Below are 57671 nucleotides of genomic sequence, written 5' to 3'. Positions count from 1 at the left end.
CTATCTGGCAAAATGGATGCCATTACGCCTCCAACCATTACATCTTTTTCTTTTTTACACAGTCTTTTTGCAAAATTAATTGTATCTATTGTAATATCCCAATAAAAGGTAAAAAGTGTAGTTATCCCTACACGGTCATACATTCTATTTTCCTGTTTAAAGTACTCCTTATTGTAAAAATATTTTCTATAATATTTTAGTAACTCAACAATAATAGGATTTTCACTGGAACAAGGAATTCTTTCAAATGATTCTTTATATCCTTTCTTCAAATATGTACAAATGTCAGGCTTATAGCTCTCCCAAAATATACTTGGATTATTAGCATATAGTTGCTTTACCAACGCTTCATAGGTATTATTTAATACTAGTTCTTTTAAGTCTCCTTTAAAAAAAGTAACATCATCACCAAGCCTTTTGTAATATGTTGCTATCTTCATCAAACCCATAGGAGGGTATTTATTCTTATAATTCGGCTCAATTAGTAAAATTTTTCTTCTCATTTTCCAAGCTCTTCCTGTATTTTCACAACAACCATTTCTGCCATATCTTTGGGTAACATCATCTTTATTATTGAATATATTTTGGCAATCAACTTCTTAGGATCCCATTCTTTTTCCTCCCTTTCTTTAAAAGTATGGATTTGTGAATAACCAACATTCAATTAATAACAGCTGCATGGATAAGTTTTAACTTGCCCATACAGTTACCACCAATTCCATAAACATGTGGGTCATCCACAAGTCCACACTTACTACGTTGAACTTGTTTGTTATATTTATCATCCTCCTTTTTCTATCTTATTTACACAACTCCTACCGTTCCCAACCCATATAACTCCTACGTTTCTATGTGGTCAGTTCCCTCTACCTGCTCAGCAGGAAAGATATCTCTCGGGTTGTGCTCATTAAATTTTCAAGGTTCAGAAAACATTTTGGAAAATTTATTAAAAGATCTTTCTAAGACTTAATAGATATGCTATAATTAATTTGTTTTGGTGCATATCGGTTTAAATCGTATATGTCTTTCAACACAGGGACTTCCTAGCTGTAACTAGGGAGTCCTTTTTCATGGGTTTTCCCTAACCCGATTGGCAAGGCTGATTTTGAATCCTACGGTCAACATCACCGACCTGCCAGCTAATACTTATTCCCCTTCTTCGAAACTCACCTCACAATCACCACATATGACATGAACTTCTTTCGTTGCCCTGATGATCGTTCCACATACCGGGCAGATATATTTTCTGGTACTTTGCTTTGGTGGCTTTGCTTTGGCTTTTGTGGTCATATCTCTATAAAGCTGAAACTTTCTATCGCCTATTTCATTTATAAATTGCTCTGCCTTTTCATTTAAGCTTGTCAGCGTCCAGCCATATTTTTCATGATGTTCAATAATAAGTCCATGCTGTTCAGCTACTTGTTTGAACTTTTTATTATGATATGTACAGCCCCTACTGGTATCCTGTACATTATTCTGTAAGTTCCAAAGATGCACCATTTCATGAAGCAGTGTAGAACATACTTGTTTAAATTCTCTATTAAGATGTTCTGCACAAATGTTGATCTCATAATATCCATCTGTGTCAGCGTCTAAGGCTTTCCATGCTTTCCATGCTGTACACCAGCCATAAGCACCTTTCGTAGTATCTGGACTAACTGTAATAACAGGCTTTTGCAATTGCCCGTCATATAAGCTGTCATTAAATTTAGAAAATAAACTTTCAAGTTTTTCGATTACTGGCTTCAAACTTTGCATAGTTAACATCCTTTCTTTTTAATCATCTATTACACTGCTTCCCTCTTCTCGTGATGTTCTTTCAATTTTTGATATATTAATAATGTATCTACGCTATTTTGTAACAGATATAAACCTTTCGCATCCAACGATTCTATTTTTTCTACAAATTCTTTAATTTGCTCTTTTTTTTCTGGTTCTAAATCTGACATATCAATCACACCCTCGCTTCCTTGTTCTGTATGTATTTATTATATGACACAAACAGAACTTTGTCAATACATTATTCCACTTTTGATTTTTTTTTATTTACAAACAGAACCGAATGAACTATAATTAATATTAAGAAAGAGAGGTATAAAATGAATGCAAATGAAAGAGTCAAGTATTTGAGAACTACTTTAAATATCAATCAAGAGCAACTTGGTAAAGCTATCGGCATTTCTAAGTCTGGGATTTCCGCTATTGAAAATGGCACACGTAATGTTACTGAAAAACATATAAAATTAATTGCTAATGCCTATAATATTAATGAAGAATGGTTACGCAACGGAACAGGTGAAATGTTCGAACAACTTACTGAACAAGAAAAAGTCATGAAATATACTGCATATTTACTTAAGGATACCGAATCATCAATTGCAGAGTCTATTAAAAATTTAATTGTTACTTACCAACAATTAGATGATACAAGCAAAGAAGTATTAGAAAAAATCATTGACACGTATGTTGAGAAAATAAAAAAAGACCAGTCCTGATAAAACTGGTCTTTTTTTTATAAATAATATTTTATAAATATCTTAATGTAATTTAATTGGCTTACCGAAGCATATAATAATAGGTTTAATATTTCTTTGATTAATTTTTCTTTTTGTTCTTTATCCGATTTATCCATAAGCATATCTCCCCAGATTATCATTTATAGTTTCTGCGAAATTCCCTTTTTCTATAATCTGAATATTCATGCATATATTATACGCCAAACATATGTTTGTGTAAATTTTTTCCTATTTTAATATTTTCTTCTACCACTTTTCTATTCGTTATACTCATATTTTTTGGAATTTGTAGTACATTTTTATTTTAACAAAAAATCCTACTGCCGTTGTCGGATCTGTTGTCTAGTTTCAAGATTATTGGTAATATATCCCTTTTCCCTTAATCCATTTACTACTTCTGAATAAATATCATTTCCATCTGGATCTTTGATAGTCACTATAAGTACAAATTCCTGTGGTGCAATAATAAGTCCATTTCTAGGACTCATATCAATACGAATTTTCCAACCATCCCCGGCATCTATACCTTGTTTACCTATTTTTCGATAATATGACTTAATTGGGCTCCATTTAAAACCATTTATCACCCTGGACTTTTCATATTTTTCATCCCAAGCGTTTTCAAGTGGAACACATCCCTTGAATTTTATCTTTTTATCTTCATCATACTTGTATATACCAAAACTTGTATCAATATTAACTCTACAATATTCCCTTCCATATCTTTCATCTAAGAGCGGATTATACGCTAACGTCATTCCTATCTCACCATGACATTTCCCATCATAAATTAGAGTTTTAGGATATGGAAAATCAAACATTTCTAAATGTGAACCTTGTGTAACTTTCTGTTTAAATACTAATGTCACTTCATCCTCACTACATTGTAGAATATCTTGTACCTTAACTGACGGAACTCCAAAACCATAATACTTAATGTTATTCTGATTCTTTTCCAATAACTCTCTTGAATTCATTCTGGCAGAATGTATTAACATAGCTTTTGCAAGTAAAAGATCTTTTTCTATCATCTCATCATATATAGATGCGTATTTTTGAACAATTCTAGGCGTTGAATAACTGGTTCCATTTCCTTCGATTATCTTACCTTGATTATCCAATCCTTTCATCCCAACCCCTTTAATTTCTAAAGTGCGCAATAGATTACCTCCATAATCTACTACATCAGGCTTTACTATATAATTTGCGCCAGGACCTCTTCTACTAAATGGAGATGGTTCATTTTTACGAACAATTGAGTCTGCTGCTTCAAATAAAGCTACGGAACCAACCGTTATCGCTCTTACAGAATCTGCTGGAGATATAATCCTATCACGTTCCCCCATACTTGTTTGCACTGGCCACTCTCGTAACGGTAATTGACTAAGATTTCCGCTAGATACGAATATCTGAACACTATATTTATCTTGTATGTAATCCAAAAAAATACCCAAGTCTGACATACTACCATCACAAACCTTGTTTTCAATACCTAATGATAAATTCCAAATTTTTGTTGTTACAGAATATTTATCCATAACATCCTCTATAATCTCCATTAATTCTTCCTCGCCAATCGAATCAACTGGTCCAAAATTTTTATCGCCATTAGGTATAGCAATTATATCCACAAATTTGAATCTAGGAAATTCTGTTGTATCAACACAGTTCAATTTATTTCCATATTGAATGGTTGAGGCTATAAATGTAGCATGACTAGGATTTTGATATACAGGATTTACATATTCTTCTTTTGCAACTATATAAGGCTTTAAAAACATATTATCTTCACTAATACCACCATCAATAATACCAATTTGTAACATACTATCAGAAAATTCACCATCCAAATATGCGTTTAAATCCGTATTGTTATTTTCTGCTAATGGAAGGGAGTACTCTTGAAAAAAATCTACAGATTTCACTCCGTTAATTGCTGCAATTTTTTCTATTTCTTCAAATGTATTTACTTCAACTTTTATATATCTTATTTTTTCTCCGTAGCATATCATTTCATTGCGTTTGGACAATCCATACTGTGATAGCTTATCTGATATATACCCTAAAATTTGATTATTATCAAATTCATTATCAAAATCAAAAAGCTTTAATTTTATTTTCTTTTTAACTTTATCGAACTCTCCTTGTTCTTGCATTTGTACTAAACTACATGAGATTTTCTCTTGTGCTCGAACAGGTTCAATATCTGTAATAGTTGTAAGATTAGCACGAAACTTCTGAGACGGAGGATTTTGAATTAATTCAATAGTTTCTGTAATAGTTTTTTTATTAACTTTTATGTAAATTTCATCTAGATCTTCACTTCCAATAATTGGACAATTACGGCACAAATCATTCGGTTTATGTGATTTGGCGATTGCTTCAGGTTTTACTGTAACTTTACCCACAGCGGGTATTAATTCATTTTCAGCAAAAATATCAGAGTAATATTCTAATAAATCCTCAAATTTTCCTGCAATTTCGTTTTGCAATTCTGGTGTAACATCTCCGAAATATTTTATACCACCACCATTATTATTTTTTTGTGTGTCAGTAGCTTTTTGCAACACAACTTTAATTGGCAAATTTTTCTCACTCATAATTCATCTTCTCCCTTAACTAATTTTGATATTGTGGTCTTAGAACTTCCTAAAATATCAGCAATAATTTGCAGACTAAATATTTTTTCACTACATTTTCTAAGAAATTTAGCCTTTATTTGTAATAATTTTTTTTCATTAATACAATTTTGTGGAATAATATTTTTATAAACAAAAAGTTCCTCATAAATATTATTTTTGGAAAATTCATTCTCATGAATTACAGAATTTCTTAAAGCCTTTTTTACAATTTCTTCAACGTTAGCACCACTAAGCCCTAAAAATGCAGTTGCTAACTCTCTTTTTTCTTTATCTGAAAAAATCCCAACACCATTTGTAAATAGGCTAATCATTTTTTCAATTGCTTCAAGATCTGGCAATTCTATTTCTAGTTTGTAATCAAATCTTCTCCAGACAGCAGTATCGAGTAATTTTTCATGGTTTGTAGCAGCCAATAGCAAGCTATCCCTACTCATGGAATCTACATTTTGAAGAAGGCTATTTACAACTCTCTTTAATTCACCCAATTCATTATTATCATCTCTGGCCTTAGCAATAGCATCAAACTCATCTAAGAAAAGAACACAAGGCATTTTTTGTGCAAATTCAAATAATGTACGAATATTTTTTGCAGTTGTTCCTAGGTAGGAAGAAATAAGACTATCTAATCTAGCTATTACCAAAGGCAAATTTAACTCTCTAGCAATGAGATAAGCACATTTTGTTTTACCACAACCTGGTGGTCCATAAAGTAAAAGGGTATTAGACACTCCGATGCCTAAAGAATTCAATTTATCCGCATTTCTATAGCTTAAAATAAATGAATTTAATTTTTCAGCATTGCTTTTCGACAGAATAACATTATATTTATTATTATCTGGATAAATGATATCTGCTAATTCAGTTCTTGATTCAGAGTCAACAGGCATTGATATATCCTTTTTCATTCCCATTGCCGATAACGTAGATTCACTATGTGCGCTTAAAATTTTATTAAATTTATTTGCAGCTCTTGATTCGTCATCTAAGGTTAATTTTTCAATTAACTGTTTTGTATAATTAAGAACTTTAGTTTGGTCATGCTTCAATGCCCCTTCTACTATCTTACCTATCTCAATCGAATAATTCATTTAATTCACCTCCATATGTATTATACAGGAACGATCTCCAATTGTAAAGAACGATATTTATATTTTTGTACATTTTTTGTTGTTTTACAGGCACGAATATATTATTATTCGGAACGATCATTATTTTTTCAAATTATTCTGTGCAATAAATCTAACTTATATAAATTAATAATTACTTAAAACTGAACTTACAATTTTGACGTAATTCCTCATATCTAATAGTATATAGCAAACATATGTTCGCGTCAAGTAGTCCACATACATAACATATAATAATATATTTATTATTAAAGAGCAAAAAAATAGCCACTAATCAAGCGGCTATCTTTATTAAATACTTATTTATTATAAATTTCATCATATCAAGACTTTATCATAATTTGTCGTAAAACTGTCGTAAACTTAACTAGTACATCTTTTCTAATACTTTGAAACCTTACTATTTCAGGCATTTATTGCATTTTTTATTTACACCCTGCCCCGAAGAATTTCCTTGTTAAGTTTTATTTATTATAACTCAATACAGGGCAATAATCAAGTGCTTTTTGGAGTGTTGATGAAAACAAGTGTGTTCAAATCATACGGATTGCTGTAGTCAATTTTTCGATTAATTTTTAATGAAATCATCTAAGCTAAATTTCTTCCTGTACTCTCCCGGAGTTATTCCGCAATTCTTTTTAAAAATCATTCCAAAATAAGCTCCATTTGAAAACCCTGTCTGCAGCGCAATATCAATAACAGACAAATCAGTGGTTTTTAAGAGCTTTTCAGCCATTTCAATTCGGTAATCCATCAGATAGGCAAATGGCGTTTTATGAATGCTGATTTGAAAACAACGAAGGCATTCTCTTTTACTGACTGAAGCAGATGAGGCTATGTCCTCTAAGGATATTTTATTCTGGTAATTTTGTTGTATGTAAGACATCATGGATTGTATCCTCTCCTGACTGTATTGTTTCGCAGGCAAGTCCATACGTTCCAGGTTTTGAATTTCATCCAGCAAAAGAATCCATATATCTGAGAAGAGATTTCTTGTCTGAAATTCTGAATTCTCTTTTTTTTGCAGGTAGGAAACTTTTCTTAGTTTTGCCAAAATGTCATGCTGCCTGGTATTTTCTCCCCGTATTGCTAAAATCTCCAGCTTTTTGTTCTGCAGGACGGGATATACATATTTTGTTTCAAAGACACTTTTAAAATGCCCGCTTAAAAAAACCGAATGAAATAAATGCGAATCTATAATCCCTGGCTGTCCATTGTTTACGTTCTCCATTGTACATAAGACATTTGCATTTATAAAAAAGGCTTCATTTTTTTGAAAATAATAGCTTTTACCGGTGGTATTCAGTTTTATACTACCATTTATCACATAAACAAACTCTAATTCTTCATGCCAATGCCATGGGACTTTTGTATCACCTAAATTTACGTGATGTAACACATACGGATATTCTGAGTTAATTCCTTCTATTGCCTCAAGTTGATTTTCTTTAATTTTTATTCGCATATCAATCACCATTCTTATATTAAATATCAATTATTGGCTATATTTTTATATATTTTGTCTTAATTTCTATATTTATAATACAAAATTACAAATATAATTATATTATAAAAGACTGTCAAAGTAAAGAGAAAGGGGTTGATGTTTTGTATTCTGAAACATATAAAAAGCTGAAAATATATGCAGCCAGCCACCCTGGTGCATTGGAGTCCGTCACCAAAAAAGACCTTGATACGATTCAGTTGGAGGAAAGCAATGTAAATCAGAATGATTATATTGATGGGACTGTTCTTTTTACTAACCCGAATAAAGCTCTGGGTTTTTGAAAAAATTATAAATCAGGCAGATAAATAATTTAAGGCGCAGGCTGCGAAAGATCTGACCTTTCCCAGCCTGCGCCTGCTTTTAATCTGCAAACTTTGCATCCGATTCTCCCTTGACTCTTACTGCCTTCTGTATCGGCAATCCAGTTCCATAATCCAGCTGACGAGGTTCGTATTCTTCGTTTTCACGCTGTCTGGTCATTTTTCTGCTGTCCCAGGTCTGGTACGTGGTATCCGGATTCCAGTGTCTGTTTTCCCAGTAATACCCTCTGAAAGGATCTCTGGTCTCATACATTTTATCCAGAATAGCACTGTGAAGCCGCCTTTTGTCCATATCGAAATCCGGATTATTTATTTCGTTATTCATTTCCTGGGGATCAAGTTCTAAGTCGTAGAACTCATCCGTATCCATGAGATTAATCACAAGTTTGTAGCGTCCATCATAAGCGGCACGCACTGGCTGATAGCCTCCGAAGCCGTCATGGTCTACTTCATATCTGCCAAACTCCATGAAGATATAATCATTGACTCTCATGCCGTCATTTGATAATTCCGGCAAAATACTGCTTCCTTCAAACATCTTTGTTTTTGGAACACCCATGATATCAAAGATTGTGGGCGCCAGGTTAATGTGTGAGACAGGATTCTGGTTTTTTCCTTTTCCAAATCCCTTAATTAACAAGGGGATATGCGTTATTTCTTCGTACATAGCAGGTCCTTTTCCGGTGAGGGAATGGCTGTACATCATATCCCCATGATCAGACGTGTATATGATGATACTGTCTTGGGCATATTCCTTGACGGCATCCAGTACACGCCCGATTTCAAAATCTACAAATGTATTGCATCCCAGAAACTCTTTGGGACGGAGATGAAAATCGGCTTTTTCAGCTTTGCCGTATTCATCCCCCGCCCAGATTCTATGGTGGGCGGGTTTGTTCTCCAGGTTGTCATACATATTCTTTTTCTTTGGTATTTCGTAATCTTTATACAGGTCCGTATATTTTTGTGGACACAAATGCGGTCCGTGAGGTTCATCATAGGATACTACCAGGAAATAATCTTCTTCCTGATGATTTTTCAGGAAATCGACTGCCCTGTCTGTGCAGCGGTGCCCGTATGTAAATTCTTCTTTAATATTGTATTTTTCGATACTTTCCACCTGCCTGGAAATATATCGTTCCTCTTCTGTAAGTTCTTCTAAATAGCAGCGCATATCATACCAATACGCTTCATCCCATCCGTCCGGGCAGACACCAAGCCCGAAGTAATCGCCTCCATCCAAATGCCACTTTCCAATATATGCGCTGTGTATCCCCTGATCTGTCAGGCGTTTCCCAATATTCTGAACATTGTCCGATAATCCCATACAATTGGACCACCCTGCGCAGGAGTGAGGATAACTTCCGGTAAATATAGCTGACCGCGCCGGCTGGCACACCGGCTGGGTGGTATATGCTTTTTCAAAAAGCATTCCTTCAGCAGCCAGGCTGTCCAGGTTGGGCGTATGCATGGCAGAATTGCCATAGCATCCCAGCATATCTGTCCTTTGGGTATCTGTCATAATTAAGATTACTTTTTTATGTTTCATGATCCTCACTCCTTTGCTTTTTGGCACATTTATTGATATCTTTACTTTACCACAAAAACGGGTCCTTTGTTATATTTAAATAGCGTCTCAACTGTTCCTGAAAATATTCCAGCATCTCTTTTTCTATTTCATTTTCTGAAACAGGATGCATTTGAAAGGGGTCTTTTTCATTGTCATATAAAAACACTTCTTTGGAATCTCCCGGCATATATCCATTGTTGCGCACATAGGTGTAGCGTTTTGTCCGGATTCCCCTCCATCCATAGCATTTATGGTTAATTCCCGCTTTTTCGAAAGCATGCACCAGTTCAGGCATTCCCGGATAGGAACATAAAAATGCCTGTTCAGGTGCCCCAGTTGTTTGACCGCAGATGTCCTTTGCATGATTATATCCCTGGCAGGTTTCCGGTACTTCTATATCCAGCAAGCCCAGCAGCGTAGGCATATGATCCGGACTTGCAAATATTTCCCCGTACTCTCCTGCCGGAATATTTCCTTTTTGCCGCATCAGAAGCGGTATGCTGACGGCTTCTTCATACCAGATATTCTTGCTCATTCTTCCATGGGATCCCAGCATTTCCCCATGGTCAGCGGATAATACCAGCAGGGTATCTTCTTCCATGTTATTTTCTTTTAAAAATGCTAATATTCTTCCAAACTGATCATCAATTCCGGTAACTGCGGCATAATACTGTCTGGTGATATTTTCAAGCTCCCTTGTACGCTTTTCCAAAGGCACATTTTCCCGAAAGTTTATGGGCATATTCCGGTATTGGTTCAAATATTTCTCCGGTACCAGTTCATAGGGCAGATGCGGCGGATTATAGGATAAAAACAATGCAAAAGGCTGATCCTGGGCAGCGTGACTCTGCAAATAGGAAAGCGCCTGGTCTGTTTCGAATTCCGGTGACCATTTTCCAGGTCTTATCAACTGTCCGCTGTTATCCCAATAGTGTGGATCCAGATGGTTGTCATCTGCCCCATAGGACAGCCAGAAGTCAAATCCCTGTCTGCGTTCCCCCGGAGGCGTATACGCATCCCAGTCTTTTGCCCCGGAATCCGGATGCAGCTTAAAATTCATTTCCGATGCATCCAAATGCCATTTTCCAATATATCCCGTCTGATAACCGGCTTCTTTTAATACATTTCCAATACATATTTCCTGGGGCTTTAGCATCAGTACTTCACTCAGTCCCGTTTTGCAATTCGTCCACATCCCGGTACAGAAGGGATATTTTCCCGTCATTAAAGATGCCCTGTGAGGCGAACATAAAGGAAAGGTGCTTACTGCATTGGAACATACCACACTTTCTTTAGCAAATGCATCGATATGCGGAGTGCACACAGCGTCTTCATTTTGAAAACCCGCTGCATGAGACCGCCACTGGTCTGCAAATATATAAATCAAATTCATAGTTCTTCCTCCTGCATATCGCAGGCCTGCCTGCGATACTGCCTTAATAATAGTCCGGTTAATGAATTTCCGGTACCTGCTCCTACCAATATGGATTCCAGTCTCCGCTTTTTCTTCTGAGGGCTTCCAGATAAAAATAGTCCCCCCAGGTATTGCATTCATCCACACCTCTGTTTTTGCAGGTATTTTCATTGGAACTTCTGGCATAGGTTCCATGAAGCAGCAGTCCGTTAGACTGTCGGATACTCACAACGCTGCATCTTTCTATCAGGGCACACAATATTTTGTCTGCCACCATGCAGTATTTCTCTGCTTCTTCTTTTTCCAGATAATCAGCCATTTCATAAATGCCGCAGACGGCAATTGCTGCTGCAGAAGAATCTCTGGGCTCCAGGCTTCCCGTATCAAAATCAAAGTCCCAGTATGGTATAAGGTCCTGGGGCAGATGCTCCAGAAAATAGTCTGTAACACTTCGGAATATCTCTAAATAAGATTCTTTTTTCCGGTAACGACAGCTCAGCGCCACACCATAAATTCCCCATGCCTGCCCTCTTGCCCATGCAGAATTATGGCGGTTTCCCTGATGGGTTACCCCATATGCCGGTTCCCCGGTTTCCGGATTTATAAAATAAGTATGGTAGGTGGAGTGATCCTTTCGCAAAATGCATTTCATTGCTGTCTCCATGTGCTTTTCGGCTTTTTGCGCATAATGTTCTTTTCCGGATACTTCTGTTGCCCAGTATAACAGCGGCAGATTTAAAAGGCAGTCTATGATCAGCCTGTAATTGTCCTTATCACCTACATTTCCCCAGGCCTGTAAAAATTCTCCTGTTTCCCGGTAGCGTGATGCCAGGTGGTCTGCTGCTAAAAGCGCAGCACGTTTTCCTTCTTCGTTTCCGCATATTTTATTTGCCGCCACGCAGGACAGGCTGTACAGAAATCCCATATCATGGTAATTTACATCAATCTTTTCTTCTATTCTGTGCAGAAAGCTTCTGACCTGTATTTCTGCTGCTTTTTTTAAAGCAGGATCTTTGGTAAACTCGTATGCCAGCCAGATTTCCCCGGTCCAAAACCCTGTGGTCCACTCAACATTTTCCGTCTGCTCGTAAAAACCGTGATATGTATTAGGCGATTGAAAATGATCGGTAAAATCCGTCAGGTTTCCTTTTATAATGGATACTGCATTTTCTACTGCAGTGGTAAGCTGCTCCTTTGTAACGCTTTTATAATTTTGTAATGCTTCGAATGTCTGCGCCATAGTTACCTCCTCTATCTATTTTTTTCCTTCTCCACTATTTCATTCATTCTCTGCTATTTTATCCTTTGATACCGCTTGCCGCCACTCCTTCTACGAAGAATTTCTGGCAGAAAATAAAGATGATTACCACCGGAATCAGTGCACATACGGATGCTGCCATTATTAAGGCATAATCTGCTGCATACTGTGATATAAACATACGGATACCAAGCTGGATCGTCTTCAGTTCTGTACTGTTTAAATAAATCAATGGCCCCATAAAGTCATTCCATACATTGACAAAGGTAAAAATAACCAGCGTTGCGATACCCGGTTTTGCCAATGGAAGACAGATTCTGGCAAATATGCGGTATTCCCCCAATCCGTCGATTCTGGCAGCCTCTGATAATTCTCTTGGGATACTCATATAAAACTGACGCATCAGAAATACCCCGAATGCAGAAAATGCCTGCAGCATAATCAATCCCACATGTGTGTTATTCAGCCCCATTTTTGACATTAAGGTAAACTGGGGAACCATGTATACCTGCCACGGAACAGCTATGGTGGTCACATAAATTAAAAATAAAACATCTCTTCCCTTAAATTCCATTTTCGCAAAGCCATATGCCGCAAAACAGCTGGTTGCCAACTGAATTAACGTGGTAATGACCGTCAGCTTGATGGAGTTTTTAAAGAATGTCAGCAGAGGTATTTTATCCCATATCTGCCTGTAGTTTTCCCATTGAAAACTTTCCGGAATCCACTTCATCGGTATGCTGAAGACATCTTTATTTAACTTTACGGAAGAAATCAGCATCCAGTAAAAAGGAATAATCATAATCACTGCTAGTAGAGTGAGTCCTGCATAAACTGCTATTTTTTTCTTATTACTTTGATTCTCCATCTTACTTCCTCCTCTACATATAGCTGGTGAACTTCTTTTCACCTCTGAACTGAACCAGAGTTACAACCAGAACAATCGCAAACAGTATAATTGCACTGGAACTGGCATATCCGAACTTAAACTCTACAAACGCCGCATTATAGATATGGTTTACCAGTACATTCGTCGACCTGCCCGGCCCGCCCTGAGTCATTACATATATTAGGTCAAATACTTTAAAGCACTGGATCGTAAGCATCATTACTACGAAAAATGTGGTAGGCTTCAGCATCGGAATGGTGATATAACGAAGCTTTTTCCAACCCGTAGCGCCATCCAGGCTGGCTGCTTCGTACATTTCCTTTGATATTCCCTGCAGCGCCGCCAGATATACAATCATGTAATATCCCATGTATTTCCATATACTGACAATAATAATTGCCGGAAGTGCCCACACGGTAGATGCTACCCATCTTGGCGGGTTTGTAAGTCCGATTACTTTCAGCATTTCATTTATTGGACCGAAATCAGGTTGAAAAAGCATGTTCCATACCGCTCCTACCGCTACTAAAGATGCGATATACGGGAAGAAGAATGCGGTTCTGAATATCACAATTCCCTTTATTTTACTATTTAAAAGCACCGCAATTAAAAGGGCCGCCGCTACGGTTAACGGCACCGTTCCGATAGCATAGAGTACGGTGTTTTTCAATGATATTAAAAAGGTGCTGTCCGATAAAAGTCTTGAAAAATTCTCTAATCCAACAAACTTCATCGGAGAAGCCGACCCGTCCCATTCCATCACACTCAGTACAAAAGAAAAGCACACAGGTATGAAAATAAAAATAAAATAGCCGATAAAATTAGGTAAAATAAAAGAATATCCTACCAGATTATTCTTAATTTTGCGCTTTTGTTTCATTGTTAATTGCATCTTTTTTCCCCCTTTTCCCAAAAAAGTTTCAAAATATAAGGGCTCTCTGAAAACAGGGGATTTCCCGGTATTCAGATGCCCTTTCCATATTTGGTTGTTATTTGTTTATTTATTATTTTCCTTCACTTCTTTTACGCGCTCTGCCATATGTGCCAGTCCGGTATCCACATCCTGCTCACCGATCATGATCAGATCATGTTCTTCTTCAATGGCTTTACGGATTGCTTCGATATTTTTATCCAGGGGGCGGTCAAAGACCATGCCTTTTAACGTAAGTGCATCCTTACAGTCTTTTGGAAATCCATCTGTGGATACCAGTTTATCCATAATTGCATCATTCTGAACTGCAGTAAGCATTCCATTTTCCGCTAGTTTTTCCGCTGTCTGACCGCTTGTGGCACATTTTACAAACTCCCATGCCAGATCAGGCTCATCGGTTTTTGCATTGATTGCAATTGGAGTAACAGCACCCACGGAATTTCCTGCTTCTACATCCTTTGGATGTGGTATGGTGGCAAATCCCCAGTTAAAATTTGTCTCTCCTGATTTCTGTGCCTGAATCATGTTGGCTATAAACCAGGTTCCCATGGGCATCATCGCACACTGCTGCTGCTGGAAGACGCTGGTATAGTGCAGGTTGCCGGTCTTAAGGGTCGCATAATTCTGAATAACTCCCTCATCCTGCATACGAAGAGCCTGCTCGTAATATGGTTTTAAGAAAGAATAGTCATCCGCAACCAGAGTATGTTTTCCATCCTGTAATGCCCAGTTACAAACCAGCCCCATCCATATATGGTTATGGGTTCCGAATACTTTCTCACTTCCTTCTCCGCTAGTCATATTCCCTGCCAGATCTTCGTATTCATCCCAGGTCATATCATTGGATGGATAAGGAACACCTGCTTTGTCAAAGAGATCTTTATTATAAAATAAAACATACCAGTCTGAGCGATAAGGAAGTGTATAATAACTGCCGTCAATCTGAAGTTTCTCCGCCGTATTATTATAAATTGACATGTCCAGGTTATCTTTCTTGATATATTCATCCAGATTTAGGATTTGTCCCTTAGCCTGCATGGACAACTGGGAGCCCATATCTTTTACAAAGATTATATCCGGGTCAGCATCCCCGCTTGCCAGCATTACGGTCAGCTTGTTGTTATATTCATTTGCAGCAGTATCTATAATTTCCACTTCTACATCCGGGTATTTCTCCTGAAATGTTTCCACGGCAAGCCGAAACTGGGGTGAGATGTCGTTATCCCAGGTGGTAACCGTTAACTTTTTCTTTGTCCCCTCTTTGGCGTTTTCACTTGCTGTTTTTTCGTTGGATGTATCTGCCGCCTTATTGCCGCATCCGGTAAATGCAGTCACTGCTATCGCAGATGCCAGAACTACTGCTGCTGCCTTTTTGAATCTCATACTAGAAACCTCCCTTTCTTATGGATAATGTTTAACTCACTGCTTTATCCTTGAGACTAATATAACAAATTCAAGTCCCGGATTAAATGGAAGATCCCTATATTTCTATTACTATCTTACACTGGTCTGGAAAAAAAATATTACTATCTTCAGATCCTTGCACTATTTTCATATTCCTTCGGTGTAATGCCCGTCACTTTTTTAAATACCTTGCTGAAGTAATAAGGATTTTCAAATCCCAGCATATCGGAAATCTCATACATCATATATTGGTGTTCCTGAATCAGGTCTTTTGCCTTCTCAATTTTAATCCAGGCCACATAATCCGTAAAATTGCTTCCGGTCTGCTTTTTAAAGATACTGCTTAAATATCCCTGACTGATTCCGGTTGCTTCTGCCGCCATGGCAAGTGTTAGCTTTTCCTGATAATGTTCTGTCACATAGCGGCGGATCCTTTCAATAACGCGATCCGATTTCCCGGATGCCCGCCCCTCCATGACCTGACAGATTTTATCGCCAAAAGTTTCCAGCCACATGAGAATATCGTGAAGGCTCCCAATGCGTTTCAGCTTTTCAGCCATCTGCATCGTATCTGGAAACTTTCCTCCCGGAATTTCTTCTGTCCCCTCGTAAAATGGTACTACAAATGTATATAGATTAATACAGGCATTGACTGCCTGTTTCCGCGCCGGCGTAAATTCCCGGAACAGACTAATCAACTGACTGATAATTTCTTTTACTCTGACGCTGTCATTTTGTCCCAGGGCAAGTGTCATATCTTTTTTCAGAAAGGTGATGTCAAAATTCCGGTTCTGTTCCTGATAAGTCTGCAGATCGTCACGGTAAAAAATAACCGGTGACTGCATTTGGTAATAGTAAGCCTCCATACATCTTTCCAGCTGGGGCAGATATCCGGGAAGCCCATGGATATCTTCTGCCGCAGCCGTAACAGCTGCCACTGTCTGCATCCCAAAGTAATCTTCTACTACGGAAATCATCTTCTGACACATCTGGGTAATCTTATTTTTAGTTTCCTGTGCATCCCCACCCGAAACAATCATTAAAAATCCGGTCTCTTCCCATTCCAGAATACTGGAGAAGCGAAAGAAGCGCTTTACCATTTCTTTTAAAATATTTTCTGTATAGGACATTGCTTTTTTTCGGTCTTTTTCGGAAAATGACTCCTGAAAGTAGGAACTGGAATTATTCATACGCAAAAGTATCATAACCGGAGTATTATAATCCGCCATCAGATTTTGGTATTCACCGTCTCTTTCTTCCAACGTTTCTTCCAATAATAATTTCCGGAATAAACTTTCACAGTTCTGCTGCATATGTATCGTATCTTTCCCGACATTTTCCGGACTGCTGCCTGCTGCCCTGTTTTTCTCACATTCCCTGACCGCACGTTTCAGACTTTCAGCCAGTGTATCTTCCGTCAGCTCTATTTTAACCAGATAATCCGTTGCTCCAAACTTCACCGCCTGCTTAGCCAGGCTGAATTCTTCCAGATTTGTTAAAATAATAAATGCTGCCTGGCTTTTTGCTTCCCGGCATCTTTTCATCAATTCAATTCCATCCATGGCCGGCATTTTAATATCCGTTATTATGATATCCGGATTAATTTCTGCAATCTGCTCCAGTGCATTCTGTCCATTTGTTGCCTTTCCAGCAATGATGCAATTGTAATCTTCCCATTCAATTAATGATGTTACCCCTGCCAGGATTAATGGCTCATCATCTACTATCATCACACGGTACATTCTTTATCTCCCTCTTACATTTCTAAAGGCAGCATCACGGTAATCTGTGTGTATTGCCCCGGTTCACTTTGTATGGAAAGTCCGTAAGATTCCCCATATACAAGTTTCATTCTTCGATCCACATTTGGCAGTCCAATGCCGCTCATGGAACTGCTTTTCACTGTTTCTGTATCTTTTAACAGCTGCTTTGCTTTTTCTTTATCCATTCCGATTCCATTATCTCTCACCGTAATGCACAGATCCTGCCCCTTCTTTTCCGCCTTTATCTGTACCAGACCATTTCTTCCGCTGGGCTCTATCCCTGAGAATATGGCATTTTCCACCAGGGGCTGAAGGGTCAGTTTGACTATTTTCGCCTGATACAGCTCTTTTGGTTCCACATCGATCTCCACATCGAACAGTTCCACATACCGCACCTTCTCGATTACAATATAGTCAGCCAGAAAATCCAGCTCCTGCTTTAATGTTATCTTCTCATTAAATCCTTTAGCCATATTTTTAAGCAAAGATGACAGCGAGGTAACCACTTTCACAATGCCGCTGTTTTTCTGAATGATTGCAATCCACCGGATAGAGTCCAGGGTGTTGTACAGAAAATGAGGGTTAATCTGTGCCTGCAGCATCTTAATCTCCAGATTCTTCTTCTCTTTTTCACTTTCTACCTTCATATCCACCAGCTCTTCTATCTTTGCGGCCATATGGTTGACACCTTTCCCAATGGTACCTATCTCATCCTCACTTTCAATCTTAGGATCTACTGTGAAATCCCCGTGTGACAGCAGTCGTATATGGGATACCAGTTTATCTATTGGTTCGTTAATACGTTTGGTAAAGAATGAGGAAAGAACCATTCCAATGCTGATGCAGGAGGTGAAAATCAGCAGGATGATCATCAGAATCATAAAACTGTTGTTGACTACCCTGTGCAATGGCAGAATCTCGTATACCAGAATCCCGCTCTTTGGATTCCTGACATAAGAAACCATGCATTTTTCTCCATTCATCTTCATTCGGAAAGTATCTTTTCCGGATCCCTGCTGTAACAGCATCCGGATAAATGCTTCGTCCTCCCCGACGCTCTTTTCATTCACTGCAGCCACCGTCTTTCCCGTGGCTGTCACTACTGCTATGCGGTTCTCATGCTGCACTTCTTTTAAGGCATCCCGAAATAATTTTGCCGAAATGCCCAGAAATACCCAGCCATCCCCGCTGTAGGATGAATTATTATTTACTTTTCTTAAAAGAGGCAGCAGTTTTTCACTTTTCCCTCCCCAAAAGGGCGAATCTACCATATCCAGGACATACAGTTCTGTAGACTTGGATAATTCACCTGCAAACCAGTCCGCCGATCTAAGTGCCTGTGGATCATTGCTGCTGCCCGGCTCATATCCTGCCTGGACAAAATCATTCTGCTCGTTTAACACCATCAATTTTGCAATATATTCACCATACCCTGAAACTGCACAGTAATCACTGATCGTCCTGGTGTAATTCATGGCTTCTTTTCTGTTCCTGGCAGATGCTTCAAGATCCAGCTTCCCAAGATTCATGGTACTTCGTTCCGCACAATTCAGAACAATATTCATCATTTCTTCATATCCCATTCCAAAGAGTCCCGCAAAGCCTTCCACTTCATGCTCCAGTGCGGTAACCGCTATCTCTCTGGCATTTCTGCTGGAAATCAGATAACTGCAAATACAGGAAAACAGGGCAATTGTACTGACGATACATAAGTTATAACGGATGAGGCGGGCTTTAATGGTCTTGCCTAAGATCTGTTCTTTCCAATTGTTTTTCATACACACCTCTCCTCTGTTATCTTTTATATGAACCTATTGTAAAACATCAGCAGATGGTTTGTCCATACTGTCCGATTGCTTTTTTTCTAATCCCGTTTTATAATAAATTCACAAGATGCCGGCATTGACCGATTCTTAAAAATTTTAAGGAGTATCCTATGAATTATTTTTCCATGCTTATAAAACCTGCCTCATCACTTTGCAATATGCGCTGCCGCTATTGCTTTTATTACGATGTTGCCAGTCACCGGGAAACTGCTTCCTATGGTATCATGGCAGCAGATACCGTGGACTGTCTTCTGGCTAAAACGTTTGCCGGGGTAAAATCCCCTGCCTCCATCAGCTTTACTTTTCAGGGCGGGGAACCTACCATGGCAGGACTATCATATTTTACATATTTTACGGAACAGGCAGAAAAACTGGCGCCTACCGGGGTGAAAATTTCTTATTCTATCCAGACCAACGGTATCGTGATAGATGAAAATTGGTGCCGGATGTTTGTGAAATATCATTTTCTGGTGGGATTATCTCTGGACGGTCCCCGGGAAATTCACGATTATCAGCGGCTTGGCAGCAACCGCAAGGGCACCTATGACCAGGTAAACCATACCTTAAAGCTTTTCCGAAAGTATGGCGTAGACTTTAATATCCTGTCCGTAATTACAAAACAGACCGCTAAAAAACCCCAGACTTTATTTCAGTTCTATCTAAAACAGGACTTTAAATTTGTTCAGCTGATTCCCTGCCTGCGCCCTTTAGATTCGGATCTGACTGCTCCTCATGACCTGGATCCTAAGGGTTATGCAGAATTTATGAAGCGCTTCTTTCTGCTGTGGTATGAGGAATTAAAAAAAGGACGCTATGTCAGTGTCCGCCAATTCGATAACCTTGTATGGATGCTTCGCGGCCGTCCTGCGGAGCAGTGCGGATTAATGGGCTTTTGCACGCCCCAATTTGTTCTGGAATCCGATGGGAGCGTCTATCCCTGCGATTTTTATGTACTGGACGAATACAAAAGCGGCAACATCTTAACTGACAATCTGGAACAAATAAAAAGCAGCCCGGCCACCAGGAAATTTTTAGAATATAATACGGAGATTTCCTCATTATGCGAAACCTGTAAGGTAAAATCCCTCTGCGGATGCGGCTGTAAACGCTACCGCCCATTTTATAATCAAATCAAGGATTACTGCCCCTATCAGGACTTTTTGTACGAAGCTTATCCCAAGCTGTATGAGATTGCGCAGACAATGTAAGAAAGGAGCCCCTCATGACACTGAAACACATGCGTATCCTGGTTGCGGTCTGTGACTGTGAAGGTGTTACGGCAGCGGCACAAAAGCTTTTTCTTTCCCAGCCCGCCGTCAGCCTGGCAATCAGGGAACTGGAAGATTATTACGGAGTTCCTTTATTTGAACGGATTTCAAGAAAAATGTATATAACAGACGCGGGCAGAAAAGCCTACAGCTATGCCACCCATATTGTGTCTTTATTTGATACCCTGGAAACAGAGATGCGTGACTGTGATAATATCGGCACCCTTCGTATTGGCGCCAGTATGACTCTTGGCACACATTATATGCCCCGTCTGGTAAAAGCATTCCGGGAAGAATATCCCCATATGAAAACAGAAATCCTGATTAACAGCTCTGATATCCTGGAAGAAAAAATTTTACAAAACGAACTGGACTTCAGCCTTATAGAAGGGCCAATCCATGCGGACAGTATCTTTGGTGAATGCCTCTGCGAAGATGAATTATGCATCATCTGCAGTAAAACAAATCCCCTTGCCGTGAAACCTCTGATCACACTGACTGAGTTCTCCGGACAGCCATTATTATTACGTGAAAAAAACAGCGGAACAAGGGAAATCGTTGACAGCAGCCTGCTTCTTAAGAACCTGGTTCTTCATCCCGTATGGGAGAGTACCAGTACACTTGCTTTGATTCATGCAGCTGCCAATGATCTGGGCATCACCATTGTACCTGCGCAGTTTGTAGATGATGCCCCCCAGTATCGGGATTCCATATGTAAAATAAAAGTTGAGGGATTATCTTTCCTGCGCAAATTCCATATTATTTACCATAAAAATAAGTTCTTAACAAGTTCTGCAAAGCACTTTATTGAGTTGTGCAAAAATCTTTTTCAGGATGAAAATGCAAATCGTATGCATTCCAATACGTAACTACAGGGAAAAACAGACAAATGCACGTTCCGGCACTTGTCTGTTTTTGCATATTGTTATTTCGGTAATGATATCTTATTATATTTTCATTGTCAGAGAGATTCTTTTCTTAGGCAAATCTACGCTTAACACTTTTACCTCTACAATATCCCCAACACTTACAACATCCAGCGGATGTTTTACAAATTTCTTATCACTCATCTGGGAGATATGCACTAAACCGTCCTGATGCACACCGATATCCACAAAAGCCCCGAAATCAATTACATTTCTGACAGTTCCTTTAAGCGTCATTCCCGGAGTCAGGTCTTTCATATCCAGTACGTCACTTCTCAGAATTGGTTTTGGCATTTCGTCACGTGGGTCACGTCCCGGTTTTTCCAGTTCTTTTACAATATCCCGTAAGGTAATCTCACCTACTTCTAAGTCAGCTGCAAGCTTTTTATAATCCCGGATTTTCTTAGATAATCCGTCAAGCCTGCCTGCCGTGATATCTTCCACGCTAAATCCTAAAGTTTCCAGAAGCTTTTTAGCCGCATCGTAACTCTCCGGATGGACACTGGTGGCATCCAGGGGATTTGCTCCTCCCGGTATTCTCATAAAGCCGGCACATTGTTCAAATGCCTTTGGTCCTAATTTTCCAACCTTTAATAACTGCCTGCGGTTTGTAAATCTGCCATTTTCTTCCCGGTAGGCAACAATATTTCTTGCAATCACTTTGGAAACGCCGGAAACGTATTCTAAAAGGGATGCGGATGCGGTATTAAGATCCACTCCAACTTTGTTTACGCTGTCTTCTACTACACCGCCCAGAGCTTCACTTAATTTTTTCTGATTCATATCATGCTGGTACTGTCCCACACCGATAGACTTTGGATCGATCTTAACCAGTTCCGCCAGAGGATCCTGAATTCTTCTTGCTATGGAAGCAGCACTTCGCTGTCCCACATCAAAGTTTGGAAACTCTTCGGTCGCCAGCTTGCTTGCTGAATAAACAGAAGCTCCTGCTTCATTTACGATTACATACTGCACCTGCTCGTCGATCTCTTTAAATAATTCTACGATAATCATTTCTGATTCCCGGGATGCCGTTCCATTTCCCACTGAAAATAAAGTAATACCATATTTCTTAATCATTTTCTTAAGGGTATCTTTTGCCGCTTTTATTTTCGCTTCGGAAGTAGGTGCCGTAGGGTAGATTACCGTTGTATCCAGCACTTTTCCGGTTGGATCAACGACTGCTAGTTTACAGCCGGTACGAAACGCCGGATCCCATCCCAGGACTGTTTGTCCGGCAATTGGAGGCTGCATAAGCAGCTGTTCCAGATTTTTGCCAAATACGCTGATGGCTCCGTCTTCTGCTTTTTCTGTCATTGCATTTCTGATTTCTCGTTCTATTGCAGGACCGATGAGACGTTTGTAACTGTCTTCTGCCACATCTTTTAACACCGGTACAGTGACCGGATTCTCTTTTATGATAATCTTCTTCTCCAGATATTGCAAAATGCGTTCCTCAGGAGCTTCAATTTTCACATTCAGGAACTTTTCTTTTTCCCCGCGGTTCAGCGCAAGGGTTCTGTGCCCTGCTACTTTACAGATGGCTTCTTCATAATTATAATACATCTCATATACAGATTCTGCCTTTTCATCTTTTGCCGCAGATATGATTCTGCCTTCTTTTTCCGTGATATTTCTTATGTAAATACGGTAATCTGCTTCGTCAGAAATATTTTCGGCGATGATATCTTTTGCACCGGCAATGGCATCTGCCGCAGTCAGTACTTCTTTTTCCTCGGATATAAATGCCTTTGCTTCTTCTTCCAGCGGCTTTGTGGTCATTTGCAGGAGAATAATATTTGCAAGGGGTTCCAGTCCCTTTTCTTTCGCAATTGTGGCTCTTGTCCTTCTCTTCGGACGGTATGGGCGGTACAGGTCATCTACCACTACCAGGGTCTCTGCCCCAAGAATCTGTTTCTTTAATTCTTCTGTCAGCTTTCCCTGCTCTTCAATACTGGATAATACCTGCTGTTTTTTCTCTTCCAGATTTCGCAGGTAAGTAAGCCGTTCGTAAAGCTTACGAAGTACTTCGTCATTTAAGGATCCGGTTGCTTCTTTACGATACCTTGAAATGAATGGTATGGTATTTCCCTCATCTATTAATTTTACGGCAGCTTCCACCTGCCATAGATCTACTGACAGCTCTCTCGCCAAACTTTTATTAATATCCATGTTTATCTCCTTAGCTATGTATATTGGAATGTTTCCCAATTGTTTTTATTCTTTGGCTATTATACTTCAAAACCCGGAAGCGGGCAAGGAATTTCTTGTGTTTCAATTTTTGTTATGTTATTATAATACAGAATATCAAATGCGAAGGAGCGTTTATTATGGATTACGAAAATTACAATAATCAGGGGACTCCCCCTAATAATTACGGTACCCCGCCAAATAATTACGGACAGAACCCTCCGCCCGGTAATTACGGCCCCGGTCCCGAGTCAAATTCATTTTCAACTGCAGCTATGATTCTGGGAATTATATCCCTGGTGACATCCTGCTGCCTGTATATTTCCATTCCGGTAGGCGCAATAGGCATTATTCTAGCCTTACTGTCGAAAGGCAGCTCAACCCGTATGGATTCCCGGAGTAAGACGGGACTTGGAATATCCATTGCCGGAATCGGCATCAGTGTTTTTATGATCATTGCCGTTTTGGTGAGTAACACTTATATGGGAAATACAACCTTCGAAAAGATGTATCAGGATTATTTAGATTATTATGGATATGATAGTTCATCCGATGGTTCTTCCGGCGGCTCTTCCCAGCAGCCAGACCAGAATTCACAGGACCTGGAAGACTATTTTAATAAATATTTCAACGGTGGAAGCGGAAACGGCGGCGACAACATGCCGAAGATCAAAGAAAATCCCAAATCCAGTGTAACACCGGTTCCCAATGATGCCATATAAGCATTTCTGGTTTATGGGACTACGGAATCATTGGATATTTCCAAATGATCAGGACTGCATTTTTTATTACAAAGTTCAGTATTATAATGATTACCGCAATATGGATATACCTGTCTCTGTAGAATATGCCAATTTTGCACCGTCCTTTTGAGAGGATTTCTATGGTATTTGAAATCATGAACCACAGGTATATTACCACACCATACACCACCACCGGATGGTAATACAAGGATTTTAGGAAATGGCCTTCCATTAAGAAAGAGAATGCGCGGGTTCCTCCGCATCCGGGGCAATACAGCCCTGTATATTTATGTACCAGGCAGGGCAGTAAAAAGGCTCCCAACTGTATGTGAAATGCTTTTACCAGGATAGTCAGAATACTTCCCAGTATCAAAAATATCCAGCCGATTTTATATAAACTTTTTCTTTCGCTTTCCTTCTTCAATGTAATACCTCCAGTCTAGGGCGTATATGAAAAATGCTCTGAACATTGTATAAGTAAGTTTTGCTGTACCAGTATAACATAGGACTGCTAAAGTTGCAAAATTTTCGCATCCGTACTACTGCGATTTGACAAATATATTCAGATAGGAGTATACAAAATGAAACGTTCATCATCAGAACTAAAAAGTATAGCAAAAGGGAAGCTCCTTGGCAATTATTCCGTACCAATGGGCGCCGTGATTATTTTCTTTGTTATCACTTTTATAATTACTTTTTTCAGCACTTTTACTTTATTAAGAACCTTTACTACATCCGGGCTCATTGTCAGTTACCTGTGCGAATTTATTGTTTCGATACTTTTAGGCGTTCTTTCTGCCGGAATGTCCAGCCTGTTTTTAAATCTCTGCCGAAATAAAGAATATAAAATCGGGGATATCCTGTACGGGTTCCGGAATTATCCGGACCATGTGATTGCAATTCTAATTCTTTTATTTCTCATGGTATTGGCATGTTTCCTGCCTGTAATCTTATTGGCAGTGTTAAGCAAGGCTCTGGATCTTCTGGTTCTGGACCTGCTGCTGATCCTGTTTGAGGTTATCGGCGTAGTTGCATCAATTTTTTTAATGCTGTCTTATTCTCAGGCAGTATATTTATACATTGACGATCCGCATATGAAAGTAATGGATGCTCTCCGGGAAAGTAAGGAAATGATGCGTGGAAACAAAGGCCGCCTGTTTTACCTGATCATCAGTTTCATCGGTCTTCTGCTGCTCAGTGTCCTTTCCTGTTATATCGGACTCCTTTGGATTGCTCCATATATGAATACAACACTCACTTTATTTTATATGGATCTGCGGGGTGAACTGCCTCCGGCTGCAATGAATTAAACTTTTCAGACAAATAAAAAGAGCAGAAATTCTGCTCTTTTTATTTGTCTGATTTTATGTGCATCTATCTGATTCTTCTATATTTCAGACAGTCCAAATGCCTCATGGCAGGCACGGAGAGCTTTTTCACCATCCTCCTGGTCTACCAGTACAGTCACACGGATTTCTGATGTAGAAATCATGTTAATATTCACTCTGGCATTGTACAGCGCTTCGAACATTTTCGCAGCAACTCCGGGATTTGACATCATACCGGCACCTACAATTGACATCTTTGCCACTTCTTTCTGACAGGTAATTTCTTTTGCAGTAATACGGTTTTTATTGTCCGTCAGAATTGCAATTGTCTCATCTGCTTCATCTTCATCTACCGTAAAACTGATATCCTTTGTTCCCTCACGTCCAATCGACTGCAGGATAATGTCTACGTTAATATGTTTCTTTGCCAATGTATCAAATAATTTGAAAGCGATACCTGGTTCGTCCTTTAACCCCATTACTGAAATTCTTGCAGCATTTTTATCCAAAGCGACACCGCTTACCAACATTCTTTCCACGCTAACTTCCTCCTTAACCACAGTTCCTTCTGAATCATTTAAGCTTGAACGCACTACCAGGGTTACTCCATATTTTTTCGCCATCTCTACGGAACGGTTATGAAGTACGCCGGCGCCCAGTGTTGCCAGGTCTAACATTTCATCGTATGTAATCTCTTTCATTTTTCTGGCATCTTTTACGATACGGGGATCTGCTGTGTACACGCCATCCACATCCGTATAGATCTCACATGTATCTGCATGCAGCACTGCTGCCAGCGCCACTGCCGTCGTGTCTGATCCACCACGTCCAAGAGTGGTATAATCATCATATTTGTTGATACCCTGAAAACCTGTGACGATTACAATCTTGCGGCTTTCCAATTCATGTCTGATTCGTTCCGTATCAATGTTCTTGAGCCTGGCATTTCCATATGCCGATGTGGTTTTCATTCCTATCTGGAATGCATTTAAAGAAATTGCCGGAACACCTAAAGCGTCCATCGCCATTGCCATAAGCGATACAGAAGTCTGCTCTCCTACGGTAAGAAGCATATCCATTTCTCTTTTTGAAGCTCTTGGATTAATATCTTTCGCCTTGGCAAGCAATTCATCCGTTGTCTTACCCATAGCGGAAAGAACGACTACCACGTCATTCCCTTTTTGATGTTCTTCAATACATCTTCTTGCAACATTTAGAATTCTGTCTTTGCTGCCTACAGAAGTACCGCCAAATTTTTTTACTACTAACATATTTTTCTCCTGCGTCTTCATTTACTTTGGGCTTCCCCGGAAATACAAAACTCCCGGATACGCCATTTCGCTTTATTTAGAGAACAAATATTCCATCATCAGGTGCCCTTTGGCAATGTCGTTTCCACTATCCTTTGCTTCTGCCTCATTATAGTTCCATGTCTCATTTCCCGGTGCTGTACTGTCATACAGCAGATACGGCACAGGATCAGAAGTATGTGTACGTACGCAGATCGGCGTCGGATGGTCAGGAAGTACCAGCATACGGTAATCTGCACCAGCTGCATCCATTTGTTCCTTTACGTATTTTATCACACGTTCATCTAAAAATTCAATAGCCTGAACCTTTTTTTCTACACTTCCCTGATGGCCCATCTCGTCCGGTGCCTCTACATGTATATACACGAAGTCATAGCCGTCTTTTAACAGTGCATCCGCTGCCGCCTGCGCCTTGCCTTCATAATTGGTGTGCAGGCCTCCGTTTGCGCCTTCAACCGTAATATTATCCATTTCTGCTCCTACTGCAATCCCTTTAAGCAAATCCACAGCGGAGATCATAACTCCCTTTTTATGGAATTTCTCTTCGAATGAGGATAACGCAGGTTTCGTTCCTGCCCCCCAGAACCAGCAGCTGTTCGCTGGATTTTTTCCCTGTTTCTTCCGTTCGATATTAATCGGGTGGTTCACCAGGATTTCATAACTCTTCTTCTGCATTTCGGCAAGTACGCGATCCTCCGGAAGATGCTTTCCGATTACCTGCCCCAGAACATCATGAGGCGGTGTTAACGCAACTACGTTCCCCTGATTCCAGATCAGACAATGGCGGTAACTGGTACCAACATAGAATTTATAACGCTCATCTTCCAGTGCTTCCCGCACTGCATTCAATAACACTGCTGAATCTTCTGTACTGATTTCACCTGAGCTGTGATCAATGATTGTCTTCTCTTCATAAGGCTCCTCTTCCGAAAGCGTTACCAGATTACAGCGGAGGGCTACATCCGTTGCCTGCATCGGCACACCGATGCTGAGCGCTTCCAAAGGAGATCTTCCTGTATAATATTCTTTTGGATCATATCCCATAACGGAAAGATTCGCGGTGTCACTTCCCGGGCTCATTCCCTGTGGAATTGTATGGAGCATTCCTATCTCAGATACTTTAGCTAAAGCATCCATCACAGGAGTTTTTGCATATGCAAGCGGTGTTTTTCCGCCTAACTGATCAATCGGTTCATCTGCCATTCCATCGCCTAAAACTACAATATATTTCATATTATCACCTATTGCATACTGCAGGCAAACCTGCAATATTGCCGCACTTAAGCGTTTTTATTAACGCCCTTAACAGGCTGAAAGCATCATCGTGCGGGTTTCCTCTCTGCTTTTCTAATTTTCTTTCAGCCCGGCTAACCATATTTTGAATTTAAACAGCAATACAGCCTTGCACCGGAGGCAGATGTCCTTTGGTATCCTTCCGCTTAGAAGGTACTTTCTGTTCATTTGCCGTCAATGCAACGCTGTAAGCTTATCTCATTCTGATTCTATTAATAACAGTTCCAAGTTTCGCTGCCTTCGCACTGTATTCAGCTTCTGACAGAATCTCTGTGGTAAATCCAAATTCGCCTTCTACTCCCGGAACTATCACCGGTTTCACTGTTCCGAAAATTTCTTCGATCTTAGCAAGATCATCCTGTTGATTTCCTTTTACACGTACAAAGAATTTTCTCTGGGAATTACTGATGTCGGTAAGTTCCAGCTTATGGCTGCTCCAGAATGACATAATACTTCTATGCAGATGCTTTGCTGCATCTACCACGTCAGATACTACTGCACTTGCTGTAGGCAGTTTTCCTGCACCGCTTCCATAGAACATTGCATCTCCCAATACGTTTCCATGTACAAATATTGCATTAAACACACCGTTAACACTGAACAGGGGATCCGTTGGTCCCAGCAATACCGGTGCTACCATAGCATAAAAGCTCTCTCCCACTTTTTTACTGAAAGCCAAAAGTTTAATAGTCTTGCCAAGGGCTTTTGCATATTTGATATCCGTTGCCGTGATTTTTGTGATACCTTCTGTGTAGATATCTTCAAAATCAACCTGTTTCCCGAATGCAAGAGAAGATAAAATAGCTATTTTACGGCAGGCATCATGTCCTTCCACATCCGCTTCCGGATTGCGTTCTGCATAGCCCTTTTCCTGCGCTTCTTTTAATACATCTTCAAATTCAGAACCTTCTTCGATCATTTTTGTCATAATAAAGTTGGTTGTTCCATTTAAAATTCCTGTAATTTCATCAATTTCATCTGCAGTAAGTGATGAATTTAACGGGCGGATAATCGGAATCCCCCCACCGCAGCTGGCTTCAAACAAAAAGTTTATATTGCGGTCTCTGGCAATATCCAAAAGTTCTGCACCGTGTTTTGCCACTAATTCTTTATTGGAAGTACATACACTTTTTCCGCTTAATAGTGCTCTCTTTACAAATGTATACGCCGGTTCAACCCCACCCATAACTTCAACAATAATTTTGATTTCGGGGTCATTTACCACAACTTCATAATCATGTACGATTTTATCCTGGATCGGATCTCCCGGAAAATCCCTTAAATCAAGGACATATTTAATATTAATCTCTTCTCCGGCTTTTTTATTGATGCTGCTGTGGTTGGTGTTGATAACCTCCACTACACCCGAACCTACTGTACCGTAACCTAACACTGCAATCTGAATCATTTTTTCCTCCTATCTGCATCGACCATGATGCTGTCAAACCATTTATATGTATGTTACTCTCTGCCTAATATTTTTAAATAGTGAACACCTATTTTATTCTCTATTTCTTCTACCATCTTGGATACATCGTCTGTAGTGGGTAAAATATCTACGCTTAAGGTAAGCGAAGCCACTCCGTTGATCGGGATACTCTGATGGATCGTAAGAATGTTGGCGCCGAACTGGGCAACTATTTTCAATACATCTGAAAGAAGACCCGGCTCATCATCCATCTGTATTACAAAGGTAATGGTCTTTCCTTTGGCATTATCGTGAAATGGAAATATATCATCTTTATATTTATAGAACGAACTTCTGCTAATGCCTACACGGTCTGTCGCCTCCTGAACCGTTTCCACACGTTCCGACTCTAATAACCGCTTCGCTTCCACTACCTTTAATAACACTTCCGGTACCGCCTTCTGCTTAACAACAAAATACTGACTTTTTTCCGACATTGGAACCTCCTCGTGTTTGCTTCACAAATACATTTGTATTCACAAGGAAGATACTAACATATTTAGATTAGAAGTGCAATAGTTTTTTCTAATTTACCCGAGAGCCTGTTTGAAAATGCTCCATGACAAATAGGGTAAACTTAGGAAGTTCGGTTTTCTAAGCATCACAAATTCTTCATACTTTTCTTCAGGTTAATTTCAGCATTGGATTGTATGATTACAACGAATGATTTGATACCTGTTCACTAACAGATACCAGAAAGGATGATTGTATGAAAAATAAATTAATTGCCCTGTTATTATGCGTTACCGTTTCATGTACCCTGCTTGGAGGATGCCAGTCTTCTTTGGGCAATGCCCAGAATGATTCTTCCGGCAGCTCTTCAAACGTGGAAACAGGTGCAGAAACTGCTGACAGCTCCCAGAGCGAAACCACAAGAGACGATAATGCCATAACCGGTCAGGTTACAGCCATAGATGGGAATACCATAACTCTTGCACTTGGAGAAAGAGCAGCCAGACCGGACGGCGATTCTACTCCGCCGGGAAATGGAGAAAAACCTTCTGAACCCACCAGCGGGGACGCTGTCCAAACAGAGGATAGTGATGGGACTGGCGGCACTCCTCCCTCCGGCAATGGCGGGGGACCCGGCGGATTAACCCTTACCGGAGAAGAAAAGTCAATTACCATAGATGAAAGTACAACGATTACCAAAGACAGTATGGGACAGAGCAGTGACGCAACCATTGATGATATCACGGACGGAACAATTCTGACTGTCATCATGGATGGTGAAACCGTTGTTTCTGTTACCATCTCCGACTTCGGCGGGGGAAATGGCGGAGGGCGCGGAGGTAAAATGAATGACGTCACTGAAGAATCCACTGATCTGAATGGCTCCAACACGGTTGATGGTACCGAAGAAACTTCTGATGGAGATACGGTATCTTCCAATACTGCCAACGAAAATACCATTCTAGTTAAAAATGAAGGATCTTTCACGCTGGATAATGAAACGGGTCCAACGGAGGAAGTTCCTCCTAAAATATCCTAAAATAACCATATTCTTACTTGACTTCCTCCCATGTATAGTGCTAAAATAAATATCCTTTCTACCAAAAAGCAGCCGCTCACGACTGCTTTTTCTTAAAAGTAAATATTTACCACAACGGGTTCCCTTGGCAAAATCCAAGGGGAAATGGGTCTGTCCCCCGGACTCTGTCGCTTGGCAAGATATTTGAAGTAACATATTAACTGTTGTTTCCAAAATATTACTACCAGGAGGTTTACCATGATTCAAGTGGAACACTTATGCAAGACCTTTCGGGTCGCAAATCGAAATGCTGGGCTGGCGTCTGCCCTGAAAGCTCTTTTTCACAGACAATACCGTGAAATCAAAGCGTTGAATGATATCTCATTTACAATCCCTGATGGAGAAATGGTGGGCTATATAGGCCCCAATGGTGCCGGCAAAAGCAGCACAATCAAAGTATTAAGCGGAATACTGACACCTGACAGCGGAACCTGTCTGATTAATGGACGTGTTCCATATCAGGAACGGACAGCACATGTAAAAGAAATCGGAGTCGTCTTCGGACAACGCTCCCAGCTGTGGTGGGATGTTCCCGTCATTGATTCTTTTGAATTACTGAAAGACATCTACAAGATACCGGAGAACATTTATCGAAAAATGAAAGATGAACTGGCTGCCCTTCTGAATCTTGAAGATATTATCAAAACCCCTACCAGACAGCTTTCCCTGGGGCAAAGAATGCGCTGTGAAATTGCCGCCTCCCTTTTACATAACCCCAAAATTTTGTTTTTGGACGAACCAACTATCGGGCTGGATGCAGTCTCTAAGATTGCCGTTCGCAATTTTATTCTAAATCTTAATAAAAACCATAATACAACAATTATTCTGACAACGCATGATATGCAGGATATTGAAGCCCTCACAAACCGCATTATGCTGATTGGCAAAGGACGTCTTCTAATGGATGGCTCTCTCCGGGAATTTAAGGACATGGCTTCCGAAAACGAGTCTCTGGACGAACTGGTTGCCCGCCTCTACCGGCAATATGAAATATAGGAGGTAATCCATGAAACAATATCTCTCTTTTTTTCGGATGCGCTTTATTACCGGACTTCAGTACCGGACAGCCGCTTTGGCTGGTATCTCCACCCAGTTTATCTGGGGAGCCATGGAAATTCTTCTGTTTCAGGCATTCTATCAGGCAGATGCAGATGCCTTTCCCATGTCTTTTCAGGCTCTGACTTCTTATGTATGGCTGCAGCAGGCATTCTTGGCCCTGTATATGTTCTGGTTTTGGGACAATGATATTTTTGATTCTATTACCAACGGAAATGTATCATATGAATTATGCCGTCCTGTGGACCTGTACACTATGTGGTTTACGAAAAATCTGGCATCCAGGCTTTCCAAAACAGTCCTGCGCTGCTTTCCCATACTGGTTCTGGCGTTTATCCTGCCTGCTCCATATGGTATCCGGCTGCCTGCTGATCCGGTTACCGGACTGCTGTTTCTTTTATCCATGACACTTGGACTTGGCGTAGTCGTATCTCTTTCCATGGTCATATATACATTGTCATTTTATACGATATCTTCACAGGGGATTCGGATGATTACCACTTCACTGGCTGAATTTCTCTCCGGAGCAGTAATCCCTCTGCCATTTTTACCGGAAAGAATTTCTTATATCGTAGAACTGCTGCCCTTTGCTTCCATACAGAATGCTCCCCTGCGAATTTACAGCGGAGACATTGCTGGAAGCTCTCTTGGCCGGGCCATTGCTTTACAGGTATTCTGGCTGATACTGTTAACCTCAGCCGGAAAGCTTCTAATGCACAGAGCATTAAAGCAGGTGGTTGTTCAGGGCGGTTGAAAGGAGCATTTACATGAAACTATATATACACTATTTATCAATACATCTTCGCAGTATGATGGAATATAAAGTATCCTTTTTACTCACTATAATTGGGCAGTTCCTGGTTTCTTTCAACGTCTTCCTTGGCGTATACTTTATGCTGCAGCGTTTCCATCAGATCGAAGGCTTTTCATACAGTGAAGTCCTTTTGTGTTTTGCCATTGTACTGATGTCGTTCACCCTTGCCGAATGTTTTTTTCGAGGTTTTGATACCTTTGCATCAATGATTGGAAATGGTGAATTCGACCGCATACTGGTACGTCCTAGAGGCGCGATCTTCCAGGTACTCGCAAGCAAAATAGAATTAACCCGTATCGGGCGGCTTTTACAGGCAATTGTAATGCTGATCTACGGCATATCCAATATCCATCTGCACTGGACCTTTCTGCGGGTTCTTACGTTAATCCTTATGATTTTGGGTGGTGTTGCAACTTTTGCCGGGTTATTTATCCTCTATGCAGGGCTTTGCTTTTTTACGTTGGAAGGACTGGAATTTATGAATATTTTTACAGACGGTGCCAGAGAATACGGAAAATATCCCGTGGCTGTCTATGGGAAAACAGTACTTACGATCTGCACTTATATTGTGCCTTTTGCCCTTTTTCAGTACTATCCTTTTCTCTATCTCACAAGGCAGAATATACCTGCCTATTATTGCTTTCTGCCGTTATTAACCATACTTTTTCTCATTCCCTGCTTCTTTGTGTGGAATCTTGGGATGCGAAAGTACAAGTCAACCGGTTCCTGATTCTTTTGGCAGACGACTAAAAAAAGACCATTACAACTGAAAATTCAGCATCTGTCATTGTTAGATATATGCTCTAAAATCAATGACCGTTGAAAAATCCATTTGTAATGGTCTCTTATTTTATTAAAATCCTCTGCCGCCACCGCCAAAAGTTCCGCCTCCGCTGGATGTATGGGTGGATGACATTCCTCCGCCGCCGGATCCTCCGGAATCATCATTTTTTGGTATATGCCTCTGGGTAACAACCTGATTTGTAAAGTGGTCCGACTGATTGGTTAAATTCAATCTGCCTTTTTGTTTATACGGATATGTGTAACTTCCCCACTTAAGTTTGTACCTGCCTACCGTAAACCCACAGACACTACCTGCCAGAATCAGTGCCGCACCAACTGCTATTACCCAGTCAATGGGGCGCAGACTGAGGTATCGTGTGATCTCTCCGGTCTCGGTATTTACTGTATACTGATCTGATGGAATTCCCTTATCCATATATTTTTGTGTAGCATCCACCATACCGCTCAGGCATTTATAATATTCATCAGCCTTGATATATGGGTATGCCGTATCTAATACACTCTCTATCCGGTCATCTGTCATGTAATAGATCATATCATGCGCCGTTGAAATATAGATTTCCCGGTTATCCATGTCAATTAAAAAAGTCGCTCCGCCTTTGGCTTCCCCATCGTCATAGAACCCATGATCCATGTAAAAATCATCTGCATATTCCCTTGCGGATTTCCCCTGGGCATCATTCGTAGTTACAACCACAAAATTCATTTTATATTTTTCCCGCAGTGTATTCGTCTTCTGTACCAGATCTGCTATCTGATCCTCACTAAGCAGCCCTGCCTCATCAAATACCTGGCTGCCAGAAGAAGCAAATGCCCCCATTCCCGTTGTCAGCAGCAGCAGAAATACAAGACAAATCCATAGAAGAATCTTTTTTTCTTTTACCATATGAAATACCCTCCTAACAATAATATTAAGAATACGGGTATTGCAATGGCTGCAAACATCATTGCCACTTTTCCATAGTCTATCGGAAGTTCGCCGCAGATATTTTTCGTCTGTCCATTCATGGCATAGTAATACATCTTATTGTCTTTGCCTTTATATGTAAGAACCCATACAGGCAGCAGTATATATTTCCAGTGCTCTGCCGGTGTATCCAGGGCAAGTTTGGATGCTTTCACCGTGGTATATCCGCTAATACTGTCCTTTAAAATATTTCTGGAGTAATCGCTGATTTCTTTACGGATCTCATCTTCAAAATCTCTTTTCTCCATGTCTCTTTTTTCCGCCTGAAAACCGGATAAATATCCCATAGAGAACTTTTGCAGGTCATTTAACATAAAAGGCTGTACACCTTCAACAAGCTTTCTGTTTTCCTTATTTAAAGCATTCTTCGTAAGTTCTTCAAAGTGCAGGTTTCCCTCCCGCTCAACATTGTAAAATCTGGTCTCCGTAAATTCGGTTTCACCCAGGCGATAGACACGTACATTTGTCGCAGCAGCATCCAAGCGCCCCATCACATCGCATTCAAACATCCAGAAAGGGAAATACACTCCGGATATCTTCTCGATCTGATCCTTACTGAAAAATGACTTTGGTACAAACTTCTTCTTTTTCATGTACTCCAGAAAATGAGCCACTGCTTCTTTTTTATCCACTTTAAATGGTATAATATGATCCGGTTTATAATCACCGGAAAGTTTTCCTTCCAGAACCACAGGATTGTGACAATAGTAACAGAACGTTGCGGCTGTTGTTTCATCCGTTACAATCTGAGCACCACAGCTGGGGCAGGAATAGATAAGCCCTTCCTGGCTCTCCTGTCCTTCCCCTGACTGCCTGCCAGATTCTTTCTCTTCCTGTGCATTCAAAATCTCTTCCGTAAATTCTGAAAGGCAATATTCACATTTGTATTTTTGGGTCTTGGGATCAAAACGAAGATCCCCACCGCAGTTTGGACATTTGTAACTAACAACTGCCATGCATTACCTCCTGATTATGGGCGCGGCTTTCCGCATTCCGAGCAGAATTTCCCTGTATTTTTTACTCCGCAGGCACAGGTCCAGTCTCCCGAAACCGGTCTTGCACTCCCACAGTTGGAACAAAATCTGCCTGTATTGGATGTTCCGCAGTCACAAACCCAGCCCTGTGCCTGTTCCGGCTTTGCTTTCCCGCAATTTGAGCAGAATTTTCCGCTGTTAGAAGTTCCGCACTGGCAGTTCCAGCTGCTTGCTCCATCGGACAGAGCCTGGGCATTTCCCGTGTCTCCTGTATGAACTGCATTAGGTGTATTTCCTGCATTAGGTGTATTTCCTGCATTAGCGTTTCTGGCTTCCTGGTTCATCTGCATCTGCTGCATATTATTAGCCGAAGCGGTTCCCATAAAATTACCTGCATTCTGCATACCCATGCCCATTCCCATAAATCCGGCCATGCTTCCGTTCGGATTCGATCCGGCTGCTTCCAGACCATGGGCAATGGCTCCCTGGACATACCCTTCACGGATAGACGGATCTCCCAGCATTGCTCCCTGATTTCTCATGTTAATTAATTTCTGTGATTCTTCATCATAGGAGATACTTGCGATCCCTACTGCCTGAATCTCAATGCCGCGCATTTGGCGCCAGTCTTCATCCAATGTCTGCGCCATATATTTCCCCAGTTCTCTTGCTTTTGATGACACAAAAGAGATGCGGGTGCCATCTGCTGACATCTGGTTAATAGAGGTCTGCAGTGCTTCCAGAAATTCAGAAAGATATTGCTCGTTGATTTCGTCAATTTCTACCTGTCCGCTGTTTCTTGGTACCGCTTCAGCATAAAACAGAAGCGGATCAGTAATTTTAATGGAATACGTTCCATGCGCCCGCAAAAAGAGTTCAGCATTATAGAAATTATCAAAGTAGTTGATGGGGTTTCTGGTACCAAACCGGATTCCCTTAATCTCCTGAAGATTGATATAATATACCTTTTGGGCCGTAGGTGTCACCCCTCCAAATTTAAACCTGGAAAAGGTCTCCCTGACGGCATCTTCCAGCTCTCCGTTAAATAAGGAGGGCATGGAAGAATTATTAACAGTATAATAACCCGGCTCTGCCGTATAATCAATAATTCTGCCGCCATCCACTAACAACATAAACTGATTGTCATACACATGAATCACGGAACCATTTGAAATAGTATCGGAACTGCTCTTCGTGTTAGAACCGGTACGCATCTTTACACCACGGGTCAGAAGCGTCTGGTCTCCCATATCTTCCGGCTCAATTACCTCCAGCCACTGATCTGCCAATGAACTTCCAATTGCTCCTGCTGCTGCTTTAATAATTCCCATATATTGTCCTCCTGTAATTTATTGCGCAATGATGTACTAGAGCATGTTTATTGCACACAAGCGGAGGTATTCCCTCCGCTTATCCACATCCTGCTATTCATTTTCTGCTTCTTTTGCCCCCAGAGCCAGCCATTTCAGGTAACCATTGATAAAAATGTCAATACTTCCATCCATTACACTGTCTACATTTCCTGTTTCCGCACTGGTTCGGTGATCTTTTACCATAGTATATGGCTGCATAACATAGGAACGGATCTGGTTGCCCCAGCCAATTTCCTTTACTTCACCCCGGATATCAGAAACTTTTTCCGCGTTCTCCTGTTGCTTTAATAAATACAGCTTTGCTTTCAACATCTGCATCGCTTTATCTTTATTCATGTGCTGGGAACGTTCATTCTGGCACTGTACCACGATATTGGTTGGAAGATGGGTAATACGGATTGCTGAGGAAGTCTTGTTGATATGCTGACCGCCTGCACCGCTGGAGCGGTATGTGTCAATCCTTAAATCTTCATCCCTGATCTCAATATCGATATCCTCTTCGATATCCGGCATAACATCACAGGATACAAAAGAAGTCTGACGTTTTCCTGCCGCATTAAACGGCGAAATACGAACCAGCCTGTGAACACCTTTTTCTGATTTCAGATAGCCAAATGCATTTTCGCCTTTTACTTCGAAAGTTACGGATTTAATACCGGCTTCTTCACCGTCCAGATAATCCAGGACTTCAACCTGGAACCCTTTCCGGTCTGCCCATCGGCAATACATACGATAAAGCATGCTTGCCCAGTCACAGGACTCTGTACCGCCTGCACCTGCATGGAGTGTCATAATCGCATTGTCACCATCATACTCACCGGACAATAAGGTCTTGATCCGGATATTTTCCAACGAGGCAGTAAAATCTTTCAGTGTTTCTTCTATTTCCGGAATCAGCGAGGCATCATTTTCCTCATATGCCATTTCCAGAAGGGTCTCTATTTCCTCATACTGATCGTTCAGTTTACGGAAAACTTCGATATCTTCCTTTAAACTGCTGAGCGTTTTCATAAATTCCTGAGACTTTTCGGGATTATCCCAAAAGTCAGGTTCTTCCATCTTACGCTCTAATTCCTGAATCCGCTTTTCCTTGTTAGCCAGGTCAAAGTGAATCCCTCACTTCCACTAATGGTTTTTCATACGTACCTAACGTATATTTAAATTGATCTAATTCTACCACAGCTTCACCTTCTCTCAATTATTATTTGATTTATTTACAAAAAGGCCGTTTTATGCAAACGACCCTTTTGGTTCTATATTTATGCTCTTCTGCCGCAGCACTGTTTGTATTTCTTGCCGCTTCCGCATGGACACGGATCGTTGGGATAAACTTTTTCAGAAGTACGTCTTACAGGGCCTTTTACTTCAGAGTCATCTTTGTTCGTTCCGGTTACCTTTGCAACTTCTTCACGTTCAACCTTCTGCTCAATGCGGACATGGTATAACAGGCGGAGTGTATCTTCCTGAATACCTGCTGACATGGTATCAAACATCTCATATCCGCTCATCTTGTATTCAACCAGCGGATCTCTCTGTCCATATGCCTGAAGCCCGATACCCTGACGCAGCTGGTCCATATCATCGATATGATCCATCCACTTACGGTCGATTACTTTCAGAAGAATCACACGCTCCAGTTCACGCAGCTGTTCCGGTTCCGGGAACTCTGCTTCTTTTGTTTCGTAGAGCTTCACTGCTTTTTCTTTCAGATTCTGCTTTAACTGGTTCTTCTTTATTTTTTTGATATCTTCTTTTGTAACAGGCTGTAACGGAATAATAGGATTCAACAGGGAATTCAGTTCATTTAAATCCCATTCTTCATTATCCGCATCATCTGCAATACACATATCAACGGTATTGTCCACAATATCGGTAATCATCTTATAAATGGAGTCCCGCATGCTTTCTCCGTCCAGAACACGTCTTCTCTCCTTGTAAATAATTTCACGCTGCTCGTTATTTACCTGGTCATATTCTAACAGATTCTTACGGATTCCGTAGTTGTTGCTCTCGATCTTCTTCTGGGCTTTTTCAATAGCAGAAGAAAGCATCTTGTGTTCGATCTGCTCATTTTCAGATACACCCAGAGATTTAAATACACTCATCAGACGTTCTGAACCAAACAGACGCATCAGATCATCTTCCAGAGAAATAAAGAATCTGGATTCACCGGGATCTCCCTGACGTCCGGAACGTCCACGCAGCTGGTTATCAATACGTCTGGATTCATGACGTTCCGTACCGATAATCTTTAAACCGCCTGCTGCTTTTGAATCATCATCCAGCTTAATATCCGTACCACGGCCTGCCATGTTGGTTGCAATGGTAACTGCACCATGCACACCTGCCTCTGCAACGATTTCAGCTTCCAATTCATGGAATTTCGCATTCAGGACTTTGTGCTGGATTCCGCGTTTTTTCAGCATACTGCTGATTAGTTCGGAAGTTTCGATGGTTATGGTACCAACCAGTACAGGTTGTCCCTTTGCATGGGCTTCTTCGATAGAATCCACTACTGCATGGAATTTTTCCTTCTTAGTCATATACACGGCATCATCAGCATCTTTACGTGCTACCGGTCTGTTGGTAGGAATCTCGACAACGTCCATTCCATAGATGTCACGGAACTCCTTTTCCTCTGTCAAAGCGGTACCTGTCATACCGGATTTCTTTGTATATTTATTGAAAAAGTTCTGGAAAGTGATCGTAGCAAGGGTCTTGCTTTCTCTCTTTACCTTAACATGTTCTTTTGCTTCAATTGCCTGATGCAGTCCATCGGAATATCTTCTGCCCGGCATGATACGTCCTGTAAATTCATCTACAATCAGTACTTCATCATCTTTTACAACATAATCCTGATCACGGAACATCAGATTGTGTGCACGCAGTGCAAGGTTGATATTGTGCTGAATCTCCAGATTATCCGGATCAGCCAGGTTTTCAATCTGGAAGAATTTTTCTACCTTTTTTACACCATCTTCGGTCAGATTTACAACCTTGTCCTTTTCATTTACGACAAAATCACCGGTCTCAATGATTTCTTCGCCCATGATAGCGGACATCTTCGTTACTTCTCCGCTGGCTTCACCACGTTCCAGCTGACGTGCAAGGATATCGCAGACTTCATATAATTTCGTTGATTTTCCACTCTGTCCGGAAATGATAAGCGGTGTCCTGGCCTCATCAATCAATACGGAATCCACCTCATCGATGATGGCATAATGCAGATCTCTCTGTACCAGCTGTTCCTTATAGATTACCATGTTGTCACGCAGATAATCAAAACCTAATTCGTTATTGGTAACATATGTGATATCACAATTGTATGCATCCCGTCTCTCGTCATTGTCCATAGAGTTTAATACACAGCCTACCTTCAGCCCTAAAAACTCATGTACTTTTCCCATCCACTCAGCATCACGATGTGCCAGATAATCATTAACCGTTACGATATGAACGCCTTTGCCTTCCAATGCATTTAAGTATGCCGGAAGTGTAGAAACCAATGTTTTACCTTCACCGGTTTTCATTTCTGCGATACGTCCCTGATGCAGAATAATACCACCGATAATCTGAACCGGATAATGCTCCATGTCCAGAACACGTTTTCCTGCTTCTCTGACCGTCGCAAACGCTTCGGGGAGAAGGTCGTCCAAAGTCTCTCCATCAGCCAGTCTCTTTTTATATTCTTTCGTCTTATCTCTTAGTTCTTCATCAGACAAAGCCTGCATGGTCGGCCTCAAAGCTTCTACTTTTTTTACGAGAGGTTTGATCATTTTTACCTCTCTCTCACTATGAGTCCCTAATACTTTTTGTATAAGATTCATTTCTATTCACCTATATCCTTCATCTGTGTTCTTATAATCACTAACTATATTAACACCTTTACGCATTTTTCACAATAAAATTTTTTATAAACTTAGGCTTCACAAATCGTTCATAATGCGTTCATAAACAAAAATACCGCATACAGCCTCTGCCATATGCGGTATTTTTATAAATTTTCCTCTTTTATCTGAAACCGATAAATTAAGAAACGCGGTATTTTTCCAGCGCTCCGGTGAGCTTTTCACAAGGCTCGCCGTGGATTTGTAAGTCTACTACATTCCCTACTGCAAGTCCTAAAACACCTAATATAGATTTTGCATCAATTACAATATGTCCTTTTTTCATATCCATATCATATGGGTAATTTGCTATCTGGTTCACAAATTCTAATACTTCATCCGGATTATCAAAGCTTACTTTAATTTCTTTCATGAAATCGATCTCCTTTTCCTCGGTATTTATCCTTTAGCAATATCTGCTTAATTTTATCTTTTGTTAACTTTTTATCATTCTATCTTATTTTTCATGAAAGAAATAGGGGAACTTTTTAAAAAAGGAGGAATTATTTAATCTCAATTTACTATTTATAGGTCTTACGGTACTCTGCCGGAAGCATCCCGACTTCTTCTTTAAATACCTTGCTCATATACTTTGGGTCTGAATATCCTGCCATTACGGCAATCTGATTTAATTTCAGACCGGATTCCAGCAGCAGTTTCTTGACTTTGTCTATTTTATATCTGCGCAGTGTCTCTGTAAAGGAACTGCCTGTCTCTTTTTTAAACTGGCTGCTCAGATATTCCTCTGATACGTTAAGCTTCCGGGCTATCATTTCCAGACTGATTCCCTGGTTATAGTATTCCTGGATCATATTCTGGGTTCTTTGAACCATATATCCTACCTGCTGTCCTTCCAGACTGTCTTGCGGAATCATCTGTTCAAAGACCTGCCGCAGGGCTTCCAGAATATCATCCCAGCAAATGGCATCTAATACTGCCTGCAGTATTTTCTGAACATAGAGTTCTTCGCCTGTGCCTGCAAATTCTTTTGCCGTATTTAAAATTGCCCAGGTAAAACGGATACACCCTTCTTTAATCTCCCGGGGATAATAAATCTCTTCCCTGGAAAGTCTGCTGAATTCCCGCAGACACCGTTCAAATTCTTTTTTATCACGGCGCATAAGTGCATTTTTCACCTGTGTCTCAATGTCCATTGGGTATTTATAAGGATAGGTTAAGATACCCTCTATTATTTCATTACAGATCATGCCCCTATCGATACCCGAAAGACTCCACTCCATATCCTTCCAGATCTGTTTAAATGCATCCGTGAGCCCCGCAATCCCATCGCTTTTTGCCCACCCATAGAGTCCTTTATCACCCAGATTTGCAATGAGCATAGGCACTACTGATTTTGCAAAATATTGCTCTGCCTGTTTTTCCTCTGCCGTGTGGTACACCACAACAATTACAGCGTGGCGGGACTCATTTTCCAATACAACGGATGAAAAATTACTGCAGTGATTCCCTATATCTTTTAACAGGTCTATCAGCAGATCCTGACAGGAATCGTAAGCAGTTCCAAGCCGTATTACAAACAGAAAAATTGGATCAGCCGTATGGAATCCATATTTTTCACTTATGAATTTATCCATTTGATCATCTATTTCTAACTGTCCCAAAATGCCGGACCGGAAAATATGATCCAGGTTCATTACCGGATCCACATGACGCTGTTCTGCCAGAGATTCTTCCACCTGTTTTAGGGCATGTTTCAATTCGGGAATTTTAATGGGTTTTAACAGATAATTTTCGATTCCAAGCTCAATCGCCTGCTTTGCATAATTAAAATCCGAATAAGCCGTAAGTACGATCACCTTACAGTCTACTTTTTCTTTTCTTAACTTTCCCAGCATGGTAAGCCCATCCATATCCGGCATCTTAATATCCATAATTAATAAATCCGGCAGTTCCCTCTTAACCAGCCTTAATCCGTCAATTCCATCTGAAGCGGTTCCCGCCAGTTCATAACCCGGGTCAATTTTTTTCAAAATCTTTCCCAGGCCTTCGCGGATCGGTGCCTCATCTTCCACGATTACGATTCTCATCTTCATCCTCCTCTGCTGCTGGTATAAAGAGATGTACTTTCGTATATTTGTTTGGTTTACTTTCAAAATAAATATTTGCTTCCCCTGGATAATACAACTGCAGTCGTTTTCTGACATTAACAATTCCCAGATGATCATCCATATCAGCCATTTCATTATTCAGAAGAGCCAGCGTCTCCAAAGAAAGCCCTCTTCCGTTGTCTTCGATAACAATATGAATCTGGCCATCCGCATCTTCTATCCTGATTTTCAGGATACATTCCCCAACTTTGTTTTTAAATGCATATTTGATGGCATTTTCTACAAAGGGCTGTAAAAGCAGTTTGTGTATCTTGTACCGCCTGATATGCTCCGGTGCTTCAATCACCGTCTTCAGCGGCTTTCCAAGCTTGGCACTTTGCAGCAGCATATATTGTTCCAGCCAGTATAGCTCACGCTGTATATTTGTTTCACCACCTGCATTCTTTACTGCATATCTGAGAATATCCGCCAGGGCTCCTACCATATCGCTAATCTCATATTCTTCCCTCTCTATTGCCTTCCAGTTAATGGTATCCAGGGTGTTATAGAGAAAATGGGGATCTATTTGTGCTTCCAGAGCGTACAACTCGGCGTTCTTCTGTTCCAATACCGCCTGCTTCACCTGGCTGATCAGCTCATCAATCTTTTCCATCAGTTCGTTAAAACCAAGGGCAATCCGCTGTACTTCCCGTGTCATATCATCCTCTACCGGAATACGAACCATAAAATCGCCTTTTTCTGCCTCATTCATAACTCCGACTATTTTATCCACCGACTTAATTACCGGACGTGTAAAATAATAGGTCAATAACGCCAGTATGACGATAGTGCCCAGAGTCACAATAATCCAGAAACTTCCCTGCTCCAGGACCGCTCTTTTATAACGCTGGAGCGATTGAAAATAATAAATGCTCCATCCGCTTTTTTCATTTATTCTTTCCGTTACGCGGTAACCTTTTGTATTCAGCTCTGATATCTCTTTTCCGATTAGAGATTTATCCGGTGCACTGATCACCTTATCATCCTGGCATATATAGATACGGTTATCCTCACCGTTATAGACACTGTCTTCCAGTACTTTTTCATCGATGCTTAATGTGATCGTTCCGATCTCTTTATGAATATCGCGGTAATCCACGATTTTTCTTACCACCTGGAAGATCGCTACTTCTTTTTCTCCTATGATAACCGGCTGATCGGGAGCCTGATATATCATCGTGCCCTGGAATGAGGGAATTTGTAACGTATTCATCCAGCTGCTGTTGGCAGAAGAAGAGGAGTTGTGGTCATAGAAAATCTTTTTTCCATTTTTTAAAACCAGCAGCACACCCTCCATCCCAGTATTCCGATTGCTGGTATGGCTTAAATAACGCCGGAACTGGCTGCTGTTCACAGTCAGGTCATCCTGGTCTTCATTGAGCTTCTCTGCCGTCTCCACTACCTCATCATCCGTACAAAGGTCATAGAGGATGGTTTCATATTTATCCAATATCATATCCAGACACTGGTCTGCCTTGTTCAAGCCTCCCTGAATCCGGTCGTCCAGACTCTGTTTCATATTGATTCTCATACGTATCTGGGACAGTACGGCAAACATGGTAATGGACAACAGGGATGCCAGTAAAAAGGCCGGAATCAGCTTTTCTCTTAAGCTTTTTGTCTTTTTCATGCTTATACCTCCTGCATATCACAGGTATGCCTGCGATACTGCCTTAATAAGTAGTTTGAAAGCTTACCCTTCCCTGATTTTGCGTACTTCATTAGCCGCCTCACTGAGGATTTCTTCGTTTTTCTTTTCACCAATGATACTCTCGCGCATTGCATCTGCTACTATTCTTGATATCTTTGGCCACTCCACCGATACTTCCCGGTATCTTGCAGATTTAAAAATATCAATGAATTTATGCTTTATGGGATCATCTTTAAACTGGGTATCCATGACATCCTGCCTTGGTGCCAGCAGACCAAAACCATCCATATAATCTGTCATACGTTCTTTATTGGCTATATAATTTAAAAATACAATCGCCTGATCCTGCTTCTTTCCTTTCGTGACGGCAAATACTTCACCGCCTGCTACCGTTACCGGCCCGGTATCAGACGGCAGGCAGGCAACATCGAATTCCATGTCCGGGTTTCGCTCTCTTAGATCATCAATGATGCCGGAAGACTGAAACACCATGGCTATGTTCTCATCCGCAAATTGGTTCATAAGGTCATTCATAGTCAGGTTAATGCAGTCTCTGCTCATCGCCTTAGATGAGGTAAGCTTTGTTAGCAGGTCAAATGCTTTCTTTCCGGCAGGGGAATCCAGCTGATCCACATCTGCGCCCATTCCCCAGAGTATAGGCAGAAATTCATATAAACTCTGTTCACTCTGCAGGGCAGACAATGCTGTACCATATGCTGTACCATATTTATTCTTCCCGGTAGTTGCTGCTGCCGCTTCGTAAAATGCATCCCAGGTTTTCGGCACCTCCACACCTGCTTCACGAAAAATTTTTTTATTATAAAATAATGCCGGACAGTTTACCCCGAATGGCTGTCCGTAAATCCGGTCTCCCACTTTGCAGGGTTCCATGGCTACCGGCAGATAATTCTGTAATTCCCCCACCCTATCCGTAAGATCTACAAAGGGCTGCATTGCATAGAAATATTGAAAATCAGAAGAATCTACCAGCGCCAGATCCGGCATATTATTGTCAGCCATACTAAGCGCCAGCTGCTTTTTAAAGTCTTCACTTGGCACAAATTGAAGTTCTACTTCAATTTCATCCTGGGAGACATTAAACTCCTCCACCAGATTGTCCAGCTGTTTCTTATTCTGTTTTACATCCCAGTAGTGCCAAAGTACTATTTGTGTTTTTAACGGCTTTTGCGGGATCTCTTCCTTTGTGCATCCCGCTGCGGCAGTACTGATAGCAAACGCCAGGATCGAAACTGCAATACATTTCCACTTTTTCAACTTTACAACTCCTTAAAATACATCAAAATGAAAATACACCCAGGCTGTCTGCCCAGATGTATTTTCCTCTACTCTTTGCAAAATACATACTAGAATTCCGGTTCAATTAATCCGTATGTATTTCCTTTTCTCTTGTAAACTACATTCACTTCATCTGATTCTGCATTACAGAATACAAAGAAATTGTGTCCCAGAAGTTCCATTTGTACACATGCATCTTCCGGATACATTGGCTTAATTCCGAAGTGTTTTGTACGGATAATCTTTACTTCATCATCGTCATCTACTTCTTTTTCTATAAATTCTTTACGGAAATTTGCGCCGCCCTGATGCTTTTCAACGATCTTATTTTTGTATTTTCTTAATTGTCTTTCAATGACTTCTTCAACAAGGTCAATGGATACATACATATCATTGCTGACCTGTTCTGAGCGGATAATATTTCCTTTTACCGGAATAGTAACCTCTATTTTTTGTCTTTCTTTTTCTACACTTAAGGTTACGATAATCTCAGTTTCAGGAGTAAAATATCTTTCCAGCTTTCCAAGTTTGTCTGTAACAGCATTTCTAAGACCGTCTGTTACCTCAATATTTTTTCCACTAATCGTATAACGCATGATGTCCAACTCCTTTTCATTTATATTTTGCCCTCCGGAATCCTTTCGGAGCTCCCTGGCAACCCGGTAATCTCTGCTCATAAATATACCGGTTATAACAGGTTTTGATGCTTGTCCTGTCCTATGAAACAATTATACCACATTTTACGTTTTTTACAATCCAATTTATTCGATTTCAATTATTTTTCACACAATTTTACAACTTCCCGGTACGGCATCGGTCCTCCGAAAAGGTCCAGGGCGCTTCCAATGGTTACGTCCAGCCTTTCCTTCCCATGCAGCCGCAGATTCTCCAAATCTGCAAAGCTGCCTATTCCTCCGGCATAGGTAACCGGTATCCCGTTCCAGGAGCCCAGCATGTCAGCCAGTGCAGTCTCTATGCCATTTGCTTTTCCTTCTACGTCAACTGCATGAACCAGAAATTCATCACAATATCCCGCCAATTCATCCAATACCCCGTGGGATAATACAAGATCTGTGAACTTCTGCCAGCGGTCCGTAACTATATAATACTTGTCATCTTTTCTTCTGCAGCTCAAGTCCAGTACCAGATGCTCCCTGCCCACTGCGTTTATCATTTTTTTCAGATTCCCATAGTCCAATACTCCGTCTTTAAAGACATAACTGGTGACAATTACATGGGACGCTCCTGCATCTAAGTAGGAAGCCGCATTATCATCCCTGATTCCTCCGCCCACCTGCAGCCCAAGAGGATATGCCCCAAGTGCCCGAAATGCCTGTTCCCTGGTTGCCTCATAATAGGGTGAAGAAGATGGATTTAATAAAATAATATGCCCGCCTTTGATTTTGTCCTTTTTATAGAAACTGGCATAATATGCACCATCCTGTTCTGATACAAAGTTTTCTGCCGCCTGGTCCATTTCATCTTTTAAAGTTCCTCCAACAATCTGTTTCACTTTCCCATTATGTATATCAATACATGGTCGAAACCTCATTCCTGCCACGCTCCTTTTTCTATAGAATCATAAATATAACCTAAATTCTAGCACATCTTTTCCATTTTGTGTGTTATAATTATGAAAAATGGACCATAATTTATATATCGGCTTTTTCATGTGCTGTGGGAGGTAGTTTATGGGTAAAACTTCAAAAAAACAAGAACTCAAACGTTTGGCGTTTATTATAATCGCTTCTATTATAATGGCTGCCAATATTAAAACTTTCGTCCGTGCAGGAGGCCTATATCCCGGCGGATTTAACGGACTCACTCTTCTAATCCAGAAAATCGGACAGGTTTATTTTTCTATCGGCCTTCCTTTTTCCGTGATTAACTTTGCATTAAATGCAATTGTAATTATAATCAGTTACCGATTTCTGGGGAAAAAATTCACCTTTTATACTTGCCTTATGGTAGGCCTGACCGGAATTCTGACTGATATTATACCGGGCATCCCCATTACCTCTGATATTCTGCTGATTGCAGTCTTTGGCGGCATCATCAACGGACTTGCCATGAGCCTCTGCCTTATGGGAGCCGGAAGTGGAGGCGGGACTGACATTATTGCCATTATGCTGTCAGAAAAGTATCATATGGAAACCTGGAATTATATTTTTATCAGCAATGTAATTATGCTTATGGTAGCAGGATATTTGTTTGGATGGAATCAGGCTTTGTATTCCATTATTTTTCAGTTTGCATCCACTCAGATCGTCAGCCAGCTTCACTTGCGCTATAAGAAACATACGCTATTTATCGTGACTTCTCATCCCGGCGAGATCTATAATGAAATACTGGCATGTACCAATCATGGTGCAACCATATTTACCGGAACTGGCTGTTATGAACAGGAACAGCGCAGCATGGTATATTCAGTGGTATCCAGTGATGAAGTCAAAGAAGTAATGCTGAAAATCAGGCAGGTAGATGAAAAAGCTTTTATTAATATAATTAAAACGGATCAATTGAACGGGCGTTTTTACCAACGACCCACTGACTAATTTCATAGTAAAGCAAAGGGAGCTATCTTATGCAGCCGCATGAAGCTCCCTTTTACATTGTACACTGATTAACGGTTTGTTTCTGTATGATTTGTATTTCCAGTCAGGTCGTCTCCAAGATCTTCTACGCCCTGTTTAACGTCCTGGCCAATTTTTTCTACAACGCCTTCTGTTCCATTTGTACCATCTGTAACGTCATTGTTCATGTTATTGGTACCCATCTCAGTAGCACTTTTATTATCAGTGCCTGCATTGGTGTTTGCTTCAGTTCTTCTCTCTGTTGTTGTACTTTCAGTAGTAGTCTTCGTATTTTCTGTTGTTTTGTTGTCATTTTTGCTTCCACATGCTGTCATAGCGCACATACAGAGTACGAGTAATGCGCCAGCTAAACATTTCTTAAACTGTTTCATAATATTTCTCCTTTTTGGTTTATTATAGAATAAGATTTCTCTTCGGAAATAATATGTGTAGATTTTACAATTTTATTCATCCTGGAAATCAATTCTTTTTCGGAATAACCTTCGGAACAACTGTTTTCCATTAAACGGAAATAACGGATACAGATAACTTCTTCCGGCTACTGTTTTATTGGTAGCCACAACCAGAATCGTAACAATAATTCCGATTATAAATCCATATATATTAAACAGCGCCGTTAGAATCAACATAATAATACGCATGAATTTAAATGCATATCCCAGTTCATAACTTGCCTGGGTATAATTGGCTATTGCTACAAATGCCATATACAGCATGGTTTCTGAATTGAACCAACCGGATTTTACTGCGAACTCACCTACTACGAGAGCCGCAATAACACTAAGCGGCGTAGTAAGCATATTTGGCGTATTAATCGCCGCCAGCCTCAGGCCGTCAATTGCAAATTCCAAAATTAACAGCTGGGCTAAAAGAGGAATATTCATCGTATCCGTTACTTTTATAAACTCAAACGATTTTGGTATCCATTCCGGATTCTGCATCAGCAGCAGCCAGAGAGGCGTTAATATCAGGGTCAAAAATGCAATCATTCCTCTGGTTACCCGAAGATACGTTCCGGTAATGGGCGGGAAGTAGAAATCATCTGCTTCTTCCATAATATCAAAAATGGAAACCGGAAGAATGATTGCTGCCGGTGAATTATCCACAAGTATTGCGACCTGGCCTTCTAAAATACTTGCAGCCGTTGTATCCGGACGTTCCGTGTACTTGAATTTCGGAAATGGATTGTACCACTTTCTTGGATAGATACACTCGGCCAGACTTTCCTGATTCATAGTCAGAGCATCTACCTTTACGCTTTGTATCCGTTCCTTTAATTCTCTTACAAATTCTTTATCCGCCCGGTCATCCATATAACAGAGGACGACATCGGATTTGGACGTTGTGCCTACATTTAACATTTCCATGGACAGCTTTGGGCTTCTGATACGGCGCCTGATCAGTGCGGTATTGAAAACGACAGTCTCTACGAAACCATCCCTGGATCCTCTTAGTACCTTGTCTTTATCAGGCTCTCCTACGCTTCTCATAGGATAAGTACGGCAATCTATCGCAAAGCATTTGGAATAGCCGTCAATAAACAGGCAAAGGACGCCGGAAAGAATATTTTTTGCAATCTCTTCCCGGTCATCCAGCATGTCAACTTCCACATAGGGGATATAGTCATGAGACAGGTCTTCACTGTCCTCCGGAAGATCCTCCGGCGTAATGGAATGAAAGAATTCCAGTATTTTTTCCATGATCTCATCTTTTATAAATCCATCTATAAAATAGATACATGCTCCCCGGTCCGCCACTGCAGTCATTTTGTAGATGATATCGAAATTTTTATCTACTTTTAGTTTTTGATGGAAATACTCCATGTTCTCAATTAAATCTGTTGATATCGTTTTCTCCATTTTTAACCACCCTGTATCTTTCACCTTTACACATGCACATTGCAGTCTGGTTTGCAAATCGCACATATTAGTGTGAAAGCGTTTTTCTTTCATGCTTTCTCTATTTTAAACATTTACTTATCTATGAATAGACTTTCCCAAAATTAGCAAAATTATGTTATACTGTTTTTAAAAATATAAAATGGAGTGGTGAAAATGGAATTTTTACGTTTACTGGAAGGCATACGGTCGCCTGCACTAAATACCGTGTTTCAATTTTTTACTTTTTTTGGCCAGGAAATGCTGGTTCTTGCTATTATCTGCGTATTATACTGGTGTCTGGATAAGAAACTGGCATATAAGATTGCGCTATCATTCTTTGCCGCCGGCATGCTGCTGCAAAATCTGAAGATTACCTTCCGCATCCCAAGGCCCTGGGTTCTGGATCCGGATTTTCAAGCTGTTCCATCTGCCGTACCGGCTGCAACCGGATATTCCTTTCCCAGCGGCCATACACAGAGTGCAACTTCACTATTTATGACACTTGCGCTATCCCTAAAGCAGAAATCTCTGAAGATCATCTGTGTGGTCATCTTCCTGCTGGTGGGTTTTTCAAGAATGTACCTGGGTGTCCATACACCCAAAGATGTATTGACAGCAATGGCTATGGCTATTATTATTTCTCTTTTAATAAATAAATTATTTGATAAACTTGAGAATACTCCAAAGTCTAATCTGATACTCAGTATCATCCTTGCCGGATTCTCCGTTCTATCTATGATTTATGCCCTGGTATTGCTGAATAACGGAACCATTAATGAGATCTATGCCGCAGACTGCTGCAAAGCTGCCGGTTCCGGACTGGGCTTTGCTATCGGATGGTACCTGGAACGTACTTATATTAATTTCGAGACAAATACAGCGGTTTCAAAGCAGGCTGCTAAATTTATCCTGGGTATTGCTTCCTCCCTGTTGTTAAAAGGAGTCTTAAAAGCCCTCTTGGGCGGCAGCATTCCGGCTGAAATGCTTCAGTATTTTATTCTTGTGCTTTGGGTAATCGCTGCCTATCCTTTTATCTTCCAGCGAGTGAGATTTCTCGGAGGCGAAAAATAAAAAGCAGGATAAAAATAACCGCTTAGAGGAAATACTTTCCCTCTAAACGGTTATTTTTTATCCTGCAGCTCTTTCTTGAAAAGTAAAACCGCTTATCTCACATCTCCCATATAAAACAGTGCCAGTGTACCCGGACCGGAATGGGCTCCAATAGTAGGACCTACCGGATTAATCAAAAATGCTTTGATACCAAATTTTTCTTCTATCAGAGATTTTACGTACTCAGCATCTTCGATGCAGTCACCATGGCTGATAAATACGATGTCGTTTTTATCACGGTAGCTGCCGATTTGTTTTTCCATATTTTCTACCAGCGCTGCAAGGGATTTCTTTCGTCCTCTCACTTTGGCAACCGGTATCAGATGTCCTTCGTTATCTACGTGCAGCACCGGCTTCAGATGTATCATAGTTCCAAGAACTGCGGCTGCCTTTGAAACTCTGCCCCCTCTGTACAGGTGGAATAAATCATCTACCGTAAAATTGTGAACCACGTTTAACTTATGATCCTCCAGCCACTTCACCAGTTCTTCATACTCCATGCCCTGTTCCTTTAACTGGAGCGCCTTATGTACCAGAAGCCCCTCTCCTAATGAAGCACAGAGGGAATCAATGACCGCAATTTTCCTGTCCGGCATTTCCTCACGTAATTCTTCTGCTGCAATCCTGGCACTGTTATAGCTGCCGCTCAGACCGCTGGAGAAGGCGATATGAATAATATCTTTGCCATCATCCAGAAATTCCCGGAGTTCTTCTTTTGCTTCTTCCGGATTGACCTGGGAAGTAGTCGGCATGGAACCTGCCCGCATCTTTTTATAGAATTCCTTATAGGGCAGTTCGTGTTTCCTGTTATAAGTTTCGCCATCTATCATATAAGTCAAAGAAAGCATGCCTAAGCCATGCTCCTGGATATATGCCTCAGGTAAATCCGTGGTATTATCCGTCGTAATAATGTAATCTCTCATCTGCTTTCCTCCCACTAAAACTTTTTTTCATCATAACACTAATTGGGGTTTTATGCAAGAGCGTAAGAAAACACATAATTTATTCCAAAATTTATTGCATAAAGTGTCCCACAAGTTAATAGAATGTAGAAAAGTAATCATCGAGGGGGACTATGGATGGGTTCAAAGACAAAGATAGTAGTATTTAAAATGCGGGAACTGATTTACACAGGAATTTTTGTAACGCTGGGGATAATCCTGATCATACTATTCATTTTTATGTTCACACCCAGAGACAAGGAAAAAGCCAAAGATGACCAACCAACACAAACGACTGCTGCTATGAAATATGTCGCCGGAGTCTATACCACTCCAATCACCCTGAATGACAATGCCATTGACGTCGAAGTCGTGGTAGACCAGGATCATATCAACTCTATCCGTTTGGTGAATTTAAGCGACACAGTAACGACGATGTATCCCCTTGTGCAGCCGGCACTTGAGGAAATCGCATCTCAGATATATGATACGCAGTCTACCGATGGCATTACATATTCTCAGGACAGTAAATATACTTCCCAGATATTGCTGGATGCCATTGACAGTGCTCTGGAAACAGCGCAGGTAAAAACGGAGGAAGAGTAATTTGGAGAAAACCGGGTATCTCTCTAAAAGCAGGTCTGCTTTTACTTTGAGATACCCGGTTTTCTTTTGTTATCTGACGCTGTTATTTATTATGATTATGTATTATAGAACTTCATTATTTTGTTACCGTTACAGTGCACTTTAATAATTTCCCGTCTACCCTCACTGTGATTTTGGAACTACCGGCTGAATTTCCTGTCACAACACCCTTGTCGGTAACCGTAGCAATCTTTCTCTTGGATGTATTCCATTTCTTTTTGGAATTGCTGCCTTTTACGATTATTCGCTTTGACTCTCCAACTTTTAAGTTCAATTTGGTTGGTGTCATCCTGGGATCAACAATTTTTATTCTGCATTTATCATTTGACCCATTTGCTTTTGCAGTTATGGTAACCCATCCTGCCCTGCGGGCCACTACTTTACCATTTCTATAAACCTTAGCCACCTTTGAGTTGGAGGTTATCCATTTAACAGTGGAACCGCCTGCTTTGGAAGTTTTAAACAGGAATGTGGTACCAACCGCCATTTTCGTTGTTTTTCTCTTTATCTTGATTTCTGGCTTCGGCTTAGGTGTTGGTGTTGGAGACGGATCCGGAGTGGATGGTACAACAGGTGCAGGATCAGCACTTCCTCCGCCCTGATACGGGCATACTCCGTTGGGATGCAGATGTGCGGGATTACCTCCGCAGTGGTAATGGTAATACCCCAATCCGCTTACATTGTTGTTGTCACGATGACCGCCATTGCCATCGGTTCTGCCGGAATGGGCAAATGCTGCATTTGAAAAACAAAGCGCCAGACATAACGCTAAACATAGAATACGTCTGATTTTCTTCATAACTGCTCTTCCTCCCTTGTACTTTATCGTATCATTTGTGATGGCATTATGATAACATATTTTTACCTGAATTACCAGAGCATTTTCCAAACCCTATTAGAAACGAAAATTCTATTTTTTCAAATCAGTACCACCGGCTTAGCCGGTGGTTTGTTTTCCGCCCTATAAGGGCTCGTTTCCGGTACTGGAGTCTAAAGACTCATCGAAAGGTTCGCCAGCCGCAACGTCAGTTACCTGCTAAGCCCCTTGGGCTTATTTCTTTTTGCTTTTGTTTACTGGCTCACCCGTAAACGGGTCAATATACTCCTTCAAAGACATTTGATCATATTCCAAATCTTCCTTTAGTTGATTCCGAATATACTCTTCTATTTTTTTTGCATTTTTTCCTACTGTATCTACATAGTATCCTCTGCACCAAAAGTGTCTATTTCCATACTTATATTTGAGATTAGCATGTCTCTCATATATCATTAAGGTACTTTTTCCCTTTAAATACCCTACAAAATCTGACACACTTATCTTTGGCGGTATTTCTACTAACATATGAACATGATCTGGACAGATTTCTGCCTCCACAATATGCACTTTTTTGCGCTTGCATAACATACTTAAGATATTTGCAATATCCTTTTTCAACTCGCCATATATAATTTTTCTTCTATATTTCGGTGCAAAAACTATATGGTACTTACAATTCCACTTTGTGTGTGCTAAACTATTATTGTCCATTTGGACTACCTCCTTTGATTTATAAAACGGTTGGCGAACCTATTTTTATTATATCATTGGAGGTTTTTTACACAACGCTAAAGCTATTCCAACCACCCGCAGAGCAGGTGGTTTATTTGTTCTCCAAAGTTCCGTTTTTCGGATCAACGAAAAACTCCTCAATGGAGAACAGGGCCATGCCCTAACAAAAAAAAGCCAGGAGGCATATTTCCTCCCGGCTCAAAAACTAATTCTTAAAATTCTACTGCTTTTCCATCATAGATACATCTGAACAATTGTTCCATCTGCTTAGGATCAATTGCTCTTGGATTGGAACCTGTACAAGCATCCCCTACTGCCAGTTCTGCAATTGCTGCAATCTTTTCATTGAATTCATCTTCTTTGATTCCAAACTCTTTTAACGTCTTCGGAATGCTGAATTCAACATTTAATGCATCGATCTTTGCACACAGTGCTTTCATTAATTCTTCGTCTGTATCACCTTTCAGATTGATTGATCTTGCGATCTCTGCATATCTCTTCAGTGCTGCTGCATCTTTTGCGTTATACTGAATGACATATGGAAGATACATTGCATTTGCAAGACCATGTGTAATATGACCTGTGCTGAATGCAGCACCTGTCTTGTGCGCCATGGAATGTACGATTCCAAGGAGTGCATTAGAGAATGCCATACCAGCCAGACATTGTCCGTAGTGCATCTGCTCTCTTGCAGCCATATCTCCTTTGTAAGACTCTGGAAGATAGTCATTTACCATTGCAATTGCTTTTAATGCAAGAGGATCTGTAAACGGTCCGTTTAATGTGGAAACATATGCTTCAATTGCATGAGTCAATGCATCCATACCGGTATATGCTGTTAAATGTGCAGGCATTGTTTCTGCTAATTCAGGATCAACAATTGCTACGTCCGGTGTGATGTTGAAATCAGCCAGCGGATATTTAATTCCTTTTGCATAATCAGTAATAACGGAGAATGCGGTAACTTCGGTAGCCGTTCCGGATGTGGAAGGAATTGCCAGGAATTTAGCTTTCTGTCTTAATGTTGGGAATGAAAATGGCTGGATAATTGCTTCAAATGTAGTTTCAGGATATTCATAGAATACCCACATAGCTTTTGCTGCATCAATTGGAGAACCACCGCCCATTGCAATAATCCAGTCCGGCTCAAATTCTCTCATTGCTGCTGCACCCTTCATAACTGTTTCTACCGAAGGATCAGGCTCAACATTTTCAAATAATTTTACTTCTATTCCTGCTTCTTTTAAGTAAGAAGTCACTTTGTCAACAAATCCGAATTTCTTCATTGAACCGCCGCCCAGAACCAGGATTGCTTTCTTTCCATCCAGTTGTTTTAAAAATTCAAGGGAACCTTTTCCCCAGTATAAGTCTCTCGGTAATGTAAATCTGTTCATACGATAGTCCTCCATTATATTTTAAAATAGGTTAATATGTACTTGATTCGTTCTTATTATATCATTGTTAAATAATTAACGCAACCCCTATTAGAGGATATAATAAAAATTTTATAATATGATTTGAAAAATGGGGGTTAGTTGAGAAGGGGACGCTTTGTAAATGGAGATGGTGTACGGAAAGAGAAGGGGGCGGACCATGCCAGGCGTTTGGAAGGCTTACCGCAGAACTGGTATTTTCTAACCTTCCCGAAGCGCTTTTTGGCGGCACGCGGGCATTCGCTCCGAAATCCTGATGCATTTCGCAGCTCACTGCCCGCTTAGTATCCGATGGGAGCCAGTCGAATACTATCCGCCAAAAAACACTCCGGAAAGGTAAGTAAATGCACAGATCTGCTATACGCCTTCCAAACGCCTGTCATGGTCCGCCCCCTTCTCTTTCCGGGATGCAGTTTATTGATACAAAGCTGGTTTTCTCAGCATGGTGGACCCCCGGGGTTGTGGCATGCTGGACGTTATTGGCATAGAATATATAAATTGCATAAAGCAGCTGATCTTCTCACTGCAGCTTGTTTCTTCATTCTACTACATATATTTTTGGTTACAGCACTACAGCCAGTTAGGTCTATGAACAAGGAAGTAAGTATACTTTCATCATATTTCACACATTTCACACTGAACTGTCGAAATACACTCTGCTGCATCCAAAAACGAACAGCCCGTCGCACCCCCAGGGTCTCAACCATGCTGAGAAAACCAGCTTTGTGGCGACAACCTGGATCTCGGAAAGATGGGAGTGGGAAACTTGTATGGGCGGAGGAAGCGTAGAGCAGAGCTGAGTATTTACTTACCTTTCCGAAGTGTTTTTTGGCGGATAGTATTCGACTGGCTCCCATCGGATACTAAGCGGGCACTGAACCGAGAAATGCATCAGGATTTCTCGGTGAATGCCCGCGTGCCGCCAAAAAGCACTTTGGAAAGGTTAGAAAATACCAGTTCTGCGGCCAGCTGACGGAGTCCATACAAGTTTCCCACTCCCATCTTGACCTGCACCACCTCCATCTACAAAGCGTCCCCTTCCCAGCTAAACCCAAATCAATCAGCTGAAATATGATCCAGATTTTCCAGCCATATTCTTGCACTGGCATCGCTTGGCATTCTCAGATCGCCTCTTGGAGATACTGCCACAGATCCCACTTTCGGTCCATCGGGAAGACAGGATCTCTTGAATTGCTGCGAGAAGAATCTTCGGTAGAACGTTTTCATCCACTTTAAAATGGTTTCATCATCGTAACTGCCGGCAAATGCCTTTTTCGCAATCCTGAATATTTTTGCAGGCTCATATCCGAACCGCAGTATATAATACAGGAAGAAATCATGCAGCTCATAAGGTCCTACCAGATC

General features: G+C 40.7%; 53 protein-coding genes (2 of these 53 cut by a window edge). 13 read left to right on the top strand and 40 right to left on the bottom strand.

Going from position 1 to position 57671, the window contains the following annotated elements; translation table 11 throughout:
* The 4 genes from CD03_RS0127885 to CD03_RS38110 all read right to left on the bottom strand — a co-directional run.
* Positions 1-503: the 5' portion of a hypothetical protein gene (locus tag CD03_RS0127885; protein WP_027296439.1), read on the bottom strand. 1348 nt of this gene lie to the left of the window's left edge; 503 of the gene's 1851 nt are visible here — the first part of the coding sequence; its start codon is at positions 501-503; its stop codon lies off the left edge, out of view.
* Positions 500-664, bottom strand: coding sequence for a hypothetical protein (locus CD03_RS38115; protein WP_156043048.1), 165 nt, complete (start codon positions 662-664; stop codon positions 500-502). The genes CD03_RS0127885 and CD03_RS38115 overlap by 4 nt, the downstream gene beginning before the upstream one ends.
* A 482-nt stretch (positions 665-1146) precedes the next feature.
* Positions 1147-1758, bottom strand: a complete 612-nt coding sequence (locus CD03_RS0127875; protein WP_044289723.1) for a SprT-like domain-containing protein — start codon at positions 1756-1758, stop codon at positions 1147-1149.
* Positions 1759-1787: 29 nt separating this feature from the next.
* The gene (locus CD03_RS38110; protein WP_156043047.1) at positions 1788-1949 is read right to left on the bottom strand and encodes a hypothetical protein; all 162 of its coding nucleotides are present in this window, start codon (positions 1947-1949) and stop codon (positions 1788-1790) included.
* A 150-nt stretch (positions 1950-2099) separates the two neighbouring features.
* On the opposite strand from CD03_RS38110, the gene CD03_RS0127865 reads away from it, so the two are divergent.
* A complete protein-coding gene (locus tag CD03_RS0127865) occupies positions 2100-2495 on the top strand; it encodes a helix-turn-helix domain-containing protein (protein ID WP_027296437.1) in 396 nt (131 codons plus the stop codon).
* A gap of 338 nt (positions 2496-2833) precedes the next feature.
* On the opposite strand, the gene CD03_RS0127855 is transcribed toward CD03_RS0127865, so the two are convergent.
* From CD03_RS0127855 to CD03_RS0127845, 3 genes are all read right to left on the bottom strand, one after another.
* A complete protein-coding gene (locus tag CD03_RS0127855; protein WP_027296436.1) occupies positions 2834-5116 on the bottom strand; it encodes a S8 family peptidase in 2283 nt (760 codons plus the stop codon).
* Entirely contained in the window at positions 5113-6246 is a 1134-nt protein-coding gene (locus tag CD03_RS0127850; protein WP_027296435.1) for an AAA family ATPase, read from the bottom strand. The genes CD03_RS0127855 and CD03_RS0127850 overlap by 4 nt, the downstream gene beginning before the upstream one ends.
* Positions 6247-6853: 607 nt before the next feature.
* A complete protein-coding gene (locus CD03_RS0127845) occupies positions 6854-7750 on the bottom strand; it encodes an AraC family transcriptional regulator (RefSeq protein ID WP_027296434.1) in 897 nt (298 codons plus the stop codon).
* A gap of 143 nt (positions 7751-7893) precedes the next feature.
* Between CD03_RS0127845 and CD03_RS0127840 the strand changes: the two genes are divergently transcribed.
* The gene (locus tag CD03_RS0127840) at positions 7894-8073 is read left to right on the top strand and encodes a hypothetical protein (protein ID WP_027296433.1); all 180 of its coding nucleotides are present in this window, start codon (positions 7894-7896) and stop codon (positions 8071-8073) included.
* Positions 8074-8152: 79 nt separating this feature from the next.
* Here CD03_RS0127840 and CD03_RS0127835 read toward each other — a convergent pair whose 3' ends face one another.
* The 8 genes from CD03_RS0127835 to CD03_RS0127795 all read right to left on the bottom strand — a co-directional run bounded on the left by CD03_RS0127835 (position 8153) and on the right by CD03_RS0127795 (position 19119).
* Positions 8153-9661 carry a sulfatase-like hydrolase/transferase gene (locus CD03_RS0127835; protein WP_027296432.1) on the bottom strand — a complete coding sequence of 503 codons (1509 nt, stop codon included), beginning with the start codon at positions 9659-9661 and terminating at the stop codon, positions 8153-8155.
* A 46-nt stretch (positions 9662-9707) separates the two neighbouring features.
* Positions 9708-11075 carry a sulfatase family protein gene (locus CD03_RS0127830; RefSeq protein WP_027296431.1) on the bottom strand — a complete coding sequence of 456 codons (1368 nt, stop codon included), beginning with the start codon at positions 11073-11075 and terminating at the stop codon, positions 9708-9710.
* Positions 11076-11157: 82 nt separating this feature from the next.
* Positions 11158-12336 (bottom strand): glycoside hydrolase family 88 protein, encoded by a 1179-nt coding sequence (locus tag CD03_RS0127820; protein WP_027296430.1) that lies wholly within the window; start codon positions 12334-12336, stop codon positions 11158-11160.
* A 58-nt stretch (positions 12337-12394) separates the two neighbouring features.
* Positions 12395-13222 (bottom strand): carbohydrate ABC transporter permease, encoded by an 828-nt coding sequence (locus tag CD03_RS0127815; RefSeq protein WP_027296429.1) that lies wholly within the window; start codon positions 13220-13222, stop codon positions 12395-12397.
* Between the two features lie 13 nt (positions 13223-13235).
* Positions 13236-14135 (bottom strand): carbohydrate ABC transporter permease, encoded by a 900-nt coding sequence (locus tag CD03_RS0127810; RefSeq protein WP_027296428.1) that lies wholly within the window; start codon positions 14133-14135, stop codon positions 13236-13238.
* A gap of 105 nt (positions 14136-14240) precedes the next feature.
* Positions 14241-15557, bottom strand: a complete 1317-nt coding sequence (locus CD03_RS0127805; RefSeq protein WP_027296427.1) for an ABC transporter substrate-binding protein — start codon at positions 15555-15557, stop codon at positions 14241-14243.
* A gap of 149 nt (positions 15558-15706) precedes the next feature.
* The gene (locus CD03_RS0127800; RefSeq protein WP_027296426.1) at positions 15707-17320 is read right to left on the bottom strand and encodes a response regulator transcription factor; all 1614 of its coding nucleotides are present in this window, start codon (positions 17318-17320) and stop codon (positions 15707-15709) included.
* A 14-nt stretch (positions 17321-17334) separates the two neighbouring features.
* Complete coding sequence (locus CD03_RS0127795) at positions 17335-19119, bottom strand: sensor histidine kinase (RefSeq protein WP_027296425.1); 1785 nt, start codon at positions 19117-19119, stop codon at positions 17335-17337.
* 158 nt (positions 19120-19277) lie between these two features.
* Here CD03_RS0127795 and CD03_RS0127790 point away from each other — a divergent pair, with 158 nt between their 5' ends.
* Both CD03_RS0127790 and CD03_RS0127785 read left to right on the top strand, forming a co-directional pair.
* A complete protein-coding gene (locus tag CD03_RS0127790; RefSeq protein WP_027296424.1) occupies positions 19278-20375 on the top strand; it encodes a radical SAM/SPASM domain-containing protein in 1098 nt (365 codons plus the stop codon).
* Positions 20376-20389: 14 nt separating this feature from the next.
* A complete protein-coding gene (locus tag CD03_RS0127785) occupies positions 20390-21304 on the top strand; it encodes a LysR family transcriptional regulator (RefSeq protein WP_027296423.1) in 915 nt (304 codons plus the stop codon).
* A 78-nt stretch (positions 21305-21382) separates the two neighbouring features.
* Here the strand turns inward: CD03_RS0127785 and CD03_RS0127780 are convergent, their stop codons facing one another.
* On the bottom strand, positions 21383-23533 hold the full coding sequence (locus CD03_RS0127780; protein WP_027296422.1) for a Tex family protein: 2151 nt from the start codon (positions 23531-23533) through the stop codon (positions 21383-21385).
* A 158-nt stretch (positions 23534-23691) separates the two neighbouring features.
* On the opposite strand from CD03_RS0127780, the gene CD03_RS36575 reads away from it, so the two are divergent.
* A complete protein-coding gene (locus CD03_RS36575) occupies positions 23692-24273 on the top strand; it encodes a DUF4190 domain-containing protein (protein WP_052378013.1) in 582 nt (193 codons plus the stop codon).
* Between the two features lie 19 nt (positions 24274-24292).
* Here CD03_RS36575 and CD03_RS0127770 read toward each other — a convergent pair whose 3' ends face one another.
* The gene (locus CD03_RS0127770; RefSeq protein WP_027296421.1) at positions 24293-24718 is read right to left on the bottom strand and encodes a DUF2752 domain-containing protein; all 426 of its coding nucleotides are present in this window, start codon (positions 24716-24718) and stop codon (positions 24293-24295) included.
* Positions 24719-24875: 157 nt separating this feature from the next.
* Here CD03_RS0127770 and CD03_RS0127765 point away from each other — a divergent pair, with 157 nt between their 5' ends.
* Positions 24876-25604 (top strand): DUF975 family protein, encoded by a 729-nt coding sequence (locus tag CD03_RS0127765; RefSeq protein ID WP_027296420.1) that lies wholly within the window; start codon positions 24876-24878, stop codon positions 25602-25604.
* A gap of 77 nt (positions 25605-25681) precedes the next feature.
* Here the strand turns inward: CD03_RS0127765 and CD03_RS0127760 are convergent, their stop codons facing one another.
* The 4 genes from CD03_RS0127760 to CD03_RS0127745 form a co-directional block, all read right to left on the bottom strand.
* A complete protein-coding gene (locus CD03_RS0127760; RefSeq protein ID WP_027296419.1) occupies positions 25682-26893 on the bottom strand; it encodes an aspartate kinase in 1212 nt (403 codons plus the stop codon).
* A 72-nt stretch (positions 26894-26965) separates the two neighbouring features.
* Complete coding sequence (locus tag CD03_RS0127755; protein WP_027296418.1) at positions 26966-28165, bottom strand: cofactor-independent phosphoglycerate mutase; 1200 nt, start codon at positions 28163-28165, stop codon at positions 26966-26968.
* Positions 28166-28418: 253 nt separating this feature from the next.
* Positions 28419-29633, bottom strand: coding sequence for a homoserine dehydrogenase (locus tag CD03_RS0127750; RefSeq protein WP_027296417.1), 1215 nt, complete (start codon positions 29631-29633; stop codon positions 28419-28421).
* A 53-nt stretch (positions 29634-29686) separates the two neighbouring features.
* Positions 29687-30130, bottom strand: coding sequence for an ACT domain-containing protein (locus tag CD03_RS0127745; RefSeq protein WP_027296416.1), 444 nt, complete (start codon positions 30128-30130; stop codon positions 29687-29689).
* A gap of 272 nt (positions 30131-30402) precedes the next feature.
* Between CD03_RS0127745 and CD03_RS0127740 the strand changes: the two genes are divergently transcribed.
* The 4 genes from CD03_RS0127740 to CD03_RS0127725 all read left to right on the top strand — a co-directional run bounded on the left by CD03_RS0127740 (position 30403) and on the right by CD03_RS0127725 (position 33824).
* Entirely contained in the window at positions 30403-31185 is a 783-nt protein-coding gene (locus CD03_RS0127740) for a hypothetical protein (RefSeq protein ID WP_027296415.1), read from the top strand.
* A 237-nt stretch (positions 31186-31422) separates the two neighbouring features.
* Positions 31423-32220, top strand: a complete 798-nt coding sequence (locus tag CD03_RS0127735) for an ABC transporter ATP-binding protein (protein WP_027296414.1) — start codon at positions 31423-31425, stop codon at positions 32218-32220.
* Positions 32221-32230: 10 nt separating this feature from the next.
* Positions 32231-33034 (top strand): ABC transporter permease, encoded by an 804-nt coding sequence (locus CD03_RS0127730; RefSeq protein WP_027296413.1) that lies wholly within the window; start codon positions 32231-32233, stop codon positions 33032-33034.
* A 13-nt stretch (positions 33035-33047) separates the two neighbouring features.
* Positions 33048-33824, top strand: coding sequence for an ABC transporter permease (locus CD03_RS0127725; protein WP_027296412.1), 777 nt, complete (start codon positions 33048-33050; stop codon positions 33822-33824).
* A gap of 123 nt (positions 33825-33947) precedes the next feature.
* On the opposite strand, the gene CD03_RS0127720 is transcribed toward CD03_RS0127725, so the two are convergent.
* The 11 genes from CD03_RS0127720 to hisA form a co-directional block, all read right to left on the bottom strand.
* Complete coding sequence (locus CD03_RS0127720; RefSeq protein ID WP_044289721.1) at positions 33948-34784, bottom strand: TPM domain-containing protein; 837 nt, start codon at positions 34782-34784, stop codon at positions 33948-33950.
* Positions 34778-35821, bottom strand: coding sequence for a hypothetical protein (locus CD03_RS0127715; RefSeq protein ID WP_027296410.1), 1044 nt, complete (start codon positions 35819-35821; stop codon positions 34778-34780). The genes CD03_RS0127720 and CD03_RS0127715 overlap by 7 nt, the downstream gene beginning before the upstream one ends.
* Positions 35822-35835: 14 nt before the next feature.
* On the bottom strand, positions 35836-37170 hold the full coding sequence (locus CD03_RS0127710; RefSeq protein WP_027296409.1) for an SPFH domain-containing protein: 1335 nt from the start codon (positions 37168-37170) through the stop codon (positions 35836-35838).
* Positions 37171-37263: 93 nt separating this feature from the next.
* Positions 37264-38392, bottom strand: a protein-coding gene (gene prfB / locus CD03_RS0127705) for a peptide chain release factor 2 (protein ID WP_138003499.1) whose coding sequence is annotated in 2 segments (ribosomal slippage) — positions 37264-38316 and positions 38318-38392 — 1128 coding nt in all. Because the reading frame shifts where the segments join, the coding sequence is not laid out codon by codon here.
* A 79-nt stretch (positions 38393-38471) separates the two neighbouring features.
* The gene (secA, locus tag CD03_RS0127700; protein ID WP_027296407.1) at positions 38472-41039 is read right to left on the bottom strand and encodes a preprotein translocase subunit SecA; all 2568 of its coding nucleotides are present in this window, start codon (positions 41037-41039) and stop codon (positions 38472-38474) included.
* A gap of 202 nt (positions 41040-41241) precedes the next feature.
* Positions 41242-41472 (bottom strand): HPr family phosphocarrier protein, encoded by a 231-nt coding sequence (locus CD03_RS0127695; RefSeq protein WP_027296406.1) that lies wholly within the window; start codon positions 41470-41472, stop codon positions 41242-41244.
* Positions 41473-41620: 148 nt separating this feature from the next.
* Complete coding sequence (locus tag CD03_RS0127690; RefSeq protein ID WP_027296405.1) at positions 41621-43147, bottom strand: response regulator transcription factor; 1527 nt, start codon at positions 43145-43147, stop codon at positions 41621-41623.
* Positions 43122-44837 carry a sensor histidine kinase gene (locus tag CD03_RS0127685; RefSeq protein WP_027296404.1) on the bottom strand — a complete coding sequence of 572 codons (1716 nt, stop codon included), beginning with the start codon at positions 44835-44837 and terminating at the stop codon, positions 43122-43124. The genes CD03_RS0127690 and CD03_RS0127685 overlap by 26 nt, the downstream gene beginning before the upstream one ends.
* Positions 44838-44900: 63 nt before the next feature.
* Positions 44901-46133 carry an ABC transporter substrate-binding protein gene (locus CD03_RS0127680; protein WP_044289718.1) on the bottom strand — a complete coding sequence of 411 codons (1233 nt, stop codon included), beginning with the start codon at positions 46131-46133 and terminating at the stop codon, positions 44901-44903.
* Between the two features lie 89 nt (positions 46134-46222).
* A complete protein-coding gene (gene hpf, locus CD03_RS0127675) occupies positions 46223-46750 on the bottom strand; it encodes a ribosome hibernation-promoting factor, HPF/YfiA family (protein WP_027296402.1) in 528 nt (175 codons plus the stop codon).
* A 179-nt stretch (positions 46751-46929) separates the two neighbouring features.
* Complete coding sequence (hisA, locus tag CD03_RS0127670) at positions 46930-47706, bottom strand: phosphoribosylformimino-5-aminoimidazole carboxamide ribotide isomerase (protein ID WP_027296401.1); 777 nt, start codon at positions 47704-47706, stop codon at positions 46930-46932.
* 139 nt (positions 47707-47845) lie between these two features.
* Between hisA and CD03_RS0127665 the strand changes: the two genes are divergently transcribed.
* Positions 47846-48709 carry a YitT family protein gene (locus tag CD03_RS0127665; RefSeq protein ID WP_027296400.1) on the top strand — a complete coding sequence of 288 codons (864 nt, stop codon included), beginning with the start codon at positions 47846-47848 and terminating at the stop codon, positions 48707-48709.
* A 68-nt stretch (positions 48710-48777) separates the two neighbouring features.
* Here CD03_RS0127665 and CD03_RS35075 read toward each other — a convergent pair whose 3' ends face one another.
* On the bottom strand, positions 48778-49119 hold the full coding sequence (locus tag CD03_RS35075) for a hypothetical protein (protein ID WP_044289716.1): 342 nt from the start codon (positions 49117-49119) through the stop codon (positions 48778-48780).
* A gap of 72 nt (positions 49120-49191) precedes the next feature.
* Positions 49192-50607, bottom strand: coding sequence for a spore germination protein (locus CD03_RS0127655; protein WP_027296399.1), 1416 nt, complete (start codon positions 50605-50607; stop codon positions 49192-49194).
* A 195-nt stretch (positions 50608-50802) separates the two neighbouring features.
* Between CD03_RS0127655 and CD03_RS0127650 the strand changes: the two genes are divergently transcribed.
* Positions 50803-51699, top strand: a complete 897-nt coding sequence (locus tag CD03_RS0127650) for a phosphatase PAP2 family protein (protein WP_027296398.1) — start codon at positions 50803-50805, stop codon at positions 51697-51699.
* 92 nt (positions 51700-51791) lie between these two features.
* Here the strand turns inward: CD03_RS0127650 and CD03_RS0127645 are convergent, their stop codons facing one another.
* Entirely contained in the window at positions 51792-52661 is an 870-nt protein-coding gene (locus tag CD03_RS0127645; protein ID WP_027296397.1) for a DegV family protein, read from the bottom strand.
* Between the two features lie 156 nt (positions 52662-52817).
* On the opposite strand from CD03_RS0127645, the gene CD03_RS0127640 reads away from it, so the two are divergent.
* Complete coding sequence (locus CD03_RS0127640; protein ID WP_027296396.1) at positions 52818-53285, top strand: hypothetical protein; 468 nt, start codon at positions 52818-52820, stop codon at positions 53283-53285.
* A 115-nt stretch (positions 53286-53400) separates the two neighbouring features.
* Here CD03_RS0127640 and CD03_RS35070 read toward each other — a convergent pair whose 3' ends face one another.
* From CD03_RS35070 to CD03_RS0127615, 5 genes are all read right to left on the bottom strand, one after another.
* A complete protein-coding gene (locus CD03_RS35070; protein WP_052378012.1) occupies positions 53401-54123 on the bottom strand; it encodes an Ig-like domain-containing protein in 723 nt (240 codons plus the stop codon).
* Between the two features lie 252 nt (positions 54124-54375).
* Positions 54376-54852, bottom strand: coding sequence for an IS200/IS605 family transposase (gene tnpA / locus CD03_RS0127630; RefSeq protein WP_027296395.1), 477 nt, complete (start codon positions 54850-54852; stop codon positions 54376-54378).
* Between the two features lie 233 nt (positions 54853-55085).
* Entirely contained in the window at positions 55086-56267 is a 1182-nt protein-coding gene (locus CD03_RS0127625; RefSeq protein ID WP_027296394.1) for an iron-containing alcohol dehydrogenase, read from the bottom strand.
* 930 nt (positions 56268-57197) lie between these two features.
* A complete protein-coding gene (locus CD03_RS39070) occupies positions 57198-57329 on the bottom strand; it encodes a hypothetical protein (RefSeq protein WP_255348120.1) in 132 nt (43 codons plus the stop codon).
* A gap of 33 nt (positions 57330-57362) precedes the next feature.
* Positions 57363-57671, bottom strand: the final stretch of a protein-coding gene (locus CD03_RS0127615; protein ID WP_027296393.1) for an NAD(+) synthase. 1611 nt of this gene lie beyond the right edge of the window; 309 of the gene's 1920 nt are visible here — the last part of the coding sequence; the start codon falls outside the window, past its right edge — the gene reads right to left on this strand; its stop codon occupies positions 57363-57365.

This window comes from Robinsoniella sp. KNHs210, from assembly GCF_000686105.1.
Taxonomy (GTDB): Bacteria; Bacillota; Clostridia; order Lachnospirales; family Lachnospiraceae; genus Robinsoniella; species Robinsoniella peoriensis.
Note: the sequence above shows the minus strand (reverse complement) of the source record. Positions and strands in the feature narration are given on the sequence as shown.

Bases quoted from the DNA above. Each gene is read 5' to 3' on its own strand.
- CD03_RS0127800 (WP_027296426.1), bottom strand. From the start codon at position 17,320: ATGTACCGTGTGATGATAGTAGATGATGAGCCATTAATCCTGGCAGGG.
- hpf (WP_027296402.1), bottom strand. From the start codon at position 46,750: ATGCGTTATACGATTAGTGGAAAAAATATTGAGGTAACAGACGGTCTT.
- CD03_RS0127640 (WP_027296396.1), top strand. From the start codon at position 52,818: ATGGGTTCAAAGACAAAGATAGTAGTATTTAAAATGCGGGAACTGATT.
- CD03_RS0127685 (WP_027296404.1), bottom strand. From the start codon at position 44,837: ATGAAAAAGACAAAAAGCTTAAGAGAAAAGCTGATTCCGGCCTTTTTA.
- CD03_RS0127780 (WP_027296422.1), bottom strand. From the start codon at position 23,533: ATGGATATTAATAAAAGTTTGGCGAGAGAGCTGTCAGTAGATCTATGG.
- CD03_RS0127725 (WP_027296412.1), top strand. From the start codon at position 33,048: ATGAAACTATATATACACTATTTATCAATACATCTTCGCAGTATGATG.
- CD03_RS36575 (WP_052378013.1), top strand. From the start codon at position 23,692: ATGGATTACGAAAATTACAATAATCAGGGGACTCCCCCTAATAATTAC.
- CD03_RS0127830 (WP_027296431.1), bottom strand. From the start codon at position 11,075: ATGAATTTGATTTATATATTTGCAGACCAGTGGCGGTCTCATGCAGCG.
- CD03_RS0127790 (WP_027296424.1), top strand. From the start codon at position 19,278: ATGAATTATTTTTCCATGCTTATAAAACCTGCCTCATCACTTTGCAAT.
- CD03_RS0127865 (WP_027296437.1), top strand. From the start codon at position 2,100: ATGAATGCAAATGAAAGAGTCAAGTATTTGAGAACTACTTTAAATATC.
- CD03_RS0127845 (WP_027296434.1), bottom strand. From the start codon at position 7,750: ATGCGAATAAAAATTAAAGAAAATCAACTTGAGGCAATAGAAGGAATT.
- CD03_RS0127715 (WP_027296410.1), bottom strand. From the start codon at position 35,821: ATGGCAGTTGTTAGTTACAAATGTCCAAACTGCGGTGGGGATCTTCGT.
- CD03_RS0127820 (WP_027296430.1), bottom strand. From the start codon at position 12,336: ATGGCGCAGACATTCGAAGCATTACAAAATTATAAAAGCGTTACAAAG.
- CD03_RS0127625 (WP_027296394.1), bottom strand. From the start codon at position 56,267: ATGAACAGATTTACATTACCGAGAGACTTATACTGGGGAAAAGGTTCC.
- secA (WP_027296407.1), bottom strand. From the start codon at position 41,039: ATGAATCTTATACAAAAAGTATTAGGGACTCATAGTGAGAGAGAGGTA.
- CD03_RS0127655 (WP_027296399.1), bottom strand. From the start codon at position 50,607: ATGGAGAAAACGATATCAACAGATTTAATTGAGAACATGGAGTATTTC.
- CD03_RS0127850 (WP_027296435.1), bottom strand. From the start codon at position 6,246: ATGAATTATTCGATTGAGATAGGTAAGATAGTAGAAGGGGCATTGAAG.
- CD03_RS0127765 (WP_027296420.1), top strand. From the start codon at position 24,876: ATGAAACGTTCATCATCAGAACTAAAAAGTATAGCAAAAGGGAAGCTC.
- CD03_RS0127760 (WP_027296419.1), bottom strand. From the start codon at position 26,893: ATGTTAGTAGTAAAAAAATTTGGCGGTACTTCTGTAGGCAGCAAAGAC.
- CD03_RS0127835 (WP_027296432.1), bottom strand. From the start codon at position 9,661: ATGAAACATAAAAAAGTAATCTTAATTATGACAGATACCCAAAGGACA.
- CD03_RS0127740 (WP_027296415.1), top strand. From the start codon at position 30,403: ATGAAAAATAAATTAATTGCCCTGTTATTATGCGTTACCGTTTCATGT.
- CD03_RS35070 (WP_052378012.1), bottom strand. From the start codon at position 54,123: ATGAAGAAAATCAGACGTATTCTATGTTTAGCGTTATGTCTGGCGCTT.
- CD03_RS0127875 (WP_044289723.1), bottom strand. From the start codon at position 1,758: ATGCAAAGTTTGAAGCCAGTAATCGAAAAACTTGAAAGTTTATTTTCT.
- CD03_RS0127855 (WP_027296436.1), bottom strand. From the start codon at position 5,116: ATGAGTGAGAAAAATTTGCCAATTAAAGTTGTGTTGCAAAAAGCTACT.
- CD03_RS0127645 (WP_027296397.1), bottom strand. From the start codon at position 52,661: ATGAGAGATTACATTATTACGACGGATAATACCACGGATTTACCTGAG.
- CD03_RS0127810 (WP_027296428.1), bottom strand. From the start codon at position 14,135: ATGCAATTAACAATGAAACAAAAGCGCAAAATTAAGAATAATCTGGTA.
- CD03_RS0127650 (WP_027296398.1), top strand. From the start codon at position 50,803: ATGGAATTTTTACGTTTACTGGAAGGCATACGGTCGCCTGCACTAAAT.
- CD03_RS0127730 (WP_027296413.1), top strand. From the start codon at position 32,231: ATGAAACAATATCTCTCTTTTTTTCGGATGCGCTTTATTACCGGACTT.
- CD03_RS0127690 (WP_027296405.1), bottom strand. From the start codon at position 43,147: ATGAGAATCGTAATCGTGGAAGATGAGGCACCGATCCGCGAAGGCCTG.
- CD03_RS0127805 (WP_027296427.1), bottom strand. From the start codon at position 15,557: ATGAGATTCAAAAAGGCAGCAGCAGTAGTTCTGGCATCTGCGATAGCA.
- CD03_RS35075 (WP_044289716.1), bottom strand. From the start codon at position 49,119: ATGAAACAGTTTAAGAAATGTTTAGCTGGCGCATTACTCGTACTCTGT.
- CD03_RS0127795 (WP_027296425.1), bottom strand. From the start codon at position 19,119: ATGAAAAACAATTGGAAAGAACAGATCTTAGGCAAGACCATTAAAGCC.
- CD03_RS39070 (WP_255348120.1), bottom strand. From the start codon at position 57,329: ATGGAGGTGGTGCAGGTCAAGATGGGAGTGGGAAACTTGTATGGACTC.
- hisA (WP_027296401.1), bottom strand. From the start codon at position 47,706: ATGAGGTTTCGACCATGTATTGATATACATAATGGGAAAGTGAAACAG.
- tnpA (WP_027296395.1), bottom strand. From the start codon at position 54,852: ATGGACAATAATAGTTTAGCACACACAAAGTGGAATTGTAAGTACCAT.
- CD03_RS0127665 (WP_027296400.1), top strand. From the start codon at position 47,846: ATGGGTAAAACTTCAAAAAAACAAGAACTCAAACGTTTGGCGTTTATT.
- CD03_RS0127695 (WP_027296406.1), bottom strand. From the start codon at position 41,472: ATGAAAGAAATTAAAGTAAGCTTTGATAATCCGGATGAAGTATTAGAA.
- CD03_RS38110 (WP_156043047.1), bottom strand. From the start codon at position 1,949: ATGTCAGATTTAGAACCAGAAAAAAAAGAGCAAATTAAAGAATTTGTA.
- CD03_RS0127785 (WP_027296423.1), top strand. From the start codon at position 20,390: ATGACACTGAAACACATGCGTATCCTGGTTGCGGTCTGTGACTGTGAA.
- CD03_RS0127745 (WP_027296416.1), bottom strand. From the start codon at position 30,130: ATGTCGGAAAAAAGTCAGTATTTTGTTGTTAAGCAGAAGGCGGTACCG.
- CD03_RS0127735 (WP_027296414.1), top strand. From the start codon at position 31,423: ATGATTCAAGTGGAACACTTATGCAAGACCTTTCGGGTCGCAAATCGA.
- CD03_RS0127720 (WP_044289721.1), bottom strand. From the start codon at position 34,784: ATGGTAAAAGAAAAAAAGATTCTTCTATGGATTTGTCTTGTATTTCTG.
- CD03_RS0127755 (WP_027296418.1), bottom strand. From the start codon at position 28,165: ATGAAATATATTGTAGTTTTAGGCGATGGAATGGCAGATGAACCGATT.
- CD03_RS0127815 (WP_027296429.1), bottom strand. From the start codon at position 13,222: ATGGAGAATCAAAGTAATAAGAAAAAAATAGCAGTTTATGCAGGACTC.
- CD03_RS0127710 (WP_027296409.1), bottom strand. From the start codon at position 37,170: ATGGGAATTATTAAAGCAGCAGCAGGAGCAATTGGAAGTTCATTGGCA.
- CD03_RS0127750 (WP_027296417.1), bottom strand. From the start codon at position 29,633: ATGATTCAGATTGCAGTGTTAGGTTACGGTACAGTAGGTTCGGGTGTA.